The 42,844-nt window shown below is 74.2% G+C and carries 36 protein-coding genes and 1 pseudogene; 19 read left to right on the top strand and 18 right to left on the bottom strand.

Going from position 1 to position 42,844, the window contains the following annotated elements:
* Nucleotides 1–92 precede the first annotated feature (92 nt).
* The 7 genes from ABZ135_RS34335 to ABZ135_RS34305 are packed head-to-tail and all read right to left on the bottom strand — an operon-like array spanning nucleotide 93 to nucleotide 7,930.
* Nucleotides 93–902, bottom strand: a complete 810-nt coding sequence (locus ABZ135_RS34335; RefSeq protein ID WP_356701545.1) for an aldolase/citrate lyase family protein — start codon at nucleotides 900–902, stop codon at nucleotides 93–95.
* Nucleotides 899–2,131, bottom strand: coding sequence for a CoA transferase (locus ABZ135_RS34330; protein ID WP_356701543.1), 1,233 nt, complete (start codon nucleotides 2,129–2,131; stop codon nucleotides 899–901). The genes ABZ135_RS34335 and ABZ135_RS34330 overlap by 4 nt, the downstream gene beginning before the upstream one ends.
* Nucleotides 2,128–3,039, bottom strand: coding sequence for a ribokinase (gene rbsK / locus ABZ135_RS34325; protein ID WP_356701541.1), 912 nt, complete (start codon nucleotides 3,037–3,039; stop codon nucleotides 2,128–2,130). Before rbsK ends, ABZ135_RS34330 begins: the two co-directional genes overlap by 4 nt.
* Nucleotides 3,036–4,502, bottom strand: coding sequence for an ADP-ribosylglycohydrolase family protein (locus ABZ135_RS34320; RefSeq protein WP_356701539.1), 1,467 nt, complete (start codon nucleotides 4,500–4,502; stop codon nucleotides 3,036–3,038). The genes rbsK and ABZ135_RS34320 overlap by 4 nt, the downstream gene beginning before the upstream one ends.
* Nucleotides 4,499–5,662: an ADP-ribosylglycohydrolase family protein gene (locus ABZ135_RS34315; protein ID WP_356701537.1), complete on the bottom strand. Its 1,164-nt coding sequence runs from the start codon at nucleotides 5,660–5,662 to the stop codon at nucleotides 4,499–4,501. The genes ABZ135_RS34320 and ABZ135_RS34315 overlap by 4 nt, the downstream gene beginning before the upstream one ends.
* On the bottom strand, nucleotides 5,631–6,932 hold the full coding sequence (locus tag ABZ135_RS34310; protein ID WP_356701536.1) for an ADP-ribosylglycohydrolase family protein: 1,302 nt from the start codon (nucleotides 6,930–6,932) through the stop codon (nucleotides 5,631–5,633). Before ABZ135_RS34310 ends, ABZ135_RS34315 begins: the two co-directional genes overlap by 32 nt.
* On the bottom strand, nucleotides 6,929–7,930 hold the full coding sequence (locus tag ABZ135_RS34305; RefSeq protein ID WP_356701534.1) for an ADP-ribosylglycohydrolase family protein: 1,002 nt from the start codon (nucleotides 7,928–7,930) through the stop codon (nucleotides 6,929–6,931). The genes ABZ135_RS34310 and ABZ135_RS34305 overlap by 4 nt, the downstream gene beginning before the upstream one ends.
* A gap of 229 nt (nucleotides 7,931–8,159) precedes the next feature.
* Here ABZ135_RS34305 and ABZ135_RS34300 point away from each other — a divergent pair, with 229 nt between their 5' ends.
* The 4 genes from ABZ135_RS34300 (at nucleotide 8,160) to ABZ135_RS34285 (ending at nucleotide 16,712) form a co-directional block, all read left to right on the top strand.
* The gene (locus ABZ135_RS34300) at nucleotides 8,160–8,888 is read left to right on the top strand and encodes a VIT1/CCC1 transporter family protein (protein WP_356701533.1); all 729 of its coding nucleotides are present in this window, start codon (nucleotides 8,160–8,162) and stop codon (nucleotides 8,886–8,888) included.
* 69 nt (nucleotides 8,889–8,957) lie between these two features.
* Nucleotides 8,958–10,313, top strand: coding sequence for an APC family permease (locus tag ABZ135_RS34295; protein ID WP_356701531.1), 1,356 nt, complete (start codon nucleotides 8,958–8,960; stop codon nucleotides 10,311–10,313).
* A gap of 380 nt (nucleotides 10,314–10,693) precedes the next feature.
* Complete coding sequence (gene gltB, locus ABZ135_RS34290; RefSeq protein ID WP_356701529.1) at nucleotides 10,694–15,259, top strand: glutamate synthase large subunit; 4,566 nt, start codon at nucleotides 10,694–10,696, stop codon at nucleotides 15,257–15,259.
* Nucleotides 15,252–16,712, top strand: a complete 1,461-nt coding sequence (locus ABZ135_RS34285) for a glutamate synthase subunit beta (RefSeq protein ID WP_356701527.1) — start codon at nucleotides 15,252–15,254, stop codon at nucleotides 16,710–16,712. The genes gltB and ABZ135_RS34285 overlap by 8 nt, the downstream gene beginning before the upstream one ends.
* 166 nt (nucleotides 16,713–16,878) lie before the next feature.
* On the opposite strand, the gene ABZ135_RS34280 is transcribed toward ABZ135_RS34285, so the two are convergent.
* Nucleotides 16,879–17,895 carry a hypothetical protein gene (locus ABZ135_RS34280; protein WP_356701525.1) on the bottom strand — a complete coding sequence of 339 codons (1,017 nt, stop codon included), beginning with the start codon at nucleotides 17,893–17,895 and terminating at the stop codon, nucleotides 16,879–16,881.
* A gap of 158 nt (nucleotides 17,896–18,053) precedes the next feature.
* On the opposite strand from ABZ135_RS34280, the gene ABZ135_RS34275 reads away from it, so the two are divergent.
* A complete protein-coding gene (locus ABZ135_RS34275; RefSeq protein WP_356701523.1) occupies nucleotides 18,054–18,773 on the top strand; it encodes a VWA domain-containing protein in 720 nt (239 codons plus the stop codon).
* Nucleotides 18,774–18,783: 10 nt separating this feature from the next.
* Here the strand turns inward: ABZ135_RS34275 and ABZ135_RS34270 are convergent, their stop codons facing one another.
* Complete coding sequence (locus ABZ135_RS34270) at nucleotides 18,784–19,719, bottom strand: aldo/keto reductase (RefSeq protein WP_356701522.1); 936 nt, start codon at nucleotides 19,717–19,719, stop codon at nucleotides 18,784–18,786.
* A gap of 71 nt (nucleotides 19,720–19,790) precedes the next feature.
* Here ABZ135_RS34270 and ABZ135_RS34265 point away from each other — a divergent pair, with 71 nt between their 5' ends.
* From ABZ135_RS34265 to ABZ135_RS34255, 3 genes are all read left to right on the top strand, one after another.
* Nucleotides 19,791–20,156, top strand: a complete 366-nt coding sequence (locus ABZ135_RS34265; RefSeq protein ID WP_356701521.1) for a MerR family transcriptional regulator — start codon at nucleotides 19,791–19,793, stop codon at nucleotides 20,154–20,156.
* Nucleotides 20,157–20,209: 53 nt separating this feature from the next.
* The gene (locus ABZ135_RS34260) at nucleotides 20,210–20,587 is read left to right on the top strand and encodes a VOC family protein (RefSeq protein WP_356701519.1); all 378 of its coding nucleotides are present in this window, start codon (nucleotides 20,210–20,212) and stop codon (nucleotides 20,585–20,587) included.
* 62 nt (nucleotides 20,588–20,649) lie between these two features.
* A complete protein-coding gene (locus ABZ135_RS34255; RefSeq protein WP_356701517.1) occupies nucleotides 20,650–21,249 on the top strand; it encodes a pyridoxamine 5'-phosphate oxidase family protein in 600 nt (199 codons plus the stop codon).
* Between the two features lie 7 nt (nucleotides 21,250–21,256).
* On the opposite strand, the gene ABZ135_RS34250 is transcribed toward ABZ135_RS34255, so the two are convergent.
* Nucleotides 21,257–22,279, bottom strand: coding sequence for an acyl-CoA dehydrogenase family protein (locus tag ABZ135_RS34250; protein ID WP_356701516.1), 1,023 nt, complete (start codon nucleotides 22,277–22,279; stop codon nucleotides 21,257–21,259).
* Entirely contained in the window at nucleotides 22,279–23,433 is a 1,155-nt protein-coding gene (locus ABZ135_RS34245) for an acyl-CoA dehydrogenase family protein (protein WP_356701514.1), read from the bottom strand. Before ABZ135_RS34245 ends, ABZ135_RS34250 begins: the two co-directional genes overlap by 1 nt.
* A gap of 57 nt (nucleotides 23,434–23,490) precedes the next feature.
* Between ABZ135_RS34245 and ABZ135_RS34240 the strand changes: the two genes are divergently transcribed.
* The 4 genes from ABZ135_RS34240 to ABZ135_RS34225 are packed head-to-tail and all read left to right on the top strand — an operon-like array spanning nucleotide 23,491 to nucleotide 27,294.
* Nucleotides 23,491–24,663, top strand: coding sequence for an acyl-CoA dehydrogenase family protein (locus tag ABZ135_RS34240; RefSeq protein ID WP_356701512.1), 1,173 nt, complete (start codon nucleotides 23,491–23,493; stop codon nucleotides 24,661–24,663).
* Nucleotides 24,660–25,442, top strand: a complete 783-nt coding sequence (locus tag ABZ135_RS34235; protein WP_356701510.1) for an SDR family oxidoreductase — start codon at nucleotides 24,660–24,662, stop codon at nucleotides 25,440–25,442. The genes ABZ135_RS34240 and ABZ135_RS34235 overlap by 4 nt, the downstream gene beginning before the upstream one ends.
* Before the next feature lie 29 nt (nucleotides 25,443–25,471).
* Complete coding sequence (locus tag ABZ135_RS34230) at nucleotides 25,472–26,089, top strand: TetR/AcrR family transcriptional regulator (RefSeq protein WP_356701508.1); 618 nt, start codon at nucleotides 25,472–25,474, stop codon at nucleotides 26,087–26,089.
* 47 nt (nucleotides 26,090–26,136) lie between these two features.
* Complete coding sequence (locus ABZ135_RS34225) at nucleotides 26,137–27,294, top strand: acetyl-CoA C-acetyltransferase (RefSeq protein ID WP_356701506.1); 1,158 nt, start codon at nucleotides 26,137–26,139, stop codon at nucleotides 27,292–27,294.
* A gap of 82 nt (nucleotides 27,295–27,376) precedes the next feature.
* On the opposite strand, the gene ABZ135_RS34220 is transcribed toward ABZ135_RS34225, so the two are convergent.
* The 4 genes from ABZ135_RS34220 to ABZ135_RS34205 are packed head-to-tail and all read right to left on the bottom strand — an operon-like array spanning nucleotide 27,377 to nucleotide 30,739.
* Complete coding sequence (locus ABZ135_RS34220) at nucleotides 27,377–28,423, bottom strand: nitronate monooxygenase (RefSeq protein WP_356701505.1); 1,047 nt, start codon at nucleotides 28,421–28,423, stop codon at nucleotides 27,377–27,379.
* On the bottom strand, nucleotides 28,420–29,133 hold the full coding sequence (locus ABZ135_RS34215) for a CoA-transferase (protein ID WP_356701503.1): 714 nt from the start codon (nucleotides 29,131–29,133) through the stop codon (nucleotides 28,420–28,422). Before ABZ135_RS34215 ends, ABZ135_RS34220 begins: the two co-directional genes overlap by 4 nt.
* A complete protein-coding gene (locus tag ABZ135_RS34210) occupies nucleotides 29,130–29,993 on the bottom strand; it encodes a CoA-transferase (RefSeq protein ID WP_356701501.1) in 864 nt (287 codons plus the stop codon). The genes ABZ135_RS34215 and ABZ135_RS34210 overlap by 4 nt, the downstream gene beginning before the upstream one ends.
* Entirely contained in the window at nucleotides 29,990–30,739 is a 750-nt protein-coding gene (locus ABZ135_RS34205) for an enoyl-CoA hydratase family protein (protein ID WP_356701499.1), read from the bottom strand. Before ABZ135_RS34205 ends, ABZ135_RS34210 begins: the two co-directional genes overlap by 4 nt.
* A gap of 66 nt (nucleotides 30,740–30,805) precedes the next feature.
* Here ABZ135_RS34205 and ABZ135_RS34200 point away from each other — a divergent pair, with 66 nt between their 5' ends.
* Together ABZ135_RS34200 and ABZ135_RS34195 are read left to right on the top strand one after the other, a co-directional pair.
* Nucleotides 30,806–31,570 (top strand): SDR family oxidoreductase, encoded by a 765-nt coding sequence (locus tag ABZ135_RS34200; protein WP_356701498.1) that lies wholly within the window; start codon nucleotides 30,806–30,808, stop codon nucleotides 31,568–31,570.
* A 10-nt stretch (nucleotides 31,571–31,580) separates the two neighbouring features.
* Complete coding sequence (locus ABZ135_RS34195; RefSeq protein WP_356701496.1) at nucleotides 31,581–32,456, top strand: SDR family oxidoreductase; 876 nt, start codon at nucleotides 31,581–31,583, stop codon at nucleotides 32,454–32,456.
* Nucleotides 32,457–32,520: 64 nt separating this feature from the next.
* On the opposite strand, the gene ABZ135_RS34190 is transcribed toward ABZ135_RS34195, so the two are convergent.
* Together ABZ135_RS34190 and ABZ135_RS34185 are read right to left on the bottom strand one after the other, a co-directional pair.
* Complete coding sequence (locus ABZ135_RS34190) at nucleotides 32,521–34,104, bottom strand: ankyrin repeat domain-containing protein (protein ID WP_356701547.1); 1,584 nt, start codon at nucleotides 34,102–34,104, stop codon at nucleotides 32,521–32,523.
* Nucleotides 34,105–34,233: 129 nt separating this feature from the next.
* Nucleotides 34,234–34,887: pseudogene (locus tag ABZ135_RS34185) on the bottom strand (hypothetical protein); the annotation flags it as partial.
* 164 nt (nucleotides 34,888–35,051) lie between these two features.
* On the opposite strand from ABZ135_RS34185, the gene ABZ135_RS34180 reads away from it, so the two are divergent.
* A complete protein-coding gene (locus tag ABZ135_RS34180; RefSeq protein ID WP_356701494.1) occupies nucleotides 35,052–35,837 on the top strand; it encodes a serine protease in 786 nt (261 codons plus the stop codon).
* A gap of 113 nt (nucleotides 35,838–35,950) precedes the next feature.
* On the opposite strand, the gene ABZ135_RS34175 is transcribed toward ABZ135_RS34180, so the two are convergent.
* Entirely contained in the window at nucleotides 35,951–37,747 is a 1,797-nt protein-coding gene (locus ABZ135_RS34175) for a beta-galactosidase (protein WP_356701492.1), read from the bottom strand.
* Nucleotides 37,748–37,842: 95 nt separating this feature from the next.
* On the opposite strand from ABZ135_RS34175, the gene ABZ135_RS34170 reads away from it, so the two are divergent.
* The 4 genes from ABZ135_RS34170 to pepN all read left to right on the top strand — a co-directional run bounded on the left by ABZ135_RS34170 (nucleotide 37,843) and on the right by pepN (nucleotide 42,720).
* Nucleotides 37,843–38,730, top strand: a complete 888-nt coding sequence (locus ABZ135_RS34170) for an AraC family transcriptional regulator (RefSeq protein WP_356701490.1) — start codon at nucleotides 37,843–37,845, stop codon at nucleotides 38,728–38,730.
* Between the two features lie 11 nt (nucleotides 38,731–38,741).
* The gene (locus ABZ135_RS34165; RefSeq protein WP_356701488.1) at nucleotides 38,742–39,116 is read left to right on the top strand and encodes a chorismate mutase; all 375 of its coding nucleotides are present in this window, start codon (nucleotides 38,742–38,744) and stop codon (nucleotides 39,114–39,116) included.
* Complete coding sequence (locus ABZ135_RS34160; protein ID WP_356701486.1) at nucleotides 39,116–40,132, top strand: asparaginase; 1,017 nt, start codon at nucleotides 39,116–39,118, stop codon at nucleotides 40,130–40,132. The genes ABZ135_RS34165 and ABZ135_RS34160 overlap by 1 nt, the downstream gene beginning before the upstream one ends.
* 104 nt (nucleotides 40,133–40,236) lie before the next feature.
* Nucleotides 40,237–42,720, top strand: a complete 2,484-nt coding sequence (gene pepN, locus ABZ135_RS34155; RefSeq protein ID WP_356701484.1) for an aminopeptidase N — start codon at nucleotides 40,237–40,239, stop codon at nucleotides 42,718–42,720.
* Nucleotides 42,721–42,844 lie beyond the last annotated feature (124 nt).

Raw genomic sequence — 42,844 nt, 5'->3', positions numbered from 1 at the left:
TCGCCGATGCTCCGCATGGACTCCCTCCTCCGCCTTGCGATCGCACGCACCAGACGCCGCTCCCTGATCCGGCCTGATCCAAAAGACACGGCCTAGGCCCGGCGGGCGGCGAGGGCGAGGACGCGGCGGGCGCCGGTGACGACCGCCGGGTCCACGAAGCGGCCGTCGGGGAGGGCGAGCGCGCCCTCGGCGGCCTCCGCCGCCTTGACGACCTCCTCGGCCGCGGCGATCTCGTCGGCGGTCGGGAGGTAGGCCCGTTCGATGACGGGCAGTTGGCGGGGATGGATCGCGGCCCGGCCCAGGAAGCCCATCGCACGGCCCCGGGCGCATCCCTCGGCGAGGGCGTCCAGGTCGCGCACGTCCGGGTGGACGGACTGGACCGGCGGCGGCAGGCCGGCGGCCCGGGCGGCGACCACGACCCGGCCGCGCGGCCAGTCCAGCGCGCGGTCCTCCCGGACGCCCAGGTCGGCCCGGAGGTCCGCCTCGCCGAGGGCGATGCCGTGGACCGACGGATGGGCGGTGGCGATGGCGTAGGCGTGCTCCACGGCCAGGGCGTTCTCCAGGAGCGGATAGAGCGGAAGCCCCCGGGCGAGCTCGGCGATCCGGCCGATGTCAGTGGCGTGTGTCACCTTGGGAACACGGAGAGCGACGAGTCCGGGGAGGGACGCCAGGCATGGGATGTCGCGGGGTGCGTGGATGCGGACGTGGACGGGCACGGGCTGCGGGTCGGCGAGCAGTTCGGCGGTGGCGGCCAGGGCGTAGGCCCTGCGGTCCGGGGCCACCGCGTCCTCCAGGTCGACGATGACGACGTCGGCTCCGGAGGTGAGGGCCTTGCGCACGACCTCGGGGCGGTCACCGGGGGCGTAGAGCCAGGTCAGGGGAGGGGCGGCCGCTGGGTTCATACGGCTCCTTCGGCGCGCAGGGTGTCGATCTCGGCGGCGGTGAGGCCGAGTTCGGCGAGGAGCTCGGCGGTGTCGGCGCCGTGGGGGCGGCCGGCCCAGCGGATGGCGCCCGGGGTGTCGGAGAGCCGGAAGAGCACGTTCTGCATCCGGAGCGGGCCGAGTTCGGGGTCCGGGACCTCGGTGACGGTGCCGAGGGCCTGGAACTGGGGGTCGTCGAGGACGTCGCGGACGTCGTAGACGGGGGCGACGGCGGCCTCCGCCTTCTCGAAGGCGGCCATGACCTCGTCGCGGGTGCGCAGCGCGATCCAGGAGCCGACCGCCTCGTCGAGGACGTCGGTGTGTGCGGCCCGGCCGGTGCCGTCGGCGAACCAGGGTTCGTCGATCAGCTCCGGGCGGCCGACCAGCCGCAGTACGCGTTCGGCGATCGACTGGGCGGAGGTGGAGACGGCGACCCAGGAGCCGTCGGCGGTCCGGTAGGTGTTGCGCGGGGCGTTGTTGCGGGAGCGGTTGCCGGTGCGGGGCTGGACGTAGCCGAGCTGGTCGTACCAGAGGAGGTGGGGGCCGATGACGGAGAGCATCGGTTCGATGATGGCCATGTCGACGACCTGGCCCTGGCCGGTGGTGTGCCTCGCGGTGAGCGCGGTCATCACGGCGTACGCGGTGGCGAGGGCGGCGACGGAGTCGGCGAGGCCGAAGGGCGGCAGGGTGGGCGGGCCGTCCGGTTCGCCGGTGATCGCGGCGAAGCCGCTCATCGCCTCGGCGAGGGTGCCGAAGCCGGGGCGGTGGGAGTACGGGCCGAACTGGCCGAAGCCGGTGACGCGGGCCAGGACCAGGCGCGGGTTGACGGTGGAGAGCTCCTCCCAGCCGAGGCCCCAGCGTTCCAGGGTGCCGGGGCGGAAGTTCTCCACGATCACGTCGGCGTCGGCGGCGAGCCGCAGCAGGGTGGCGCGGCCGCCGGGGGTGGACAGATCGAGGGTCATGGTCCGCTTGTTGCGGCCCAGGACCTTCCACCACAGGCCGACGCCGTCCTTGGCGGGGCCGTGGCCGCGGGAGGGGTCGGGCTTGCGGGGGTGCTCGATCTTGACGACGTCGGCGCCGAAGTCGCCGAGCATCATCGCGGCGAGGGGGCCCGCGAAGAGGGTGGCGAGGTCGAGGACGCGCAGTCCGTGCAGGGGAGGAGTGGGGGCATCCGAGGCGGTGTCGGTGGCGGTGTCCGTGGCGGTGCTCATACGCGGTGGCCCTCCAGTTCCGCGGCGGCGGCGTCGATCTCGGTGCGGTACGGCATGGAGGTGGAGGCCCCCTCGCGCCGGACCGACAGCGAGGCGGCCGCCGACGCCCAGGCGAGGGCCTCCGGGGCGGGCCGGCCCTCCGTGAGGGCCACGGCGAGGGCGCCCACGAAGGTGTCGCCGGCGGCGGTGGTGTCCACGGCCCGGACCTGGGGTGCCGGCACGGTCACCGGGTCGGCGCCCCGGCTGGCGTAGAGGCAGCCGGCGGCCCCGAGGGTGACGACCACCTCGGGCACGTCGGCGAGCAGGGCGCGGGCGGCGGCGTGCGGGTCGGTGTGGCCGGTGAGGGCGGCGGCCTCGTGCTCGTTGGGCACCAAGACGTCGGTGACGGAGAGGAGTTCGCCGGGCAGGGCGCGGGCGGGGGCGGGGGTGAGGAGGGTGCGGACGCCCCGCTCGCGGGCGGCGCGGGCGCCTTCGACGACCACGGAGAGGGGGAGTTCGAGCTGGAGGAGCAGGGCGTCGGCGGTGGCGATCAGCGCCTCGTCGCCGTGGGTGAGGGAGGTGACGGTGCCGTTGGCGCCGGGGATGACGACGATCGCGTTGCCGCCCTCGTCGTCGACGACGATGTGGGCGGTGCCGGAGGGGCCTTCGACGGTGCGCAGCAGATCGGTGTCGACGCCGCTGTGTTCGAGGGCGGCGCGCAGCCGCAGGCCGAAGTCGTCGGCGCCGACCGCGCCGATCATCGACACCTCGGCGCCCGCGCGGGCGGCGGCGACGGCCTGGTTGGCGCCCTTGCCGCCGGGCACGGTGCGGAACTCGCGGCCGGTGACGGTCTCTCCGCGGGTGGGGGCCTTGGCCACGTAGGCCACGAGGTCCATGTTCGTGCTGCCGAGCACGACGATGCTGGTCATGGGCGTACTGCCTCCGAGTGCGTCAGTGCGGCCAGGGTGTCGAAGCCGATGCCGTCGAAGGACGGCACCGAGGTCGAGAGGCGGTTCTTGAGGGGGGTGGTCCAGCGTGCGGGCAGCCGGTCGGCCCGGCCGGCGAGCAGGCCCGCGACCGAACCGGCGGTGGCGCCGTTGGAGTCGGTGTCCCAGCCGCCGGAGACGGCCGCGCCGATGGAGCGCGTGAAGTCGCCGTCGGCGTGGGTGAGCGCGGCGGCGAGGAGGGCGGCGTTGGGCACGGCATGGACCCAGTGATACCCGCCGAACCGGGCGTGGAGCCGGTCGACGACGGTGTCGAAGTCGGGGGTCGCGCGGGCGGTCGTGATGCCCTCCCGTACGGCGCGGGCGAGGCGGGACTCCGGCGGTACGACGGACAGTCCGGCGGCCAGCGCCCGGTGGACGTCGGCGGTGCCGCCGGCGGCGGTGGCGAGGGTGGCGGCGACGAACATGGCGCCGTACACCCCGTTGCCGGTGTGGGTCAGCACGGCGTCCCGGTGGGCCTGCCGGGCGGCGGCGCCCGGGTCACCGGGGTGGGTCCAGCCGTGCACGTCGGCGCGGATCTGGGCGCCGATCCACTCGCGGAAGGGGTTGCGGCGGGTGGCGGTGCGGGGCGGTTCGACGCCGTCGAGGAGATTGCGGTAGGCGATCCGCTCGGCGGTGAAGGTGCGGCCCGCGGGCAGCTCGTCGAGCCAGAGCCGGGCGACGTCGGCGGTGGTGAAGTCGCGGCCGTGGCGGCTGAGGAGGAGCAGGTTGAGCAGGGCGTAGTTGAGGTCGTCGTCCTCGGGCATGCCGTCGATGTTCTCGGCGAGGGAGGTGGTGGCGGAGCGGCGGTTCCAGGGGTGGGCGGTGAGGAGGTCGGAGGGGACGCCGCGGGCCGTGAACCAGTCGGCGAGGGGCCAGTTGCCGGTGGCGCGGGCGAGGGCGCGGATGGCGGGCAGCGGGAGCTTCTCGACGGGTTTGCCGAGGAGGCAGCCGGCGGCGCGGCCGAGCCAGGCGGCGTGCAGGCGGTCCCTGAGGGCGTCGCCGTCCGTGACGCCGTCGCCCGTCGTCGAGGCGCCGTCGGCGGCGCCGGGGCTTTCGCCGGCGGGCGCTCCTTGTCGCCGCGCCGCGCGGGCGGAGGGCGGTTCCTCCGGCCAGTCGGGGCAGGCGGCGACGAGGGCGGCGAGGTCGGTGGGTTCCCGGTCGGCCAGGGGCGAGGGCAGTGCGGCCAGGGCGTCCAGGATCTCCTCGGCCAGGGGCCGCAGTTCCGGGCGCGGGGCCGGGGAGGCTCCGGCGGCCGGGGGCGCGGGCTGCCCGCCGGCCGCGTACCAGCGGGCGGCGAGGGCCCGGGCGTCCCGCCCGTCCTCGGCGGCCTGCCGCAGCTCGTGCCCCACCAGGTCCTCGGGCTGGACCCAGGTCAGCCGCAGGGCGCAGGCGACGGCGGGGCTCATCGGGAGGCGCCCGTCAGGGTGGCGTAGGCCGCTTCGTGGGCGCGGCGGCGGGCGGTGTCGCGGGTGAAGACCTCGTGCGCCACCTCGGCGAGGGCCCTGGCCGGGGCGTGCAGGTCGAGACGGCTGGCCTCGGAGACCTGTTTCGCCCATTCCGCGGGGACGGCGGACTCGCCGTGCAGGGCGCCGGCGATCGCGCCCGCCATGGTGGCGATGGAGTCGCAGTCGCGGCCGTAGTTGACCGCGCCGAGGACCGAGCGGCGGTAGTCGCCCTCGCCGACCAGGAGCATGCCGAGGGCGACCGGCAGTTCCTCGATGGCGTGGAGGCGGGAGGGGCGGCGGGCGTCGAGGGAGGGCGTGCGGTAGTCGGGGCCGACCGAGTCGAAGGGGGCGACGGCCCGGCGCAGCGGGGCGAGCGCGGTCTCGAAGTCGCGGTGGTCGGCGGCGACTTCGGTGACCGCCTCGATCGCGGCCCGGGTGCCGTCCTTGGCGAGGGAGAGGGCCGCGTCGACGACCGTGTGCGGGGTGGCGCCCGGGGCGCAGGCCGCGGCCACGGCCGCCGCGAAGACGCCGGCGGCCTCGCGTCCGTAACTGGACTGGTGGGCGCCCGCGAGGTCGATCGCCTCGGCGTAGGCGGCGGCCGGGTTCGCCGCGTTGACCAGGCCGACGGGGGCCATGTACATGGCGGCGCCGCAGTTCACGATGTTCCCGGTGCCGGCCTCGCGCGGGTCGGCGTGGCCGTAGTGGAGCCGGGTCACGATCCACTTCTCGGCGAGGAAGATCCGCTGGAGGGGGAGGGCCTCGGCCTCCAGTTCGGGGATCCAGACGGTGCGGCCGATGAGTTCGGGGACGAGGTGCTCGGCGACCGCGTACGCGTCGAGGTGGTCGCGGACCTTCTCGTACACCCGGATCAGGGCGTGGGTCATCAGGGTGTCGTCGGTGACGTGTCCGTCGCCCTTGTGGTACGGCGCGATGGGCCGGGCGGTGCGCCAGGCGTCGCCGTTCCAGGGCCCGACGATGCCGGTGACGCGGCCGCCGTGGCGTTCGACGATCTGCTCGGGGGTGTAGCCCTCGACGGGGCCGCCGAGGGCGTCGCCCACGGCGGCCCCGAGGAGACTGCCGGTGATCCGGTCATCCAGAGAAGGGATGCTTGGGTGGGTCATGCCGGAATTGTCCACCCGGAGTGGTCGGTTCCGTGGCTGCGAGCCGACCGGCGAGTTCGACCAGGTCCGTGCCCGCGAGCCGGGGCAGCGCGCAGCCCGCGAGGGTGCGGCACGCCTCCCGCCAGGTCGCCGGGATCGCGCCGCCGCCGCCCAGCGCGCCGGTGAGCGCGCCCGCGAGGGCGGGGGCCGAGTCGGCGACGCGGGAGAGGCAGGCCGCGGCCGGTACCGCCGCCGCCACCTCGCCGCGGGCGGCGAGCGCCAGGGCGAGGGCGACCGGGACCGTCTCGGCGGCGGCGATGCCGTAGCTGTAGACGTGGTCGACGATCTGGTGCTCCAGGAGCGGTACGAGCTCGAAGGCGGAGCCGGCGGTGTGGGCCAGCTTCACCGCGTACCGGCCGTTGCGGCCGATCTCCGTCGTGGGCGGAAGCTGGTCGAGCGCCGCCTCCATCGCCTCCTCCGGCGAGGCCCCGCCGACGGCGGCCGCGACCGCCGCCGCCGTCGCCCGGGCGCCGTGCACGCCGTCGCCGTCCTGGGTGTAGCGGGCGTCGAAGTCGGCGAGCTCGGCGGCCGCGGCCGGATCACCCGGGTGGGCCAGTGCGAGGACGGCGGCGCGGACGCAGGCGGCGTCGTCGAAGTAGTGCGGGTTGTCATGGCCGGTCGCGGGCGGGCGCAGCCCGGTGGCGAGGTTGCCGAGCCCGGCCCGTACGGAGATCCGGGCGCGCAGCGGCAGTACGGCGGACTCGACCTCCGGCGCGCGCTCGGCCGCGGCGGCGACCTGGCCGGCAAGGGAGTTCCAGGCGAGGTCGACGGCGGCGCGCAGGCGGCGCTCGGGGGCGAGGGTGCGGAACAGGGCCCCGTTCGCGGCGAGCAGCGCCTCGGCGGTGAACACCGCCCACTCGGCGTCGTCGGAAGGGCCGAGACGGAGGGGCTCGGGCGGCTGGTTGAGGGCGATGGGGACGGGCAGGGTGGTCGTCGCGTTCTGCTCGGCGAAGGTGTCGAGCTCGCGGGTGAGGCGCCGGGTCCACTCCGGCATGCGGGCGGCCCGGTGCCGCGCCGCGGGCCACCCCGCCGCGTCCCCCGCGGCGAGACCGAGGAGCACCCCCTCGATCCGGTCCCGCCCGGTCCCGGCCGCCCGCTCCCACCCGGCGCCCGGCACCGGCGCCCGGCGAAGGGCCGTGGCCGGGCCGTCCGGGGCCGTCGTCGCGTCGGTCTTCCGGTCCGGCTCGGTGGGGCACAGGGTGCCGTGCACCGTCGTCGTGTCCGCGCTCATGCCGTGTCCTCCTCCGGGGTCAGCAGGTCCGCGATGTCCAGGACGTGGTAGCCGCGCATCGAGGGGAGGCAGCTCCCGGTGACGGGGGAGATGGCCGAGGACCAGGCGTCCGGGATGGCGGCGGCGCCGCCGAACGCGCCCGCGAGGGCGCCCGCGACGGCGGCCGTGGTGTCGGCGTCGCGGCCCATGTTGACGGCGGTGAGGACCGAGGTGCGGAAGTCGCCCCGGGCCGCGGCGAAGGCGCCGAAGGCGAGGGCGACGGCCTCGGGGGCCAGGTCGGTCCAGGGGTAGCCGCCGATGACGACGGCCGAGCGGACCGTGCGCTCGCGGGTCAGCGGGTCGGGCTGGATCCGCTGCGCCGCCACCACCGCCCGGCGCATGGAGCGGGCGGTCCAGGAGTCCATCGGGACCACGGAGAGGGCGGCCGCGATGACCGAGGTGACCGAGGCGCCGCCCATCGCCGCCGCCACGCCCGCCGCGACGGCCTGGCCGCCGTAGATGCCCTCACCCTCGTGGCTGACGGTGCCGTCGATGGCGACCAGCCGGGCCGCCTCGGCCGGCCGCCCGGCGGCGAAGACGCCGAAGGGGGCGGCCCGCATGGCGAGGCCGTCGCTCCAGGCGTGCCGGTGCTGCGCGGAGATCGGCGCGGCCAGACCCCGGCGGAGGTTCTCCAGCGTGCCCCGCTCCGAGAAGCCCGCGCCCCGGAACGGGCCCTCGTCGAGGTCGGCGATCCAGTGGTGCCAGGCCCGTTCGACATGGGCCACGGTCAGGGCCGAGCCGTGCCGGGCGAGGAGGAGCCCGGAGAAGATGGCGTACTCGGTGTCGTCCGTGCCCGCCGGACGGTCCGTCACGAAGCCCTCGATACGGCCCCACCGGCGGCGGATCTCCGAGGGGCGCAGATTCTCGGCGGGCGCGCCGAGCGCGTCGCCGACCGCGAGTCCGAGCATCGCGCCCCGGGCGCGTTCGCGCACGCCCGTGACCGTCGTGCCAGCCACCATCTCTTGTCCCCTTTCGCGCTCCTCCCATCTGTGCCACGCGGGGCGCCCGACCCTTCACGGAAACGTTTCTGTCACCCGGGTGACAGCACGTCAGTGAGGGGAGCCATAGGTAGGCGGCCCTTACTAAGTACGGCCTGCCTTGCTGGCGCGCCCCTTACATCGGGCGTATTTTCGAGAGGTCGAAAGGGGGCGGACACGCCGAACCCACAGCACGGACAAGGGGAGAAGCATGTCCATCATCGAAGCCGTCGCACCACTGCACGAGGCGCACCGCGACAACCACACCCACCGCGACGTCAACGGCGGCTGGCTGCGCCCCGCCGTCTTCGGCGCGATGGACGGACTCGTCTCCAACCTCGCGCTCATGACCGGTGTCGCCGGCGGCGCCGTCTCCTCGCAGACCGTCGTGATCACCGGCCTCGCCGGACTCGCGGCCGGAGCCTTCTCCATGGCGGCCGGCGAATACACCTCGGTCGCCTCCCAGCGCGAGCTCGTCCAGGCCGAACTGGACGTGGAACGGCGCCAGTTGCGCAAGCACCCGATCGACGAGATGGAGGAGCTCGCCGCCCTCTACGTCTCCCGGGGCGTCGAGCCCGCGCTCGCCCGCGAGGTCGCCATGCAGTTGTCCCGCGACCCGGAGCAGGCCCTGGAGATCCACGCCCGCGAGGAGCTGGGCATCGACCCCGACGACCTGCCGTCGCCGGCGGTCGCCGCGGTCTCGTCCTTCGGGTCCTTCGCGCTGGGCGCGCTGCTCCCCGTCCTGCCGTACCTGCTCGGGGCGACCGCCCTGTGGCCGGCCGTGCTCCTCGCGCTCCTCGGGCTCTTCGCCTGCGGCGCGCTGGTGGCCCGGGTGACCGCGCGGAGCTGGTGGTTCAGCGGACTGCGCCAGCTCGTCCTCGGCGGCGCGGCGGCGGCCGTCACGTACGCCCTGGGCATGGCCTTCGGCGCGGCGCTCTAGGCGAAGCCCCGCCGCCCCCGTCGGCGGACGGCAGGTGTGCATTCCCGGCGGGCGGGGATACGCATCGACATGTCAACAGGCAATCCGCGCGAAACGGACGTCCCGCCGGGGGGCGGTCTCAAGAAGACGCTGACCACGCCCCTGCTGTTCTTCTTCATCCTCGGCGACGTCCTCGGCGCCGGCGTCTACGTCCTGGTGGGACAGATCGCCGCCGACGCCGGCGGGGCCGTATGGGTGCCTCTCGTCGTGGCTCTGCTGCTGGCTCTGCTCACCGCCGCCTCCTACGCCGAGCTGGCGACGAAGTACCCCCGGTCGGGAGGGGCGTCCCACTACGCCACCCGGGCCTTCGGTCCGTTCATCGGCTTCGTCGCCGGCTTCTGCATGCTCACGGCCGGGATCGTCTCGGTCGCGGCACTCGCCCGGGGGTTCGGCGGCGAGTACCTGTCCGCGTTCGTGACGCTGCCCGTCGGGCTCGTCGCCGTGCTGTTCCTGATCGTCCTCGCCCTGGTCAACGCGCGGGGCATCAAGGAGTCCACCCGCGCCAACGTCGTCGCCACCGTCATCGAGGTCGGCGGGCTGCTCGTCGTCGTCGCGCTGGGCGGGTGGCTGCTGCTGAGGGGCGACGCCGACCCCGGGCGGCTCGTCCGGCTCGGTACGCCCGAGAAGGGCGCCGCGGCCGCCGTGCTGAGCGGCTCCGTGCTCGCGTACTACTCCTTCGTCGGGTTCGAGACCTCCGTGAACGTCGCGGAGGAGACCCGCGACCCGCGCCGCTCCTATCCGCGCGCCCTGTTCGGCGCCCTCGTCGCCGCGGGTGCCGTGTACGCGCTGGTGGGCGTCGCCGCCTCGGCGGCCGTACCGACGGAGAGGCTGGTCGCGTCCAGCGGGCCGCTGCTGGAAGTGGTCAAGGCCGCGGGCGGGGTCCCGCTGTGGCTGTTCAGCGCCATCGCCCTCGTCGCGGTCGCCAACGGCGCGCTGCTCACCGGCATCATGTCGTCCCGTCTCGCCTACGGCATGGCGCGGGACGGGCTGCTGCCGGCCTCGCTGTCCCGGGTGCTGCCCCGCCGCGGCACGCCCTGGGTGGCCATCGCGGTCACCACGGCCGCGGCGATGCTGCTGGCCCTCACCGGAGGCGTCGCCGACCTGGCGTCCACCCTCGTGCTGCTGCTCCTCGTCGTCTTCCTCATCGTCAACACCGCCGTCCTCGTGCTGCGCCGGGACACCGGAGCCGGGGACCACTTCCGGGCCCCGACCCTCCTCCCGGTGCTCGGCATCGCCTCCTGCGTCCTGCTCGCCACCCAGATCGAGGCCCAGGTGTGGGTGAGGGGCCTGCTCGTCCTGGCGGTCGGCCTCGTCCTCGCCGCCGTGGCCGTGGGGCGGGGCCGGAAGCGCGCCGACGAGCCCCGGCGCTGTGACGTACATCCCTGAGCGGATCCGCCGTTCCGGTGCGACACTATGCAGGACGCCACATAACTAGCCGGTTACCGGACGGTTTCGAATCCTCGGCCACCGGGGATGAGGCATAAGCGCCGCGGGCAATGAGGCCCGCTCCACGACGGGTCGCCGGAGTGCCCCGAACCACCCCCCGAGTCACCCCGGACCACTCGATCCGTCCCCCACGAGAACGCCGCCGTTCCCGTGTCACACCGCTGGAGAATCGCAACCGCCCGTATCGGTGGTGTCCGCATGCTGGAATGAGCTATCCGCTTCCCGAGAAGCCAGCCATCATGTAACCTGCACGAAATTTCGCGGAGGGCCAACGTCGTCCCTCGGCTGCTGTATATGCCACGACGACGACGGGAGAGCCGATGCGTTCCGACGCCTGGTCGCCCATGGACGGTCGCCCCGCTCCGCAGGGGATGTACGACCCCCGTAACGAACACGACGCCTGTGGCGTCGGGTTCGTGGCCACCCTCACCGGTGTTGCCAGCCACACCCTGGTCGAGCAGGCGCTGACCGTACTGCGCAACCTCGAGCACCGCGGCGCCACCGGCTCCGAGCCCGACTCCGGAGACGGCGCCGGCATCCTGCTCCAGGTCCCCGACGCCTTCCTCCGCGAGGTCACCGACTTCCCGCTCCCCGCCGCCGGCTCCTACGCCGTGGGCATCGCCTTCCTCCCTGCCGACGGCTCCGCACAGGCCGTCTCGCAGATCGAGACGATCGCCCGCGAAGAGGGACTGGACGTCCTCGGCTGGCGCGAGGTCCCCGTCGCCCCCGAGCTGCTCGGCGCCTCCGCCCGCTCCACCATGCCGGTCTTCCGCCAGCTCTTCGTCGCCGACGGCGCCGGCCAGGCCACCGGCATCGCGCTCGACCGCAAGGCATTCGTCCTGCGCAAGCGCGCCGAGCGCCAGGCCGGGACCTACTTCCCGTCGCTCTCCGCCCGCACCATCGTCTACAAGGGCATGCTGACCACCGGCCAGCTCGAGCCCTTCTTCCCGGACCTGTCGGACCGCCGCTGCGCCTCCGCCGTGGCCCTGGTCCACTCCCGGTTCTCCACCAACACCTTCCCGAGCTGGCCGCTGGCCCACCCGTACCGCTTCGTCGCCCACAACGGTGAGATCAACACCGTCAAGGGCAACCGGAACTGGATGACCGCCCGCGAGGCCCAGCTCGTCTCGGACGTCTTCGGCGAGGGCTCCCTGGAGCGGATCTTCCCGATCTGCACCCCCGACGCCTCCGACTCCGCCTCCTTCGACGAGGTCCTGGAGCTGCTCCACCTCGGCGGCCGCTCGCTGCCGCACGCGGTCCTGATGATGGTCCCCGAGGCGTGGGAGAACCACGACTCCATGGACCCGGCCCGCCGCGCCTTCTACCAGTACCACTCCACGATGATGGAGCCCTGGGACGGCCCCGCCTGCGTCACCTTCACCGACGGCGTCCAGGTCGGCGCGGTCCTCGACCGCAACGGCCTGCGCCCCGGCCGCTACTGGGTCACCGACGAGGGCCTCGTCGTCCTCTCCTCCGAGGTCGGCGTCCTCGACATCGACCCCGCCAAGGTCGTCCGCAAGGGCCGCCTCCAGCCCGGCAAGATGTTCCTCGTCGACACCGCCGAGCACCGCATCATCGAGGACGACGAGATCAAGGCCGCCCTCGCCGCCGAGAAGCCGTACGCGGAGTGGCTGGAGACCGGCGAGATCGAGCTCTCCGACCTCCCCGAGCGCGAGCACATCGTGCACACCCACGCCTCGGTCACCCGCCGCCAGCAGACCTTCGGCTACACCGAGGAAGAGCTCCGCGTCATCCTCGCCCCGATGGCCCGCACCGGCGCCGAGCCGATCGGCTCCATGGGCACGGACTCGCCCATCGCGGCCCTTTCCGAGCGCCCCCGGCTGCTCTTCGACTACTTCACCCAGCTCTTCGCGCAGGTCACCAACCCGCCGCTGGACGCCATCCGCGAGGAGCTCGTCACCTCGCTGCGCTCCTCGCTCGGCCCCCAGGGCAACCTGCTCGACCCGACCGCCGCGTCCTGTCGCAGCGTCACCCTGCCCTTCCCGGTGATCGACAACGACGAGCTGGCCAAGCTCATCCACATCAACCACGACGGCGACATGCCCGGCATGAAGGCCGCCACCCTCTCCGGCCTCTACCGGGTCTCCGGCGGCGGCGACGCGCTCGCCGCCCGCATCGAGGAGATCTGCGCCGAGGCCGACGCGGCGATCGAGGGCGGCGCCCGCCTGATCGTCCTGTCCGACCGGCACTCCGACGCCGAGCACGCGCCGATCCCGTCGCTGCTGCTCACCGCGGCCGTCCACCACCACCTCATCCGCACCAAGCAGCGCACCATGGTGGGCCTGCTCGTCGAGGCCGGCGACGTCCGCGAGGTCCACCACGTGGCCCTCCTCATCGGCTACGGCGCCGCCGCGGTCAACCCGTACCTGGCGATGGAGACCGTCGAGGACCTGGTCCGCGCCGGCACCTTCATCGAGGGCCTGGAGCCCGAGCAGGCCATCCGCAACCTGATCTACGCCCTCGGCAAGGGCGTCCTCAAGGTCATGTCCAAGATGGGCATCTCCACCGTCGCCTCCTACCGCGGCGCCCAGGTCTTCGAGGCCGTCGGCCTCGACACCGCCTTCGTCGAGAAGTACTTCAACGGCACCGCCACCAAGATCGGCGGCGCGGGGCTCGACGTCATCGCCCAGGAGGTCGCCGCCCGCCACGCCAAGGCGTACCCCGTCTCCGGCGTCGCCTCCGCGCACCGTGCCCTGGACATCGGCGGCGAGTACCAGTGGCGCCGCGAGGGCGAGCCGCACCTCTTCGACCCCGAGACCGTCTTCCGCCTCCAGCACGCCACGCGCTCCAAGCGGTACGACATCTTCAAGAAGTACACGCAGCGCGTCGACGAGCAGTCCGAGCGGCTGATGACGCTCCGCGGCCTCTTCGGCTTCAAGAGCGACCGGCCCTCCATCCCGATCGACGAGGTCGAGCCGGTCTCGGAGATCGTCAAGCGCTTCTCCACCGGCGCCATGTCGTACGGCTCCATCTCCAAGGAGGCGCACGAGACCCTCGCCATCGCCATGAACCAGCTCGGTGGCAAGTCCAACACCGGCGAGGGCGGCGAGGACCCGGACCGCCTCTACGACCCGGCGCGCCGCTCCGCGATCAAGCAGGTCGCCTCCGGACGCTTCGGCGTCACCAGCGAGTACCTGGTCAACGCGGACGACATCCAGATCAAGATGGCCCAGGGCGCCAAGCCCGGCGAGGGCGGCCAGTTGCCCGGCCACAAGGTCTACCCGTGGGTCGCCAAGACCCGGCACAGCACCCCCGGCGTGGGCCTGATCTCCCCGCCGCCGCACCACGACATCTACTCCATCGAGGACCTGGCCCAGCTCATCCACGACCTCAAGAACGCCAACCCGCGGGCCCGCATCCACGTGAAGCTGGTCTCCGAGGTCGGCGTCGGCACGGTCGCGGCCGGCGTGTCCAAGGCCCACGCGGACGTCGTGCTCATCTCCGGCCACGACGGCGGTACGGGTGCCTCGCCGCTCACCTCGCTCAAGCACGCGGGCGGCCCCTGGGAGCTCGGCCTCGCCGAGACCCAGCAGACCCTGCTGCTCAACGGCCTGCGCGACCGGATCGTCGTCCAGACCGACGGCCAGCTCAAGACCGGCCGTGACGTCGTCATCGCCGCGCTGCTCGGCGCCGAGGAGTTCGGCTTCGCGACCGCGCCGCTCGTCGTCTCCGGCTGCGTCATGATGCGCGTCTGCCACCTCGACACCTGCCCGGTCGGCATCGCCACCCAGAACCCGGTGCTGCGCGAGCGCTTCTCCGGCAAGGCCGAGTTCGTCGTCAACTTCTTCGAGTTCATCGCCGAGGAGGTCCGCGAGCTCCTCGCCGAGCTGGGCTTCCGCACCCTGGAAGAGGCCGTCGGCCACGCCGAGCTCATCGACACCAGCCGCGCCGTCACCCACTGGAAGGCGCAGGGCCTCGACCTGGAGCCGCTCTTCCACGTGCCCGAGCTGCCCGAGGGCGCGGTCCGCCACGCCCTGATCGAGCAGGACCACGGCCTGGAGAAGGCCCTCGACAACGAGCTGATCCAGCTCGCCGCCGAGGCACTGAACGCCGAGTCCGCCGAGACCGCCCAGCCGGTCCGCGCCCAGGTCCCGATCCGCAACATCAACCGGACCGTCGGCACCATGCTCGGCCACCACGTGACGAAGAAGTTCGGCGGCGCGGGCCTGCCCGCCGACACCATCGACATCACCTTCACGGGCTCCGCCGGCCAGTCCTTCGGCGCCTTCCTGCCGGCCGGTGTCACCCTCCGCCTGGAGGGCGACGCCAACGACTACGTCGGCAAGGGCCTCTCCGGCGGCCGCGTGATCGTCCGCCCCGACCGGGGCGCCGACCACCTGGCCGAGTACTCCACCATCGCGGGCAACACCATCGCGTACGGAGCCACCGGCGGCGAGCTGTTCCTGCGCGGCCGCACCGGCGAGCGCTTCTGCGTCCGCAACTCCGGCGCGCTGGTCGTCTCCGAGGGCGTGGGCGACCACGGCTGCGAGTACATGACCGGCGGCACGGCGGTCGTCCTCGGCGAGACGGGACGCAACTTCGCGGCCGGCATGTCCGGTGGCGTGGCCTACGTCATCGACCTCGACCGGGACAACGTCAACGCCGGCAACGTCGGAGCGATCGAGGCGCTGTCGGACACCGACGGGGCGTGGCTGCACGACGTCGTGCGCCGCCACCACGAGGAGACCGGCTCGACCGTGGCCGAGAAGCTCCTCGCCGACTGGGACGCGGCGGTGAGCCGCTTCAGCAAGATCATCCCCACCACGTACAAGGCAGTGCTCGCCGCCAAGGACGCCGCTGAGCTCGCCGGTCTCTCCGAGGCCGAGACCACCGAGAAGATGATGGAGGCGGCGACCCATGGCTGATCCGAAGGGCTTTCTCACCACCGGCCGCGAGGTCGCCAAGACCCGTCCCGTGGCCGAGCGCGTCAAGGACTGGAACGAGGTCTACGTACCCGGCTCCCTGCTGCCGATCATCGGCAAGCAGGCCGGCCGGTGCATGGACTGCGGCATCCCGTTCTGCCACAACGGCTGCCCGCTGGGGAACCTGATCCCCGAGTGGAACGACTACGCCTACCGCGAGGACTGGTCGGCGGCCTCCGAGCGGCTGCACGCCACCAACAACTTCCCGGAGTTCACCGGCCGTCTGTGCCCGGCTCCGTGCGAGGCGGCGTGCGTGCTCGGCATCAACCAGCCGGCCGTCACCATCAAGAACGTCGAGGTCTCGATCATCGACAAGGCGTGGGACGGCGGCGACGTCCGGCCGCAGGCCCCCGAGCGCCTCTCCGGCAAGACCGTCGCCGTGATCGGCTCGGGCCCGGCGGGTCTCGCCGCCGCCCAGCAGCTCACCCGGGCCGGCCACACCGTGGTCGTGTACGAGCGGGCCGACCGCATCGGCGGACTGCTGCGCTACGGCATCCCCGAGTTCAAGATGGAGAAGCGGCACATCAACCGCCGCATCGAGCAGATGCGCGCGGAGGGCACCAAGTTCCGCACCGGCATCGAGATCGGCCGCGACCTGACGGCGACGGACCTGCGCAAGCGGTTCGACGCGGTCGTGGTCGCCGCCGGCGCCACCACCGCCCGCGACCTGCCCGTGCCGGGCCGCGAACTCAAGGGCATCCACCAGGCGATGGAGTACCTGCCGCTCGCCAACAAGGTCGTCGAGGGCGACTTCGTCTCCTCGCCGATCTCCGCCGAGGGCAAGCACGTCGTCGTCATCGGCGGCGGCGACACCGGCGCCGACTGCGTCGGCACCGCCCACCGCCAGGGCGCGGCCTCCGTCACGCAACTGGAGATCATGCCGAAGCCGGGCGAGGAGCGGAGCGCCGGCCAGCCCTGGCCGACCTTCCCCATGCTCTACAAGGTCACCTCGGCGCACGAGGAGGGCGGCGAGCGGGTCTACTCCGTCTCCACCACCCACTTCGAGGGCGACGAGGACGGCAACGTCCAGTTCCTGCACCTCGTCGAGGTCGAGTTCGTCGACGGCAAGCTGACCCAGAAGCCGGGCACCGAGCGGAAGATCCCCGCCCAGCTCGTCACGCTCGCCATGGGCTTCACCGGCACGGACGTGGAGAACGGCCTGGTCGCGCAGTTTGGTCTGGACCTCGACGAGCGGGGTAACATCGCCCGTGACGCGGACTTCGCCACCAACGTCGATGGTGTCTTCGTCGCCGGTGACGCCGGCCGTGGTCAGTCCCTGATCGTCTGGGCCATCGCGGAGGGCCGCTCGGCCGCCCGCGGCGTGGACCGCTACCTGACGGGCGCCAGCTCCCTGCCGGCCCCGATCCGCCCGACGGACCGTGCCCTGACGGTCTGATCCCGCCGGATCACCCCCTGAACGTCCCGTACAACGACGTACGGAACTGAGCGCGGCGCTCGCCCCACCTGTCCCCGACCGGACTGACCGGGCGAGCGCCGCGGCGCGTTCCGGTGCGGTGACTGCTTGCTCGGCGGGGGCGGCCGTCCGCGCGGCGGAGGTCACGTCACTGCATGCTCATGCGGTGCGGGTGGGAGGGATCGGTGGGGCAGACGAAGGCGCGGTACTCGCCGTCGCGGCCGACCTTGACCGCGGTCGGTGTGTCCGGTGACGGGAACGGGCCCCAGCTTCCCTCGGCCGCGTGCGACTCGTACGAGTCGATGGTCAGCAGCACCCGCATCTCCGTGCCGCAGGCGTCGCAGTACACGCGGACCAGATCCGTCGTGTGCCAGGAGTCCCAGCCGCCGATCTTCCAGCCGGGAGCGAGGGAGAGGTCGTACTGGTACCAGGGCGCCGCGTCGCCGATCCTGGCCCGCAGTTCGTCCTCCCACGCCTCGATGCGGCGACCGAGCTCCTCGGGCAGGTAGTCCACGTACGGGTACTCCACGACCTGCTCCGGGCGGAGCACACAGGGCTCCGGGAGGTACCGGCCCCGTCCGGCGACCGCCGGTTCGGGCATGACGGCGAGCGGCTCGGTGACGTCGGCCGCCCGGCGCCAGTACAGCCGGGTGTACGGGCCGAAATGGCTGAACGGCCCGTCCGCGTGTTCGTAGTACGGGCACCACAGCACGTGGAGCAGGTCCGTGCCCGGCGGGGCGAACGGCGCCAGGTCCGGTATGTCCCGCGCGTAGAACTGGGCGAGGGCGAGGAGGGGCGACGGGCCGCCCTCGTGACGGTCCGGCTGGTGCCAGGGTTCGGCGGACAGCGCATCGAGTTCGGCCCGCTCCTCGTCGGTGTACGCGAGCCCGCCGTCCTCCGTGCGCGGCCGGGCGTCCACCTCCCGCAGGATGCGGCGGTAGCGCCGCTCGCGCTCCGGCGCGATGCCCGGCGTCCCCGGACCGTGCTCCCCGCACACCGGCCACTCCTCGTCCGCCGGCCACAGCAGCGGTCCGCCCACCGAACTGTCCGCGGCCGTCGGGGACCCGGGGATCGGGTGGAGGCGCGTGGCGGTGCGGGCCCAGGCCCGCAGTTCGGGGAAGGGGATCGTGATGTCGAGGGGGCGGTACGGGGTGTGGATGCTCACCCGGGGAGGGTAGCCAGTCGGGCGGCCGCCCCGTCCAGTGCTTTTGCCGGCCTCCGGCGGCGGGCCGGGGCCGCCGTAAGCTGCAGTCCGTGGCGGACACGGCCGACGTGGCGGACGTCGTGCCCAACGGACGTCGAGGAGCTGGAGAGGAGCCACCCATGGCCCTGAGCCTGAGCAAGGTGGAGGAGCGCGCGCCCGCGCTCGTCAGCCTCTACAAGTCGGCCGGGGAGTCGGTCCGCCGGTACGGCATCGAGGGGCAGCGGGTCGCGGTCTATCTCGTCCTCGACTACTCGGGCTCGATGAAGCCCTACTACGCGAACGGCACCGTCCAGGCCCTGGCCGACCGGGTGCTCGGGCTCTCGGCACACCTGGACGACGACGGGCGGGTGCCGGTGGTGTTCTTCTCCACCGGCATCGACTGCGAGACCGACATCGAACTCGCCGACCACCAGGGCCGGATCGACCGGATCGTCGCCGGCCTCGGGCACATGGGGAAGACCAGCTACCACCTCGCCATGGACGCGGTCATCGACCACTACCTCGACAGCGGCACCACCGCGCCCGCGCTCGTCGTCTTCCAGACCGACGGCGGGCCGATCAACAAGCTCGCCGCCGAACGCTACGTGTGCAAGGCCGCCCGGCTCCCACTGTTCTGGCAGTTCGTCGGCTTCGGCGACCCGGGCAGCCGGCAGTTCGAGTTCCTGCGCCGGCTCGACGAGCTTGCGGTGCCGGCCCGGCGGCCGGTCGACAACTCCGGCTTCTTCCACGCCGGCCAGGACCCGCGCCGGCTCCCGGACGCGGAGCTCTACGACCGGCTGGTCGCCGACTTCCCGGCCTGGCTCGCCGCCGCCCGCGCCCAGGGCATCGTCCGCGGCTGACCCCGGCTCCTCAGGAGGCGTCCTCCCCGGCGGCCGCGGCGAGTCGCGCGAACTGCTCGTCGCTCAGCCGGACGCCGAGCGCCCCCATGTTCTCCTTCAGGTGGCGCTCCGAGGACGTGCCGGGGATCGGGACGACGTGCGGCCCGCGGCGCAGCAGCCAGGCGAGCGCCGTCTGCGCGGGCGTCGCGCCGACCTCCCGGGCCACCCGGGCGACCGGCCCGTCCGGCCCCGCGTGCCCGCCCATGGCGATCGGGAAGAACGGCACGAACGCGATGCCGCGCCCCGCCGTGTGGTCGACCACCGGGTCGTGCCCCCGGTCCGCGAGGTTGTACAGGTTCTGCACGGCCGCGACCGGCGCCGTCCGCTCGGCCTCCACGAGCTGCTCCACGGTCACCTCCGAGAGCCCGATGTGCCGCACCTTCCCCTCCTCCTGAAGGCCCTTCAGGGCGCCGAGCTGCTCGGCGACCGGGTAGTCCGGGTCCAGGCGGTGCAGGTAGAGCAGGTCGATCCGCTCCGTCCCCAGCCGGCGCAGGCTCAGCTCGGTCTGCTGGCGCAGATACGCGGGGTGGCCGAGCGGCACCCACTCGGTGGGGGAGGGGCGCAGGTTGCCGACCTTGGTGGCGACGGCGACCTCGTCCCCGTACGGCCGCAGCGCCTCGGCGAGCAGTTCCTCGCCCGCGCCGAGGGCGTACGCGTCGGCCGTGTCGAAGAGGTTCACCCCGGACTCGACGGCGGTGCGCAGCAGCCGCAGCGCGGCCGGCCGGTCGGCGGGCCCGGTCCAGATCCGGGCCTCGGGCCCGGTGGGGTCGCCGGGGCCGTCGGCGAGCCGCATCGCGCCGTAACCGATGCGGCGGACCGGAAGGTCGCCGCCGATGTGGAATACGTTGGGGTCGTGGAGGAGTTCGGTGCCGCGCGTGGCGTTCGTGGAGTGCGTGTCGTTCGTCATGGCGGCGACGCTAGGAGCTCACATCCATGTGAGCTTCAAGAGGGCGTGAGGGGGATCACATGGGGGGCGTGATGAGGATCGGAGAGCTGGCGCGCGAGACCGGGGTGAGCGTGCGGCTCCTGCGCTACTACGAGGAGCAGGGTCTGCTCGTCCCGGAGCGCACCTCCGGCGGTCAGCGGGTCTACGGGGCCGACGCCCCCGCCGTCGTCCGGCGCATCCGGGCCCTGCTCGGGGCCGGGCTGCCGACCCGGATCATCGCGGAGGTGCTGGACTGCGTCTGCGGCAGCGAGACGGAGATCGAGCCCTGCCTCAGCCCGCTCCTGGTGGCCCGGCTGGACGCCATCGACGAGCAGATCTCCGACCTCCAGGGCACCCGGTCCTCACTGGCCGCGCTGGTCGCCGCCACGGAGGGACGCGGGCTCGCGCCGGCCGGGTGAGGCGCGCGGCAAACCGTTGGTCAAGGGCCGTGCCCCCGCGCGATAGTGACCGCATGAGCTCTCTCGTGCGACATGTGACCATCGACTGTTCCGACGCCTACGCCCTGGCCGGCTTCTGGGCCCAGGTGCTCGACTCCAAGGTCTCCGACGACGACCGGCCCGGCGACCCCGAGGCCCTGGTCGACTCGCCGGGGGCCGGCCTCCTCTTCATCCAGGTGCCCGAGAAGAAGTCCGTGAAGAACCGGGTCCACCTCGACCTCCAGCCGCAGGACCGCACCCGCGACGAGGAGGTCGAGCGGCTCCTCGGTCTCGGCGCCACCCTCGTCGACGACCAGCGCCGCCCGGACGGCACCGGGTGGGTGGTCCTCGCCGACCCGGAGGGCAACGAGTTCTGCGTCGAGCGCAGCAAGGCGGAGCGCGAGGGCGCCTAGCCCGTGCCTGGTCCGGAGTAATCCGGACAGAGGATGTCGGGGTTCCGGTGTTCCCTGGAGGCATGGGAGACACCGGAACCACGCCGTCCGCCACGCCGACGGCCAGGCCGGCCACGACGCCGGCCACCGCGCCGACCGCCACCTGGGCCGCCTTCGAGAAGGCCGAACCCGAGCTCGCCGCCGCCGTGCGCGAGCGCTTCGGGCAGTACACCCACCACGCCCTCGCCACCCTCCGCAAGGACGGCTCCCCGCGTCTCAGCGGCATCGAGGCCGATTTCCGCGACGGCGGCCTGTGGCTCGGCATGATGCCGAACTCGCGCAAGGCCCTGGACGTCCGCCGCGACCCCCGCTTCTCGCTGCTCGCCAATCCCGGCGAGGGCACCGGCATGGGCGGCGGGGACGTCCGGCTCTCCGGACGGGCGGTCGAGATCACCGACCCGGAGACCCTGGCGTGGTACGCCCGGGAGGCCGGCGCCCCGCAGCCCTTCCACCTCTTCCGGGTCGAGCTCACGGAGGTCGTCCGCACCTCCGTGGAGGGCGAGGACCTCGTCGTCCGGGCCTGGGCTCCGGGGCGGCCGGTACGGACGGTGCGGCGCGGCACCGACGACAGTCCGCCACGGGTCGAGCCCGGGGACGGCCGAGACCGCCGGGGGCGGCCCTGACCGGTGGTCACGGGTGGCGGTCCCGGCGGCCGGCGCGGGCCGGCCCCGCCGCGCCGTCCGCGAGCACCCGTTCCCGGCACCAGGAGGGCGTGCCCCAGGCGTCGCGCAGGGGGCGCGCCTTGCGCAGCCAGAGGGAGAGGTCGAGCTCGTCGGTGTAGCCGACGGCTCCGTGGATCTGCAGGGCGGTGCGGGCCGCCGCGTACGCGGCCTCGCCGGTGGCCGCCTTCGCCGCCGCGAGGTCGCCCTCCTCGAAGGTGAGTGCGGCGCCGAAGAGCAGCGGCCGGGCGAACTCGAGGCCGGTCAGGGTGTCCGCGAGCCGGTGCTTGACCGCCTGGAACGCGCCGATCGGCGCCCCGAACTGGGTGCGCTGCCGCGCGTACGCCACCGTCCGGTCCAGGAGGGCGAGCCCCACGCCGAGGGACTGGGCGGCCGTCGCGAGCAGGGCCCAGCGCCGGGCCCGCGCGGCCGCGGCCGGCACGGCGGGTCCGGCCGCGAGCAGCTCGCCGCCGCGCGCGGGGCGGGCCAGGCGCCGTACCGGGTCGGCGGAGACCCGTATCCCCTCGTGCCCGGGGGCGATCCACAGCGCGTCGCCGTCGACGACGAGCACCGGATCGGCGGCGTCCGGGTCCAGGGCGAGCGCGTCCCGGGCCAGGACCAGGGTCGCCGTGGTGCCGCCCGCGGCGATGCCCGGCAGGAAGCGTCTCGCCGGTCCGGTCTCGCCCCGCTCGGCGAGCCCGGCGAGGAGGGCCGCCGCCGCGACCGTCTCCACCAGCGGGCCGGGGACCGCGTGCCGCCCCACCTCCACGAAGGCGTGGGCGAGTTCGACGGGGAGCGGGCCGAGTCCCTCGTACGCCTCGGGGACCGCGAGCGCGAACACACCGGCCTCGCCGAGCCGCCGCCACAGGGCGCGCCCGGGACCCGGGTCGCCCGCCGCCCAGGCCCGGGCCGCCGCGGGGGTGCCGGCGCCGGTCAGCATCGCGTCCAGGGAGCGCGCGAAGGCGCGCTGTTCGTCGGTCGGCAGGAAACGCATCAGCGGCGGCCCTTCGGGAGGCCGAGCAGCCGCTCGGCGATGATGTCGCGCTGGATCTCGTTCGTGCCCGCGTAGATCGGCCCGGCGAGCGAGAAGACATGCCCCTCGGCCCACGCGGTGTCCGCCAGCTCGCCCTCGGGGCCGAGCAGATCGAGCGCCGTCTCGTGCAGGGCGAGGTCGAGCCGCGACCAGAACACCTTGGTGAGGCTGGACTCGGCGCCGAGGGCCGCTCCCGCCGCGCACCGGGAGGCCGCGGCCGCGGTGAACAGCCGGTAGGCGCGGGCCCCGATCACCGCGTCCGCGACCCGGTCGCGCAGCGCGGTGTCGGCCGGGTCCCCGTGCGTGCGCCAGAGCCGGACGAGCCGGTCGGCGGCGGCCAGGAAACGGCCGGGGGAGCGGAGGGTGAGCCCGCGCTCGTCGCCGGTGGCGGACATGGCGATCCGCCAGCCCTCCCCGGGCGCGCCGATGACGTCCTCGTCCGGCACGAACACCCCGTCCAGGAACAGCTCCGCGAAGGCCGGTTTCGCGTCGAGCCGTCCGACGGGCCGCACGGTCAGGCCGGGTGCCCGCAGGTCGAACATCAGGTAGGTCAGGCCCCGGTGCGGCCGGCCCTCCGCCGCCGGGCCCGGGTCGGTGCGGAAGATCCCGAAGGCCCGGTCGGCGAAGGCCGCCCGCGAGGACCAGGTCTTCTGCCCGGACAGCAGCCAGCCGCCGTCGGTGCGGACCGCCCGGGAGGTGAGGGAGGCGAGGTCCGAGCCGGCCTCCGGCTCGGACCACGCCTGCGCCCAGACGGTCTCACCGGTCGCCATGGAGGGCAGCACCCGGGCCCGCTGCTCCTCGGTGCCGTGCGCGAAGAGGGTGGGGGCGAGCAGGTGGATGCCGTTCTGCGAGACCCGGCCGGGCGCCCCCGCCGCGTAGTACTCCTCCTCGAAGGCCAGCCAGCGGAACACGTCCGCGTCCCGGCCGCCGTAGCGCTCGGGCCAGGAGACCACCGACCAGCGGGCGGCGGCGAGTTCGGCCTCCCAGGCGCGGTGCGCGGCGAAGCCCTCCTCGGTCTCCAGGGACGGCAGCGGCCCGGCCGGCACGTGGGCGCGCAGCCAGGCGCGCGCCTCGGCGCGGAAGTCCTCCTCGTCCGCGGTGGGGGTCAGGTCCATGGGGCGCCGCCTCCTCGATCCTTCCCTAACAAGTGTTTGGTAGGTTAACGTACGGCCATGAGCAGCGCCACGAGCAGCCCCATGGGCGGCGCCACGAGCGGTGTCGAGGAGTTCCGCGCCGAGATACGCGACTGGCTGGAGCACCGGCTCGGCGGGGAGTTCGCCGCCTTACGAGGGCTCGGCGGCCCCGGCCGCGAGCACGAGGCGTTCGGCGAACGGCTCGCCTGGGAACGGCACATGGCCGACCACGGCTGGACCTGCGTCGGCTGGCCGAAGGAGCACGGCGGACGCGGCGCGAGCATCGAGGAGCAGATCGCCTTCCACGAGGAGTACGCCCTCGCCGGCGCCCCCGCCCGCGTCAACCACATCGGCGAACAGCTCCTCGGCCCCACCCTCATCGACCACGGCACCGAGGAACAGAAGGCCCGCTTCCTGCCCGCCGTCCGCGCCGTCCGGGAGCTGTGGTGCCAGGGCTACAGCGAACCCGGCGCCGGCTCCGACCTCGCCGCCGTCCGCACCCGCGCCGTCCGCGAGGGCGACCACTGGGTCCTGCACGGCCAGAAGACCTGGACCTCCCTCGCCCACGAGGCCCAGTGGTGCTTCGTGCTGGCCAGGACCGAACCGGGCTCCCGGCGCCACGCCGGGCTCTCCTGCCTCCTCGTCCCGCTCGACCAGCCCGGCGTCGAGATCCGGCCCATCACCCAGCTCACCGGCACCAGCGAGTTCAACGAGGTCTTCTTCGACGGCGCCCGCACCCCCGCCTCCCATGTCGTCGGCGCCCCCGGCGACGGCTGGCGCGTCGCCATGGCCACCCTCGGCCACGAGCGGGGCGTCTCCACCCTCGGCCAGCAGGTCGGCTTCCGCCGCGAACTGGCGGCCCTCCTCGCCCTCGCCCGCGCCAACGGCGCCGCCGCCGACCCCCTGATCCGCGACCGGCTCGTCCGCGCCTGGGCCGGCCTGCGCACCCTGCGGGCCCACGCCCTGTGCGGCACCGACCCGTCCGCGGTCAAGCTCGCCTGGTCCCACTGGCACCGCGACCTCGGCGAGCTCGCCATGGACGTGCGCGGCGCCGCCGCCACCCTCGCCTCCGGCCCGCCGTACGCACTCGACGACTGGCAGCGGCTGTTCCTCTTCTCCCGCGCCGACACCATCTACGCCGGATCCAGCGAGATCCAGCGGAACATCCTCGCCGAGCGGGTGCTCGGCCTCCCGAAGGAGCCGCGCGGATGACCCCACCGCCGTACGTCCCCGGGCACGGCCTGCTCGCCGGCCGCACCGCCGTCGTCACCGCCGCCGCCGGAGCCGGCATCGGCGGCGCCACCGCCCGTCGCCTCCTGGAGGAGGGCGCCCGCGTCCTCGTCAGCGACGCCCACACCCGGCGCCTGAAGGAGACCGAGGCCGCCCTCGCCGCCGAGTTCGGCGCCGCGAACGTCGCCGCCCAGCCCTGCGACGTCACCGACGAGACCCAGGTCCAAGCCCTGTACGAACGCGCCGCCCGGCTCCACGGCGGCCTCGACGTCCTCGTCCACAACGCGGGCCTCGGCGGCACCGCCGCCCTCGCCGACATGACCGACGAGCAGTGGCACCGGGTCCTCGACGTCACCCTCACCGGCACCTTCCGCTGCGTCCGCGCCGCCCTGCGCCACTTCCGCGACAGCGGCACCCAGGGCGTCATCGTCAACAACGCCTCCGTCCTCGGCTGGCGCGCCCAGGCCGGCCAGGCCCACTACGCGGCCGCCAAGGCCGGCGTCATGGCCCTCACCCGCTGCGCCGCCGTCGAGGCCGCCGCCTACGGAGTCCGCGTCAACGCCGTCGCCCCCTCCCTCGCCCTGCACCCCCACCTCGCCAAGGTCACCTCCGCCGACCTGCTCGCCGAGCTCACCGCACGCGAGGCGTTCGGGCGGCACGCCGAGCCCTGGGAGGTCGCCAACGTCATCGTCTTCCTCGCCAGCGACTACTCCTCGTACATGACCGGCGAGACGGTCTCGGTCAGCAGCCGGCACCCGTAGCGCGCTCGACGTGGGACGACAATGGACGCGTGCCAACGACCAAGAAGAAGACGCAGGTGACCGCCTCGCCCGAGCGGCGCAGGGAACTCCTCGACACGGCCGCCGAGGTGTTCGCGGCCCAGGGGTACAACGCCACCACCGTCCGGAAGATCGCGGACGAGGCGGGCATGCTCGCCGGCAGCCTCTACTACCACTTCGATTCGAAGGAATCGATGCTCGACGAGATCCTCTCCACCTTCCTGACCGAGCTGTGGGACGGCTACGACGCCGTCCTCGACGCCGGGCTCGGCCCCCGCGAGACCATCGAGGCCCTCGTCACCGAGTCCTTCCGCGAGATCGACCGGCACCGCGCCGCCGTCGCCATCTACCAGAAGGAGGCCCGCCACCTCGCCGACCAGCCCCGCTTCCACTACCTCGCCGACTCGCAGGTCAAGTTCGAGAAGGCATGGCTCGGCACCCTGGAGCGCGGCGTCACGGCCGGCGTCTTCCGCGCCGACCTCGACGTCCGGCTCACCTACCGGTTCGTGCGCGACACCGTCTGGGTCGCCGCGTCCTGGTACCGCCCCGGCGGAATGCACAGCCCCGAGGAGATCGCCCGCCAGTACCTGTCGATGGTGCTCGACGGGATCGCCGTACGCACGCCCTGACCAGCCGCGACGGCCGTAACCGGTCGTCCCCACGAGGAGGAACAGCCATGGCCGAGGCATACATCGTCGACGCGGTCCGCACCCCGGTCGGCCGGCGCGGGGGCGGGCTCGGCGCCGTCCACCCGGCGGACCTCGGCGCCCACGTCCTCAAGGCCCTCGTCGCGCGCACCGGCATCGACCCGGCCGCCGTCGAGGACGTCGTCTTCGGCTGCCTCGACACCGTCGGCCCGCAGGCCGGCGACATCGCCCGCACCTGCTGGCTCGCCGCCGGACTCCCCGAGGAGGTCCCCGGCGTCACCGTCGACCGCCAGTGCGGCTCCTCCCAGCAGGCCGTCCACTTCGCCGCCCAGGGCGTGCTCTCCGGCACCCAGGACCTGGTCGTCGCGGGCGGCACCCAGAACATGACCATGGTCCCCATCGCCTTCGCCTCCCGGCAGGCCGCCGCACCCCTCGGCCTCACCGACGGCCCCTACGCCGGCTCCGAGGGCTGGCGGGCCCGCTACGGGGACGCGCCGGTCAACCAGTTCCACGGCGCCGAGCTCATCGCCGCCACATGGGGCATCGACCGCCGCGCCCAGGAGGAGTTCGCCCTCCGCTCCCACCAGAGGGCGATCCGCGCCGTCGACGAGGGCCGCTTCACGCGCGAGACCGTCCCCTTCGGCGACGTCACCGCCGACGAGGGCCCGCGCCGCGACACCACCCTGGAGAAGATGGCCGGCCTGAAGCCCGTCGTCGAGGGCGGCACCATCACGGCCGCCTGCTCCTCCCAGGTCTCCGACGGCGCCGCCGCGATGCTGATCGCGAGCGAGCGGGCCGTGCGCGCGCACGGACTGACGCCGCGCGCCCGCGTCCACCACCTGTCGGTACGCGGCGAGGACCCGATCCGGATGCTGTCGGCGCCGATACCGGCCACCGCCCACGCCCTGAGGAAGACCGGCATGACCATCGACGACATCGACCTGGTCGAGATCAACGAGGCGTTCGCCCCGGTCGTCCTCGCCTGGCTGAAGGAGACCGGCGCCGACCCGGACCGCGTCAACGTCAACGGCGGCGCCATCGCCCTCGGCCACCCCCTGGGCGCGACCGGCGTGAAGCTCATGACCACCCTCCTCCACGAACTGGAGCGCACCGGCGGCCGCTACGGGCTGCAGACCATGTGCGAGGGCGGCGGCCAGGCCAACGTGACCATCATCGAGCGGCTGTAGGCGCGCACGGCGGCAGGGCCGGCTTCCTTACGGGGTTGCCCTCACGGGGACGCCCTCACAGGGACGCCCTTACGGGCTGCCCTTACGGAGGCGGAAGCGTACGGAGCACGTGCGCGGCCTCGGCCATGATCCGGGCGACGAGTTCCTCGCAGCTCGGCAGGTCCTCGATCACCCCCGCGACCTGTCCGGAGGCCATGACGCCGAGGTCGGTGCGGCCCTCGACCATGGAGGCCCTCAGGAGCATCGGCGTGTTCGCGGCCAGCAGGACCTGGCTCCAGGACAGGTCCCGGCCGTGGCGCATCGCGAGCCCGTCGCGGACCATCGCCGTCCAGGAGAGACCGCTCAGCGCGCGGAAACCGGCCGCGCGCCGCACGGCCTGCGCCAGGGCCCGCAGCCGGCCCGCGCCTTCGAGCGCGGCGACCATCTCGGTGCGCAGCATCCGGTGCGGCAGCCCGTCGACGGCGGTGGTGACCGTGACGTCCTTGACCGTCGCCGCCAGATACCGCGCCTTGACGGCGTCGGGGACCGTCGAGTCGGAGGTGAGCAGGAAGCGGGTGCCCATGGCGATGCCCGCCGCCCCGTAGGAGAGGGCGGCGACGAGCCCTCGCCCGTCGTGGAAGCCGCCGGCCGCGACGACGGGGACGTCCACCGCGTCGACCACCTGCGGCAGCAGCACGCTCGTCGCCACCTCGCCGGTGTGCCCGCCGCCCTCGCCGCCCTGGACGACCACCGCGTCCGCGCCCCAGGCCGCCACCTTCTCGGCGTGCCGGCGCGCCCCGACGGAGGGGATGACGACGACCCCGGCGTCCTTCAGCTCGGCGATCAGCTCGCGGGACGGCGCGAGGGCGAAGGAGGCGACCCGGACGCCCTCCTCGACGACGACCCGGACCCGCTCCCGGGCGTCGGCCGCGTCGGCCCGCAGGTTGACCCCGAAGGGGGCGTCGGTGCGGGACCTCACCTTCCGTACGGCGGCGCGCAGTTCGTCCACGGTCATGGTGGCGGAGGCGAGCACGCCGAGGGCGCCCGCGTTCGCGGCGGCCGACACCAGCCGGGGGCCGGCGACCCAGCCCATGCCGGTCTGCACGATCGGATGGCGGACCCCGACGAGTTCCGTGAGCGGCGTCCTCATCGCGGGGCGACCTCCCGCTCCCGCAGCCCGTCGGGGTCGATCACCTCGCGGATCAGCCGCAGCTCCTCGCGGGTCGGTTCGCGGGTGGTCGGCACGTCCGCGTCGACGGCCAGCGCGAAGCCGGTGGCGGCCCGCACCTCGTCGACCGTCACGCCCGGGTGCACGGACGCCAGCCGCATCGTGCGGTCGGGCGTCGCGAAGTCGAGGACGGCGAGGTCGGTCACGACCCGGGGGAGGCGGTGGTACGGGCCGACGGCACGGTCGTATCCGACGCCGCTGACCATGTCGACGCGCTCGACGAAGACCCGCGGCGAGTGTTTCGGGATCCAGTAACTGACCGGGTTGTTCAGGGTGTTGACGGGCGCGCCGCGCACGCCGAGGAGCTGGCGGGAGGGGCGTTCCCAGTCGCCGATGCAGGAGATGTTCTGGTTGCCGTAGCGGTCGATCTGGCTCGCGCCCATCATCACGTGCCGCCGGCCGCCGGTGACCATGGTGAGGTGCCTGCGGTACGGCAGCCAGCCCTCGGGCCGCCCGTCGAGGTCCACGAGCAGGGCCTCGCCGTCGGTGAGGAGCAGGTCGGGGGAGAAGGTCCGCTTGGCGAGACGGGCGCCGATGGACGGGATCAGGCCCATGGGGCTGGCGAGCACCTCGCCCTCGTCCCGCCACGCCTCGGCGCACGCGATCACGCAGTATTCCGCTCGGCTGGTCACGGCTGCCGCCTCCGCTCCTCGCGTGCGTTGTGCCAGGCCCGTACGGCGGCCTGGTAGTCCTCCTCGCTCCTGCCGGACAGGAAGCGCGCGGCGAACTCGGGCCAGGGGGTGGTGGCGTAGAGCTTCTGGAAGGGCTCGTCGCGGTCGTGGTCGGGCACGCAGGAGGTGAAGTGGGCGCCGTGGGGCGTCTCGACGACGCCGCCGACGCTGTGCCGGGAGACGAGCAGGGTCTGCGGCACGGTGTCCGGGCCGAAGGAGTCCACGATCCGCTCGCACGAGAGGTACGCGGTGTCGGCGGCCTCGCAGAACAGGTCGTCGAAGTACGGGTCGGGGCCCAGGTACTGGCCGTTGCCGAGCCGGTCGGCGCGGTCGAGGTGGACCAGGGCGGCGTCCATGCGCAGGGCGGGCACGGCGACGAACTCCTCGCCGTCCTCGTACGGGGAGACGACCGTCCGAAGGCCGGGGTTGACCCGCATCACGTCCGAGCCGAGGCCGGCCCGCACGGGCAGGAACGGCAGCCGGTTGGCGGCGGCGTGCAGGCCCCACATGAACATCGCCTCGTCGAGCTCGGTCAGCTCGAATGCGCCGCGCTCGCGGGCGGCCCGGAAGTGGGGTTCGAGGGGGATGGAGTCCAGGGTCGCGAAGGGCGCGACGAGCTGGCGGATCCGGCCGGCGGCGGCCAGCAGGCCGATGTCGGGGCCGCCGTACGAGATCACCGTGAGATCACTGATCTCGGACCGGAGCAGCGCTCTGACCAGGGCCATCGGCTTGCGCCGCGAGCCCCAGCCGCCGATCCCGATCGTCATGCCGGAGCGCAGCCGGCCCACGACGTCCTCGGGGGTCATGGTCTTGTCGGTCACGTGCCCTCCCCGCCGCCGAAGGTGTCGCGGACGCGGTCGGCGACGCCGCTCAGCGCCGCCTCGAAGGTGAAGCCCTGCTCGAAGCGGTAGCTGCGGCGCACGTCGACGGGGTCGATGCCGTTGAGGGCGGCCTTGGCGAGCCGGATGAGGGTGCCGTCCTTCGCCGCGATCTCCGCCGCCAGCTCCAGGGCGGCGCCCGGGAGTTCGGGCCGGGGCACCACCTTCCAGACCGAGCCGTGGGCGTGCAGCTCGGCGGCGGTGACGGTGCGCGCGGTGTAGTACAGGGCGCGCATCAGGTGCTGGGGCACGAGCCGGGCCAGGTGGGTGGCGGCGCCCAGCGCGCCCCGGTCGAGTTCGGGCAGGCCGAAGACGGCGTCCTCGGCGGCGACGATCGCGTCGGCGTTGCCGGCGAGCCCGACGCCGCCGCCCAGGCAGAAGCCGGCGACCTCGGCGACCACCGGCACCGCGCAGTCGTGGACCGCCGCGAACGCCTCCGCGCAACCGTGGTTGACGCCGATGAGCGCGTCGTGGCCGGGGTCGCGCTGGAGCTCCTTGATGTCCACGCCCGCGTTGAAGCCGCGGCCCTCGGCGGCCAGGACGACGCAGCGGACCTCCGGGTCGCGCCCGGCGGCGCGGAGGGCGTCGGCGAGCTCGTACCAGCCCCGCACCGGAAGGGCGTTGACGGGAGGGAAGTCGACGGTGACGCGGGCGACGCCCTTGTCCGGGCGTGAGGTGGAGACACCCATCAGCGGATCAGCTACCTTTCCACCAAACGTTTGTTAGGTGCATGCCTGGAGGGAAGGTAGCAGCCGATGGAGCTGGACGGGAGGGTCGCCGTTGTCACCGGCGGAACCCGCGGGGTCGGCGCGGGCATCGCGCGGGCCCTGCTGCGGGCCGGGGCCGAGGTCGTCGTCTGCGCCCGCAGACCCCCGGACGAGCCGGTCGCCGAAGCCGGCCACGCGGCCGCATTCGAGGCCGTCGACCTGCGCCGCCCCGAGGCGGCCGCCGACCTCGTCGCCCGCGTCGTCCGGCGGCACGGACGGCTCGACACCCTCGTCAACAACGCCGGCGGCACCCCGTACCGCCTCCTCGGCGACGGCGGCCCCGAACGGCACGCCAAGGTCCTGGAACTGAACCTCACCGTCCCGCTCACCGTCTCCCTCGCCGCCCACCCGGCGCTCCGCGCCGCCCGCGGCTCGATCGTCATGATCGGCAGCGTCAGCGGCACCCGGCCCTCCCCGGGCAGCGCCGCCTACGGCGCCGCCAAGGCCGGCCTGGACAGCCTCGCCCGCTCCATGGCCGTGGAGTGGGCCCCCGAGGTCCGGGTCAACACCCTGGTCCTCGGCATGGTCAGGACCGAGTTGGCCCACCTGCACTACGGCGACGCCGGCGGCATCGCCGCGGTCGGCGCGACCGTGCCGCTTGGCCGGCTCGCCGAACCGTCCGAGATCGGCGAGGCGGCGGTCTTCCTCGCCTCCGACCGGGCGGCCTACATCACGGGAGCCTCGCTCCTGATGCACGGGGGCGGGGAGCGCCCCGCGTTCCTGGACGCCGCGACCGTCGACAAGGACTGCTGAGGAGAGCGACATGGGACTGTGCGACGCACGCGTGGTGATCGTGACGGGCGCCGGCCGGGGCCTCGGCCGCGCCCACGCCCTCGCCTTCGCCGCCGAGGGCGCCAAGGTCGTCGTCAACGACCTCGGCGTCGGACTCGACGGCCGCCCCGGCCCCGACAGCCCCGCCGCCCGGGTCGTCGACGAGATCCGCGCGGGCGGCGGCGCGGCCGTCGCCCACGGCGGCGACATCGCCACCGAGGAGGGCGCCGCCTCCCTCGTCCGCACCGCCCTCGACACCTGGGGGCGGCTCGACACCCTCGTCAACAACGCGGGCTTCCTGCGCGACCGGATGCTCGTCAACCTCGGCGAGGACGACTTCGACGCGGTCGTGCGGGTCCATGTGAAGGGCCACTTCCTGCCCCTGCGGCACGCCGCCGCGCACTGGCGCGCCGAGGCGAAGGCGGGGCGCCCGGTGACCGCCAGGGTCGTCAACACCACCTCCGGCGCGGGTCTCCTCGGCAGCGTCGGCCAGGCCAACTACGCGGCCGCCAAGGCCGGCGTCGTCGCCCTCACCCTGGTCGCGGCGGCCGAACTGGCCCGCTACGGCGTCCTGGTCAACGCCATCGCGCCCGCCGCCAGAACCCGCATGACCGCCCGGACCTTCACCGACCTCACCGCCCTCCCCGAGGACGTCTCCCCCCTCGTGGTCTGGCTCGGCTCCGCCGCCTCGGCCGGCGTCACCGGCCGCGTCTTCGAGTCCGAGGCCGGCCGCCTCACCGTCATGCACGGCTGGCACCCCGGCCCCACCACCGACAAGGGCGCCCGCTACACCCCGACGGAGGCGGGCGAGACCGTCCTGAAGCTCCTGTCGCAGGCGCGGCCGCCGGGGAAGGTGTACGGGGCGTAGGGACAGGGGGTGGCCGGTACGCGCTGGGCGCCGCCCCGGGCCGGTAAGCGCCCGGCCGGTGGGGTCAGCGGCAGCGCGGCGTCGTCCATTCCAGGCGGGTCCTGATCCGCGGGTCGCGGATGTGGTCGAGGGCGGCCAGGGCCGTTTCGCGCGGGGCGCCTTCCGGGTCGCCGTCGGCCAGGACGCGGGCCAGGGCCTCGACCGCGCGCGGGTCCTGACGGATGGCCAGGCCGCGGGCCGCCTCGGCGGCGGCGTCCGGGTCGGGATCGGCGAGCCGGGCGGCGAGCGCCTCCCGCACGGCGGGCGGGTCGCCCGGCAGCTCGGCGAGCGCGAGGGTGGCCCAGTCCCGGACCCGGGGATCGTGGTCGCGGCTCAGCGCGACGAGGACGGCGACGGCCTGCTCGTCCCCCACCGGCACGAGCCCCGTCAGCGAGGCGGCCACCTGACGCCGCACCTCCGCCTCGGGATGCCGGGCGAACGCGAGCAGCTCGGGCACGAGACCGGCGTCCCCGCACTCCCCGAGCGCGAACGCGACGGCGAGCGCGAGCTCCCGCTCGTGCGCGGGGCCCGCCAGGCCGTTCGCCGGCCCCGCCTGCGGCCCGAGCGTGTGGGGCGCGGGCTCGCCGGGCTCCGGCCGGAGGGTGCCCGGCGCTGACCCGGCGGCGGTCTCCCTCGCCAGCCGGCGCAGAGCCGGGACCGCGCCCGTCCGCACGGCCGGCGGAAGGGCGGCGAGGACGCGGGCGGCCAGGGCGCGGCGGAGCGGGGAGGGGCTCGCGCACCAGGCCGTGGCGGCGGCGAGGACCGTCGCGTCGGCGCGGTCCGCGAGCGCCGCGACCGCCGTCGTCCAGTCGTCCCGGTCGGACGCGCCGCAGCGCAGCGCCCGGTCGGCCAGCTCCTCGTGCGGAACGCGGATCCCGAGCGCGCCCTCAAGCAGCGTGGCGATGGCGGCGTGGCTCGTCTGCCGTTCGTCACCCCGGCTCGGCGCGCCGTCCTCCCGCAGCAGCTCGACCACCACGGTCACCCCGCCGTCCTCGGGGACCCGCCGCACCACCGCCTCGTACGTGTCGCCCACCCCGCCGCTCTCCACGAGCCCGCGCCGCAGCACCGCCGCCATGTCGACGCCGATCCAGCGCCGGGCCTCCGCCAGCGCCTCCTCCAGGATCCCGCGTGTGCCCCCGGCGCCGTGGTCGAGCAGGGCGCGGACGGCGGAGGCCGAGCCCCGGCGGGCGGCGGCGGTCAGCGGGACGAGCCCGTCCGGGCCCGGCCGGTCCGGGGCCGCGCCGGCCTCCAGGAGCGCCCGGACCACCTCCGTGTGCCCGAGCCGTACCGCCCAGGCCAGGGCGGTGAACCCGTACGCCTCCTCCTGGTCCGGATCCGCCCCCGCCGCGAGCAGCGCCCGCACGACCTCGGCGTGGCCGCCGCACGCCGCCCCGCACAGCGGCAGGTCCCCGTCGTCCTCACCGCTCGCCCGCGCCGGGTCCGCCCCGGCGGCGAGCAGCACGCGGACCGCGACGGGCCGGTTCGCCAGGGCCGCGCGATAGAGCGGCGTCTCGCCGTCGTCCCGGCCCTCCGGGTCCGCCCCCTCCCGCAGGGCCCGGACCAGGGCGTCGTCGTCCCCCTCCACCAGCGCGTCGAACACCTTGCTCATGTGCCGACCCTCACCCGAGCGGTACGAATGGCGCAAATCCATTTCCCTCACGGGCGCCACGGCGCGCACTCCGGCCCCGTACGGCACACCCCGCACCGGGCTCCCACCCCCCGCACTCCGGACCCGCCGCCGGTCCCGGGCCGCCTCCGCCCGGCCCCGTACCCACGCCTCGTACGCCACCGCGCTGGTGAACCACGGCGAGGGATCCTCGCCGAACACCTCGGCCCGCTCGGCCAGGACGTAGCCGAACTCCTCCGGCGTCAGATAGCCGAGCTTCTGGCTCGTCACCCCGTCCTGCCGGAAGGCGTCGAGGAGCAGCCAGCCCGCGCCCAGGTACGTGGCGACGACGTCGGTGAGGATCTCGTTCTCGGCGGTGGTGGGGAAGGCGAGCCCGAGACGGTGCAGCAGCACATGGGTGACCTCGTGGGCGAGGACCGCGCCGATGTCGCGGCGATGCGTCCGGAAACGGTCGTTGAGCGCGACGACGTACTCCGGACCCGCCGTCAGTTCGACGCTCGCCGCGTGCTCCATGGCGCGGAAGCCCACCACCATCCGGGCCTCGGGAAGCCGCAGGTGGCGGACGAGGGCGCGGGCGACGCGCCGGGCGCCGGGATGCGGGCCGCCGGCCTCGTCCACCCGCACGTCCGCCGCGGCGACGCTCGTGTCGTAGCGCCGTACGCCGTCGGGGGAGAGACACCGGTAGAGCGCGGCGATCGAGGCCCGGACCGTGTCGAGGTGCGGGAAACCGCGCGGCACGGGGGAGACTTCATCGCTGTGCGGCACGCCGGACCACCCCCCGCCGTCCAGGGTACGGGCGCCGCCCCCGTGTCCCCCGTCTGGCCGAAAAGGCGTCCTTGTGACCGCCGTTGGGCGCTCCCCATAATCCGGACCAAGCCTTGACGGGCGCATGCCATCGAGGTCAACCCCCCATGAAGGAAGGCAGTCGCATGAAGAAGAACAGACTGGTTCGCGCACTGCAGAAACTCGCCGCGGCCGGTGCGGTCGTCCTCGCCGCCGTCAGCCTCCAGCCCACCACCACCGCCTCGGCCGCCCCGGCGCCCGTCGTCGGCGGCACCCGCGCCGCCCAGGGCGAGTTCCCCTGGATGGTCAGGCTCTCCATGGGCTGCGGAGGCTCCCTGATCACGCCTCAGATCGTCCTCACCGCGGCGCACTGCGTGAGCGGCTCCGGCAACAACACCAGCATCACCGCCACCGCCGGCGTCGTGGACCTCCAGTCCAGCAGCGCGATCAAGGTCCGTTCGACCAAGGTCTACCAGGCCCCCGGCTACAACGGCCAGGGCAAGGACTGGGCCCTCATCAAGCTCGCCTCGCCCATCACCAGCCTGCCGAACCTGAAGATCGCCGAGACCACCGCGTACAACAGCGGCACCTTCACCGTCGCCGGCTGGGGCGCCACCCGCGAGGGCGGCTCGCAGCAGCGGTACCTGCTCAAGGCGAACGTCCCGTTCGTCTCCGACGCCGACTGCCAGTCCGCGTACGGCTCCGACCTCGTCCCCGGCGAGGAGATCTGCGCCGGCTACAACCAGGGCGGCGTCGACACCTGCCAGGGCGACTCCGGCGGCCCGATGTTCCGCCGGGACAACGCCGGCGCCTGGATCCAGGTCGGCATCGTGAGCTGGGGCTACGGCTGCGCCCGGGCCGGCTACCCCGGCGTCTACACCGAGGTCTCCACCTTCGCCTCCGCCATCAAGTCGGCCGCGGCGACGCTGTAACCCGCAGCCGTACGCCCACCCGTACCTGAAGCGTGAGGGCCCGGGGCCGACGCCCCGGGCCCTCACCCCTGCCCGCGCCGGACCGCCCCGCCCCCCGCCCGGCGCGACCGCGCTCAGGTCAGTTCCACCCCGGTTCCCGAGCCGTCCGCCAGCTCCAGGACCCACACCTCGTTCGCGCCCTCGCGCAGCACCGGGCCCGGGACGAAGAGGGAGTCCTGCGGGCCCTGGGCCGAGTAGCGGCCCAGACAGAAGCCGTTGACCCAGACGAAGCCCCGGTCGCCGCCCGGCAGCCGCAGCCACGCGTCCCCCGGGCCTCCCACCTCGACCGTGCCGCGGTAGAGGCCGCGGCCCGCTCCCTCCGGGACCTCCCGGAAGGGCAGCGCGCCCACGGACGCCGCCGTGAACGCGTCGAGCCGCAGGCCCCGGGCCCGTACCCCGTGCAGATACTGCCGCTCGTGGCGCACCCCGCCCGTGAGGCCCTTCGGCTCCGCGAGCCTCGGCCCGTAGTTGACCCGGCCCAGCGACTCCACCCACAGGTCCACGACCGCGGGCCCCGCCACCGGCTCCGGAAGCTCCGCCTCCTCCGTGTCCAGGACCCCCGCGAGGACACCGTCCACGTACACCGTCGCCCGGTCCCGCAGCCCCGTCACGGACAGCGGGTACGGCTGACGCGGACCCGGCACCTCCACCCGGTAGCGCACCAGGCCCCGGTCCACGCCGAGCTCCTCGAAGCTCGGCGGCAACGGCGTCCGCGACTCCTCGTCGCCGAGGACCTCCAGGACCTCCGCGAGCGGCGCCCAGCCCTCCACCGCGCCCGCCGCGGGCGCCCCGATCCGTACCGGCGGCGCCGGAACCTCCGGCAGCGGCCCCTCCGCGTACGGTGCGAGGACCTCCCGGAACCGCCAGAACTTCTCCGTCGGCAGCCCCGCCTCGTCCACCGGCGCGTCATAGTCGTACGAGGTCACCGTCGCCCGCAGCGCGCCCTCGTGCAGCCGCCCCGCCCGGTTCGCCCCCGCCCACCCGGCGAAGTTCGTGCCGCCGTGCGCCATGTACACGTTGACCGACGCCCCGCACTCCAGGATCTCCCGCAGCGCCGCCGCCGCGTCCGCCGCGTCCCGCCCGACGTGCTCCGTGCCCCAGTGGTCGAACCAGCCGCACCAGAACTCCATGCACATTAGCGGCCCCGTCGGCCGGTGCCGGCGCAGCACCTCGAACGCCTCGCGCGCCCCGGAGCCGAAGTTCGCCGTCGCGAGGACGCCCGGCACCGAACCGCCCGTCAGCATGTGGTCCTCCGGGCCGTCCGAGGTGAACAGCGGCACCTCCACCCCGCACTCCACCAGCAGGTCCGCCATCCGCCGCAGATAGCCCGCGTCCGTGCCGTAACTGCCGTACTCGTTCTCCACCTGCACCAGGATCACCGGGCCGCCCCGCCCGATCTGCCGCTCCACCACCTGCGGAAGCAGCCGCCGGAACCAGCGCTCCACATGCCCCAGGTACGCGGCGTCGTCCGTCCGCACCCGCCGCCCGAGCCGCCCCGTCAGCCAGTGGGGAAGCCCGCCGTTCTCCCACTCGGCGCAGATGTACGGACCCGGGCGCACGATCGCCCACATCCCCGCCCGCGCCACCGCGTCCAGGAACCGCCCGAGCGCGTCCACGCCCCCGTACCGGCCCACGTCCCCGTCCCCGTACCGGCCGCCGTCCCCGTACCGGCCGGGCTCCGGCTCGTACAGGTTCCACGGCACATACGTCTCGACACAGTTGAGACCCATCGCCCGCAGCATCCCGAGCCGGTGGTCCCACTGCTCCTCGTGCACCCGGAAGTAGTGCAGCGCCCCGGACAGCAGCCGCACCGGCCTGCCGTCGAGAAGAAAGTCCTCGTCACCCACCGTGAACCGGCTGAACTCGCTCATGCGCCTCACCCTCACCCTCTGGCGGCGGACCGGTCCATGGACAAAGATCGTGGCGGTTTGGACGTTCGGAACGAGGTCGGGGAGGCGGTCGCGCCGTGTATCACACCTGGATGCGCTACTTCACGCCCGGGCCCGTGCACCACCGCCTCGGCCTGGTCTGCCTCGGCGTCGGGCTCCAGCACGGGGCCCTGCCCACCGTCGGCCCGCGCACCCTCGATCACCACGTCGCCGTCGTCGTCAGCTCCGGCAGCGGCTGGTACCGGGGCACCGACGGCCGCCGCACCACCGTCACCGCCCCCGCCCTGATCTGGCTCACCCCCGGCGTACCCCACCACTACTCCGCCGACCCCGGCACCGGCTGGGACGAGTCCTTCGTCGACTTCTCCGGACCCGCCACCGCCACCTACACCGAGCTCGGCTACATCGAACCCGACCGACCCGTCGTCCCCCTCGCCGACGCCGCCCCCGCCCGCGCCGCCATCGCCCGCATCGCCCGCGCCGCCCGCCCCGGCAACCCCCTCCTGGAGGTCGAGACCGGCGCCGCCGTCCACGAACTCCTCGTCGCCCTGCGCCGTGCCCGCGCCGACACCAACGCCGACGGCGACCCCGTCCTCGCCGCCCTGGCCCGCGACGCCGACCGCCGCCTGACCGTCGCCGAACACGCCGCCCGGCACGGCATGACCGCCGCCGAACTGCGCACCGCCGTGCGCCGCGCGGCCGGCTGCAGCCCCAAGGACTACCTGCTCACCGTCCGCCTCGGCCGCGCCAAGGAACTCCTCGCCGGCACCGACCTGCCGGTCGCCGCCGTCGCCCGCCGCGTCGGCTACGACGACCCCGCCTACTTCTCCCGGCTCTTCACCCGCCGGGTCGGCACCGCCCCCATCCGCTTCCGCGAACAGCAGGGCAGGACCGTGCCGGGCGGCTGGAGCCACACCGTTCCGGATCCCGAACACCCGCCGACGATCCTCGGCGGATCCGGATAGGCTCGCTGGTCATGAGCGAGATCGACGAGTCCGTACGGGCCGAGCTGACCCGACTGCGCGAGAGCATCGACAACATCGACGCGGCGGTGGTCCACATGCTCGCCGAGCGCTTCAAGTGCACCCAGCAGGTCGGCGTCCTCAAGGCGAAGCACCACCTGCCGCCCGCCGATCCGGCCCGCGAGTCCCGCCAGATCGCCCGGCTGCGGGAACTCGCCGGGAGCGCGAAACTGGACCCGGCGTTCGCGGAGAAGCTGCTGAACTTCATCATCGCCGAGGTCATCCGGCACCACGAGACGATCGCCGACGGAACGGTCACCGAAGCGCCCCCGGCCCAGGGACCGGTCGCCGCGGCCGCCGACGGACCGATGACGGACGGAGCACGCTGATGGCGCGCGTCACCGTATTCACGCTGGGGGGAACCATCTCCGCGCGGGGCGGTGACGCGGCCCGCATGACCGGGACCGAGGTGCTCGCCGGGCTCGGCGTCGTCCCCGCCGGCCCCGGCGCCCCCGGCGGCACCCCGGACGTGGAGCTCCGCGACTTCCGCCGGGTCCCCAGCTCCTCCCTCTCCTTCGAGGACCTGAAGGCCCTCGCCGGCGAGGTGGCCGCGACCGTCGCCGCCGGCTCCGGCGTGGTCGTCGTCCAGGGCACCGACACCCTGGAGGAGACCGCCTTCCTGCTCGACCTGCTGTGCACCACCGAGGAGCCCGTCGTCGTCACCGGCGCCATGCGCCGCCCCGACCTGCCCGGCGCCGACGGCCCCGCCAACCTGGCCGCCGCCCTCGCCGTCGCCGCCGACCCCGGCTGCCGCGGTCTCGGCGTCCTGGTCGTCCTCGCCGACGAGATCCACGCCGCCCGCTTCGCCCACAAGGCCCACACCACCTCCGTGGCCACCTTCACCTCGCCCGGCGCCGGCCCCCTCGGCGCCGTCGTCGAGGGCACCCCGCGCGTGCTGCTCCGCCCGGCCGTCCCCACCCGGCTCTGCCCCCTGGACTTCGACCCCGCCGTACGGGTCGCCCTGCTGACCCTCTCCCTCGGCGACCGCGGCGAACTCCTCGAGACCGTCGCCGAGCGGTACGACGGCCTGGTCGTCGCCGCCTTCGGCGCCGGCCACGTACCGGCCTGGCTCGTCGACCCCCTGGCCGCGCTCACCGCCCGGATGCCGGTCGTCCTCGCCTCCCGCACGGGCGCCGGCGCGACCCTCTCCCACACCTACCGCGGCCCCGGCTCCGAGTCCGACCTGCTGCACCGGGGCCTGATCCCCGCCGGACCGCTCGCCCCCGCCAAGGCCCGCCTGCTCCTGCACGCCCTCCTCTCCAGCGGCGCCAAGGGCCCCGCCGGCTACGACCGCCCCCGGATCTCCGCCGCCTTCGCGCACCTGGACGGTACGGGCCTGGCCTGACCCCGGCCGCGCCCGGCCCGGCCCCCGGCCCCGGGGCCGTATCGCTCCCCGCGTAATCCCGCACCCCTCTCCCCGGGCCGCGGACCATCGGGCAGCATGGGCCCATGTCCGTACTGACGCGCGACGAAGCGCAGACCCGTGCCCAGCTCCTCGACGTCCACCACTACACCGTGGACCTCGACCTCACCACCGGCGACGAGACCTTCGCGTCCACCAGTCTCATCCGCTTCACCGCCCGCGCCGCCGGGGACACCTTCGTCGAGCTCAAGCCGGAAACCCTCCACTCCGCCGTCCTCGACGGCGAGCCGCTCGACACCGCGGCCCTGGACGGCAACCGGCTCCCGCTCACCCTCACCGAGGGCGAGCACACCCTCCGCGTCAGCACCACCATGCGCTACTCGCGCACCGGCGAGGGCATGCACCGCTTCACCGACCCCACCGACGGCGAGACCTACGTCTACACCCAGTTGTTCATGGAGGACGTCCAGCGCGTCTTCGCCGCCTTCGACCAGCCCGACCTCAAGGCCGTCTTCGAGGTCTCCGTCACCGCCCCCGAGGGCTGGACCGTCCTCGCCAACGGCATCACCGAGCAGCAGCCCGACGGCCGCTGGACCGCCGCCCCCACCCCGCCGCTCTCCACCTACTTCGTCTGCGTCGCCGCCGGGCCCTGGCACTCGATCCGCACCGAGCACGCCGGCCTCCCCTTCGGCATCCACTGCCGCCGCTCGCTCGCGCCCCACCTCGACGCCGACGCCGACGAGATCCTCGACGTCACCCGGGCCTGCTACGACCGCTACCACGAGAAGTTCGACGAGCCGTACCCCTTCGACTCGTACGACCAGGCATTCGTCCCCGAGTTCAACGCGGGCGCCATGGAGAACCCCGGACTCGTCACCTTCCGCGACGAGTTCGTCTTCCGCTCCGCCGTCACCGACACCGAGCGGATGACCCGCGCGATGGTCATCGCGCACGAGATGGCCCACATGTGGTTCGGCGACCTCGTCACCCTGCGCTGGTGGGACGACATCTGGCTCAACGAGTCCTTCGCCGAGTACATGGGCTTCCAGACCGTCAACGAGGCGTGCTCCGACCGCTTCGCCGACACCTGGACCGACTTCGGCGTCACCCGCAAGGCATGGGGATACGAGGCCGACCAGCGGCCCTCCACCCACCCCGTCGCACCCGACCCCGACGCCGTCCCCGACACCGCCTCCGCGCTGCTCAACTTCGACGGCATCTCCTACGCCAAGGGCGCCTCCGCGCTGCGCCAGCTCGTCGCGTGGATGGGGGAGGAGGACTTCCTCGCCGGCATCAACATCCACTTCAAGCGGCACCGGTTCGGCAACGCCACGCTCGCCGACTTCATCGACAACCTGGCCGCGGCGACGGACCGCGACGTCCACGGCTGGGCGGAGCGGTGGCTGCGCACGACGGGCGTCGACACCCTCACCCCGCGCCTGGAGGGCGGGGGCAAGCGGTGGCGGCTCACCGTGGACCGGGACGGCAGCCGGCCCCACCGGATCCGCGTCGGCGTGTACGACCGAGACGCGGCCGGCGACCTGCTGCTGCGCGAGCGCGTGTGGGCCGACGTCCCGCAGGACGCGCCGATCCCGCTCGACGGCCCGCGCCCCGCGCTCGTCGTCCTCAACGACGGCGACCTCACCTACACGAAGATGCGCTTCGACGAGGTGTCCCGGGAGACCGCCCTGCGCTCCCTCTCCCGCATCCCCGACCCGCTCACCCGCGCCGTCGTCTGGAACGCCCTGCGCGACATGGTCCGCGACGGCGAACTGGAGCCCGCCGCCTACCTGGAGACGGCCCTCGCCCACCTCCCCGAGGAGACCGAACTCGCCGTCGTGCAGGGCGTGCTGGGCTTCGCCCGTACGCAGATCGCCGACCGTTACGTCTCCGAGGCCGACCGCCCCGGCGCCCTCGCCACCCTCACCGCCCTCACCCGCGACCTGCTGCGCCGCACCGAGGACGGCGACTCGCCGGGCCTGCGCCTCACGGCGGTCCGCGCCTTCATCGACAGCGCCACCACCCCGGAGAAGATCGCCGCCTGGCTGGAGGACGGCACCGTCCACGGCGGACCCGAGCTCGACCCCGAGCTCCGCTGGCGCATCCTCGCCCGACTCGCCGTCCTCGGTGCCGTCGACGAGGCCGCCGTCGCCGCCGAACTCGACCGCGACCCCAGCGCCACCGGCCAGGAGGGCGCCGCCCGCTGCCGGGCCGCGCTGCCGACCCCGGAGGCGAAGGAGGCCGCCTGGTCGGCCATGTTCGACTCCGACGACCTCTCCAACTACCTGTTCACCGCCACCGCCCAGGGCTTCTGGCAGCCCGAGCAGTCCGAGCTCGTCGGCCCCTACGTGCCCCGCTTCTACCCCGCGGCCGTCGCCCTCGCCGAACGCCGCGGCCCCGCCATCGCCGAGGCGGCGGGCCGCTGGGCCTTCCCCTCCTACGCGGTCGACGCCGCCTCCCTCTCCCTGGGCGAGCGCCACCTCGCCCAGCACCCCATGCTCCCGGCCCTCCACCGCAAGCTGACCGACCAACTCGACGATGTGAGGAGGGCCCTGAAGGCCCGCGACTGACCCCCGGCCCGCCGGGGCGCGCCCCTCTGGCCGGGGGCGCCCCGGGCCGGGCGGGGGGGGCGGGGGTGAATAGCCCACTTCAGAACTACACTCAAAAAAAACAAAAACACGTGATGGGGGTGTT

Source organism: Streptomyces sp. NPDC006339 (genome assembly GCF_040612775.1).
Lineage (GTDB): Bacteria > Actinomycetota > Actinomycetes > Streptomycetales > Streptomycetaceae > Streptomyces.
This window is presented reverse-complemented; position numbering and strand designations above follow the sequence as displayed.

Coding starts and splice junctions, on each gene's coding strand:
- ABZ135_RS34275 (WP_356701523.1), top strand. CDS start 18,054: ATGGCCCTGAGCCTGAGCAAGGTGGAGGAGCGCGCGCCCGCGCTCGTC.
- ABZ135_RS34315 (WP_356701537.1), bottom strand. CDS start 5,662: ATGACCCACCCAAGCATCCCTTCTCTGGATGACCGGATCACCGGCAGT.
- ABZ135_RS34250 (WP_356701516.1), bottom strand. CDS start 22,279: ATGCGTTTCCTGCCGACCGACGAACAGCGCGCCTTCGCGCGCTCCCTG.
- ABZ135_RS34255 (WP_356701517.1), top strand. CDS start 20,650: ATGGGAGACACCGGAACCACGCCGTCCGCCACGCCGACGGCCAGGCCG.
- ABZ135_RS34310 (WP_356701536.1), bottom strand. CDS start 6,932: ATGAGCGCGGACACGACGACGGTGCACGGCACCCTGTGCCCCACCGAG.
- ABZ135_RS34200 (WP_356701498.1), top strand. CDS start 30,806: ATGGAGCTGGACGGGAGGGTCGCCGTTGTCACCGGCGGAACCCGCGGG.
- ABZ135_RS34295 (WP_356701531.1), top strand. CDS start 8,958: ATGTCAACAGGCAATCCGCGCGAAACGGACGTCCCGCCGGGGGGCGGT.
- ABZ135_RS34195 (WP_356701496.1), top strand. CDS start 31,581: ATGGGACTGTGCGACGCACGCGTGGTGATCGTGACGGGCGCCGGCCGG.
- ABZ135_RS34330 (WP_356701543.1), bottom strand. CDS start 2,131: ATGAGCACCGCCACGGACACCGCCACCGACACCGCCTCGGATGCCCCC.
- ABZ135_RS34180 (WP_356701494.1), top strand. CDS start 35,052: ATGAAGAAGAACAGACTGGTTCGCGCACTGCAGAAACTCGCCGCGGCC.
- ABZ135_RS34270 (WP_356701522.1), bottom strand. CDS start 19,719: ATGACGAACGACACGCACTCCACGAACGCCACGCGCGGCACCGAACTC.
- ABZ135_RS34320 (WP_356701539.1), bottom strand. CDS start 4,502: ATGAGCCCCGCCGTCGCCTGCGCCCTGCGGCTGACCTGGGTCCAGCCC.
- ABZ135_RS34190 (WP_356701547.1), bottom strand. CDS start 34,104: ATGAGCAAGGTGTTCGACGCGCTGGTGGAGGGGGACGACGACGCCCTG.
- ABZ135_RS34220 (WP_356701505.1), bottom strand. CDS start 28,423: ATGAGGACGCCGCTCACGGAACTCGTCGGGGTCCGCCATCCGATCGTG.
- ABZ135_RS34175 (WP_356701492.1), bottom strand. CDS start 37,747: ATGAGCGAGTTCAGCCGGTTCACGGTGGGTGACGAGGACTTTCTTCTC.
- ABZ135_RS34300 (WP_356701533.1), top strand. CDS start 8,160: ATGTCCATCATCGAAGCCGTCGCACCACTGCACGAGGCGCACCGCGAC.
- ABZ135_RS34240 (WP_356701512.1), top strand. CDS start 23,491: ATGAGCAGCGCCACGAGCAGCCCCATGGGCGGCGCCACGAGCGGTGTC.
- pepN (WP_356701484.1), top strand. CDS start 40,237: ATGTCCGTACTGACGCGCGACGAAGCGCAGACCCGTGCCCAGCTCCTC.
- ABZ135_RS34265 (WP_356701521.1), top strand. CDS start 19,791: ATGAGGATCGGAGAGCTGGCGCGCGAGACCGGGGTGAGCGTGCGGCTC.
- gltB (WP_356701529.1), top strand. CDS start 10,694: ATGCGTTCCGACGCCTGGTCGCCCATGGACGGTCGCCCCGCTCCGCAG.
- ABZ135_RS34225 (WP_356701506.1), top strand. CDS start 26,137: ATGGCCGAGGCATACATCGTCGACGCGGTCCGCACCCCGGTCGGCCGG.
- ABZ135_RS34285 (WP_356701527.1), top strand. CDS start 15,252: ATGGCTGATCCGAAGGGCTTTCTCACCACCGGCCGCGAGGTCGCCAAG.
- ABZ135_RS34205 (WP_356701499.1), bottom strand. CDS start 30,739: ATGGGTGTCTCCACCTCACGCCCGGACAAGGGCGTCGCCCGCGTCACC.
- ABZ135_RS34160 (WP_356701486.1), top strand. CDS start 39,116: ATGGCGCGCGTCACCGTATTCACGCTGGGGGGAACCATCTCCGCGCGG.
- ABZ135_RS34235 (WP_356701510.1), top strand. CDS start 24,660: ATGACCCCACCGCCGTACGTCCCCGGGCACGGCCTGCTCGCCGGCCGC.
- ABZ135_RS34245 (WP_356701514.1), bottom strand. CDS start 23,433: ATGGACCTGACCCCCACCGCGGACGAGGAGGACTTCCGCGCCGAGGCG.
- ABZ135_RS34305 (WP_356701534.1), bottom strand. CDS start 7,930: ATGGTGGCTGGCACGACGGTCACGGGCGTGCGCGAACGCGCCCGGGGC.
- ABZ135_RS34260 (WP_356701519.1), top strand. CDS start 20,210: ATGAGCTCTCTCGTGCGACATGTGACCATCGACTGTTCCGACGCCTAC.
- ABZ135_RS34165 (WP_356701488.1), top strand. CDS start 38,742: ATGAGCGAGATCGACGAGTCCGTACGGGCCGAGCTGACCCGACTGCGC.
- rbsK (WP_356701541.1), bottom strand. CDS start 3,039: ATGACCAGCATCGTCGTGCTCGGCAGCACGAACATGGACCTCGTGGCC.
- ABZ135_RS34335 (WP_356701545.1), bottom strand. CDS start 902: ATGAACCCAGCGGCCGCCCCTCCCCTGACCTGGCTCTACGCCCCCGGT.